Origin of the sequence: Natrialba hulunbeirensis JCM 10989, from assembly GCF_000337575.1 — an archaeon.
GTDB classification, from domain to species: Archaea; Halobacteriota; Halobacteria; order Halobacteriales; family Natrialbaceae; genus Natrialba; species Natrialba hulunbeirensis.
In genome coordinates, this window is the sequence record NZ_AOIM01000009.1 from 228256 (window position 1) to 271360 (window position 43105).

47 protein-coding genes, 1 tRNA gene and 1 pseudogene (1 of these 49 cut by a window edge) are annotated in these 43105 nt (G+C 63.1%); 23 read left to right on the forward strand and 26 right to left on the reverse strand.

All coding sequences use genetic code 11. The features are described from left to right. Positions 1–325: the 3' portion of a DUF7097 family protein gene (locus C483_RS02300; protein ID WP_006651728.1), read on the forward strand. The gene continues 239 nt to the left of window position 1, outside the view; only the last 325 of its 564 coding nucleotides appear in the window; its start codon lies beyond the left edge, outside the window; the stop codon is at positions 323–325. A 29-nt stretch (positions 326–354) separates the two neighbouring features. Here C483_RS02300 and C483_RS02305 read toward each other — a convergent pair whose 3' ends face one another. Continuing rightward, a complete protein-coding gene (locus tag C483_RS02305) occupies positions 355–552 on the reverse strand; it encodes a DUF5800 family protein (RefSeq protein WP_006651729.1) in 198 nt (65 codons plus the stop codon). Between the two features lie 157 nt (positions 553–709). Here C483_RS02305 and C483_RS02310 point away from each other — a divergent pair, with 157 nt between their 5' ends. From C483_RS02310 to C483_RS02340, 7 genes are all read left to right on the forward strand, one after another. Further along, positions 710–1573, forward strand: a complete 864-nt coding sequence (locus C483_RS02310; RefSeq protein ID WP_006651730.1) for a polymer-forming cytoskeletal protein — start codon at positions 710–712, stop codon at positions 1571–1573. Positions 1574–1720: 147 nt separating this feature from the next. Further along, the gene (locus C483_RS02315; protein WP_006651731.1) at positions 1721–2623 is read left to right on the forward strand and encodes an electron transfer flavoprotein subunit beta/FixA family protein; all 903 of its coding nucleotides are present in this window, start codon (positions 1721–1723) and stop codon (positions 2621–2623) included. 2 nt (positions 2624–2625) lie between these two features. Beyond that, positions 2626–4308: an electron transfer flavoprotein subunit alpha/FixB family protein gene (locus C483_RS02320; protein WP_006651732.1), complete on the forward strand. Its 1683-nt coding sequence runs from the start codon at positions 2626–2628 to the stop codon at positions 4306–4308. Beyond that, complete coding sequence (locus C483_RS02325) at positions 4301–5986, forward strand: FAD-dependent monooxygenase (protein ID WP_006651733.1); 1686 nt, start codon at positions 4301–4303, stop codon at positions 5984–5986. Before C483_RS02320 ends, C483_RS02325 begins: the two co-directional genes overlap by 8 nt. Before the next feature lie 54 nt (positions 5987–6040). Further along, positions 6041–6469: a hypothetical protein gene (locus tag C483_RS02330; RefSeq protein WP_006651734.1), complete on the forward strand. Its 429-nt coding sequence runs from the start codon at positions 6041–6043 to the stop codon at positions 6467–6469. A 132-nt stretch (positions 6470–6601) separates the two neighbouring features. Further along, positions 6602–7243 carry a helix-turn-helix domain-containing protein gene (locus C483_RS02335; protein ID WP_006651735.1) on the forward strand — a complete coding sequence of 214 codons (642 nt, stop codon included), beginning with the start codon at positions 6602–6604 and terminating at the stop codon, positions 7241–7243. A 53-nt stretch (positions 7244–7296) separates the two neighbouring features. Then, the gene (locus C483_RS02340) at positions 7297–7671 is read left to right on the forward strand and encodes a HalOD1 output domain-containing protein (RefSeq protein ID WP_006651736.1); all 375 of its coding nucleotides are present in this window, start codon (positions 7297–7299) and stop codon (positions 7669–7671) included. A 60-nt stretch (positions 7672–7731) separates the two neighbouring features. On the opposite strand, the gene phoU is transcribed toward C483_RS02340, so the two are convergent. Both phoU and C483_RS02350 read right to left on the reverse strand, forming a co-directional pair. Continuing rightward, positions 7732–8403: a phosphate signaling complex protein PhoU gene (gene phoU, locus C483_RS02345; RefSeq protein ID WP_006651737.1), complete on the reverse strand. Its 672-nt coding sequence runs from the start codon at positions 8401–8403 to the stop codon at positions 7732–7734. A gap of 123 nt (positions 8404–8526) precedes the next feature. Next, positions 8527–9684 carry a glutathione-independent formaldehyde dehydrogenase gene (locus C483_RS02350; RefSeq protein ID WP_006651738.1) on the reverse strand — a complete coding sequence of 386 codons (1158 nt, stop codon included), beginning with the start codon at positions 9682–9684 and terminating at the stop codon, positions 8527–8529. A gap of 153 nt (positions 9685–9837) precedes the next feature. On the opposite strand from C483_RS02350, the gene C483_RS02355 reads away from it, so the two are divergent. Further along, positions 9838–10746 carry an HNH endonuclease gene (locus tag C483_RS02355; protein ID WP_006651739.1) on the forward strand — a complete coding sequence of 303 codons (909 nt, stop codon included), beginning with the start codon at positions 9838–9840 and terminating at the stop codon, positions 10744–10746. Positions 10747–10861: 115 nt separating this feature from the next. On the opposite strand, the gene pstB is transcribed toward C483_RS02355, so the two are convergent. The 4 genes from pstB to C483_RS02375 all read right to left on the reverse strand — a co-directional run bounded on the left by pstB (position 10862) and on the right by C483_RS02375 (position 15037). Continuing rightward, a complete protein-coding gene (gene pstB / locus C483_RS02360; protein ID WP_006651740.1) occupies positions 10862–11923 on the reverse strand; it encodes a phosphate ABC transporter ATP-binding protein PstB in 1062 nt (353 codons plus the stop codon). Positions 11924–12066: 143 nt separating this feature from the next. Further along, a complete protein-coding gene (gene pstA / locus C483_RS02365) occupies positions 12067–13071 on the reverse strand; it encodes a phosphate ABC transporter permease PstA (protein WP_006651741.1) in 1005 nt (334 codons plus the stop codon). Further along, a complete protein-coding gene (gene pstC / locus C483_RS02370; RefSeq protein ID WP_006651742.1) occupies positions 13068–13991 on the reverse strand; it encodes a phosphate ABC transporter permease subunit PstC in 924 nt (307 codons plus the stop codon). Before pstC ends, pstA begins: the two co-directional genes overlap by 4 nt. Next, entirely contained in the window at positions 13988–15037 is a 1050-nt protein-coding gene (locus C483_RS02375; RefSeq protein ID WP_006651743.1) for a PstS family phosphate ABC transporter substrate-binding protein, read from the reverse strand. Before C483_RS02375 ends, pstC begins: the two co-directional genes overlap by 4 nt. A 201-nt stretch (positions 15038–15238) precedes the next feature. Between C483_RS02375 and C483_RS02380 the strand changes: the two genes are divergently transcribed. Further along, entirely contained in the window at positions 15239–16234 is a 996-nt protein-coding gene (locus C483_RS02380; RefSeq protein WP_006651744.1) for a phosphate uptake regulator PhoU, read from the forward strand. A 43-nt stretch (positions 16235–16277) separates the two neighbouring features. Here the strand turns inward: C483_RS02380 and C483_RS02385 are convergent, their stop codons facing one another. The 5 genes from C483_RS02385 to C483_RS02405 form a co-directional block, all read right to left on the reverse strand. After that, positions 16278–17195 (reverse strand): YncE family protein, encoded by a 918-nt coding sequence (locus tag C483_RS02385; protein ID WP_006651745.1) that lies wholly within the window; start codon positions 17193–17195, stop codon positions 16278–16280. Between the two features lie 156 nt (positions 17196–17351). Further along, complete coding sequence (locus tag C483_RS02390; RefSeq protein ID WP_006651746.1) at positions 17352–17678, reverse strand: hypothetical protein; 327 nt, start codon at positions 17676–17678, stop codon at positions 17352–17354. Positions 17679–17870: 192 nt separating this feature from the next. After that, on the reverse strand, positions 17871–18245 hold the full coding sequence (locus tag C483_RS02395) for a 30S ribosomal protein S8e (protein WP_006651747.1): 375 nt from the start codon (positions 18243–18245) through the stop codon (positions 17871–17873). A 94-nt stretch (positions 18246–18339) separates the two neighbouring features. Continuing rightward, positions 18340–19698, reverse strand: a complete 1359-nt coding sequence (locus C483_RS02400) for an outer membrane protein assembly factor BamB family protein (RefSeq protein ID WP_006651748.1) — start codon at positions 19696–19698, stop codon at positions 18340–18342. 89 nt (positions 19699–19787) lie between these two features. Beyond that, complete coding sequence (locus C483_RS02405; protein ID WP_006651749.1) at positions 19788–22043, reverse strand: NADP-dependent malic enzyme; 2256 nt, start codon at positions 22041–22043, stop codon at positions 19788–19790. A 141-nt stretch (positions 22044–22184) separates the two neighbouring features. Here C483_RS02405 and C483_RS02410 point away from each other — a divergent pair, with 141 nt between their 5' ends. Next, positions 22185–22685 (forward strand): phosphopantetheine adenylyltransferase, encoded by a 501-nt coding sequence (locus tag C483_RS02410; protein WP_006651750.1) that lies wholly within the window; start codon positions 22185–22187, stop codon positions 22683–22685. Positions 22686–22869: 184 nt separating this feature from the next. On the opposite strand, the gene C483_RS02415 is transcribed toward C483_RS02410, so the two are convergent. Next, positions 22870–23178 (reverse strand): hypothetical protein, encoded by a 309-nt coding sequence (locus tag C483_RS02415; RefSeq protein ID WP_006651751.1) that lies wholly within the window; start codon positions 23176–23178, stop codon positions 22870–22872. Between the two features lie 371 nt (positions 23179–23549). On the opposite strand from C483_RS02415, the gene C483_RS20335 reads away from it, so the two are divergent. The 5 genes from C483_RS20335 to C483_RS02435 all read left to right on the forward strand — a co-directional run bounded on the left by C483_RS20335 (position 23550) and on the right by C483_RS02435 (position 27685). Then, complete coding sequence (locus tag C483_RS20335; protein WP_006651752.1) at positions 23550–23723, forward strand: hypothetical protein; 174 nt, start codon at positions 23550–23552, stop codon at positions 23721–23723. A gap of 65 nt (positions 23724–23788) precedes the next feature. Next, positions 23789–23873 (forward strand) — tRNA-Leu (locus C483_RS02420). Between the two features lie 647 nt (positions 23874–24520). Next, positions 24521–25333 (forward strand): diadenylate cyclase DacZ, encoded by an 813-nt coding sequence (gene dacZ / locus C483_RS02425; protein WP_006651753.1) that lies wholly within the window; start codon positions 24521–24523, stop codon positions 25331–25333. Position 25334: 1 nt separating this feature from the next. After that, positions 25335–26099 (forward strand): mechanosensitive ion channel domain-containing protein, encoded by a 765-nt coding sequence (locus tag C483_RS02430; RefSeq protein WP_006651754.1) that lies wholly within the window; start codon positions 25335–25337, stop codon positions 26097–26099. Between the two features lie 203 nt (positions 26100–26302). Further along, on the forward strand, positions 26303–27685 hold the full coding sequence (locus C483_RS02435; protein ID WP_006651755.1) for an APC family permease: 1383 nt from the start codon (positions 26303–26305) through the stop codon (positions 27683–27685). A 53-nt stretch (positions 27686–27738) separates the two neighbouring features. Here C483_RS02435 and C483_RS02440 read toward each other — a convergent pair whose 3' ends face one another. Next, positions 27739–28563 (reverse strand): nucleoside phosphorylase, encoded by an 825-nt coding sequence (locus C483_RS02440; protein ID WP_006651756.1) that lies wholly within the window; start codon positions 28561–28563, stop codon positions 27739–27741. A gap of 60 nt (positions 28564–28623) precedes the next feature. On the opposite strand from C483_RS02440, the gene C483_RS02445 reads away from it, so the two are divergent. Together C483_RS02445 and C483_RS02450 are read left to right on the forward strand one after the other, a co-directional pair. After that, complete coding sequence (locus tag C483_RS02445; protein ID WP_006651757.1) at positions 28624–29103, forward strand: DUF488 domain-containing protein; 480 nt, start codon at positions 28624–28626, stop codon at positions 29101–29103. A 76-nt stretch (positions 29104–29179) separates the two neighbouring features. Then, positions 29180–29959, forward strand: a complete 780-nt coding sequence (locus tag C483_RS02450; protein WP_006651758.1) for a glucose 1-dehydrogenase — start codon at positions 29180–29182, stop codon at positions 29957–29959. Positions 29960–30084: 125 nt separating this feature from the next. On the opposite strand, the gene C483_RS02455 is transcribed toward C483_RS02450, so the two are convergent. Together C483_RS02455 and cdd are read right to left on the reverse strand one after the other, a co-directional pair. After that, the gene (locus C483_RS02455; RefSeq protein ID WP_049912380.1) at positions 30085–31053 is read right to left on the reverse strand and encodes a phosphotransferase family protein; all 969 of its coding nucleotides are present in this window, start codon (positions 31051–31053) and stop codon (positions 30085–30087) included. 132 nt (positions 31054–31185) lie between these two features. Then, complete coding sequence (cdd, locus tag C483_RS02460; protein ID WP_006651760.1) at positions 31186–31602, reverse strand: cytidine deaminase; 417 nt, start codon at positions 31600–31602, stop codon at positions 31186–31188. 267 nt (positions 31603–31869) lie between these two features. On the opposite strand from cdd, the gene C483_RS02465 reads away from it, so the two are divergent. Then, positions 31870–32307: a cupin domain-containing protein gene (locus C483_RS02465; RefSeq protein ID WP_006651761.1), complete on the forward strand. Its 438-nt coding sequence runs from the start codon at positions 31870–31872 to the stop codon at positions 32305–32307. Between the two features lie 179 nt (positions 32308–32486). Here the strand turns inward: C483_RS02465 and C483_RS02470 are convergent, their stop codons facing one another. Beyond that, positions 32487–33863 carry a hypothetical protein gene (locus C483_RS02470; protein WP_006651762.1) on the reverse strand — a complete coding sequence of 459 codons (1377 nt, stop codon included), beginning with the start codon at positions 33861–33863 and terminating at the stop codon, positions 32487–32489. 130 nt (positions 33864–33993) lie between these two features. Then, positions 33994–34392, reverse strand: coding sequence for a hypothetical protein (locus C483_RS02475; protein WP_006651763.1), 399 nt, complete (start codon positions 34390–34392; stop codon positions 33994–33996). 212 nt (positions 34393–34604) lie between these two features. Between C483_RS02475 and C483_RS02480 the strand changes: the two genes are divergently transcribed. Together C483_RS02480 and C483_RS02485 are read left to right on the forward strand one after the other, a co-directional pair. After that, entirely contained in the window at positions 34605–35330 is a 726-nt protein-coding gene (locus C483_RS02480) for a proteasome subunit alpha (RefSeq protein WP_049912382.1), read from the forward strand. Between the two features lie 2 nt (positions 35331–35332). Further along, positions 35333–36154: an archaeal proteasome endopeptidase complex subunit alpha gene (locus tag C483_RS02485; RefSeq protein ID WP_006651765.1), complete on the forward strand. Its 822-nt coding sequence runs from the start codon at positions 35333–35335 to the stop codon at positions 36152–36154. Between the two features lie 11 nt (positions 36155–36165). On the opposite strand, the gene C483_RS02490 is transcribed toward C483_RS02485, so the two are convergent. From C483_RS02490 to C483_RS21030, 4 genes are all read right to left on the reverse strand, one after another. Continuing rightward, complete coding sequence (locus tag C483_RS02490) at positions 36166–37299, reverse strand: DUF7351 domain-containing protein (RefSeq protein ID WP_006651766.1); 1134 nt, start codon at positions 37297–37299, stop codon at positions 36166–36168. 48 nt (positions 37300–37347) lie between these two features. Continuing rightward, on the reverse strand, positions 37348–37896 hold the full coding sequence (moaC, locus tag C483_RS02495; protein ID WP_006651767.1) for a cyclic pyranopterin monophosphate synthase MoaC: 549 nt from the start codon (positions 37894–37896) through the stop codon (positions 37348–37350). Next, complete coding sequence (locus tag C483_RS02500; protein ID WP_006651768.1) at positions 37896–39344, reverse strand: bifunctional ADP-dependent NAD(P)H-hydrate dehydratase/NAD(P)H-hydrate epimerase; 1449 nt, start codon at positions 39342–39344, stop codon at positions 37896–37898. Before C483_RS02500 ends, moaC begins: the two co-directional genes overlap by 1 nt. A 73-nt stretch (positions 39345–39417) precedes the next feature. Then, entirely contained in the window at positions 39418–39552 is a 135-nt protein-coding gene (locus tag C483_RS21030; protein ID WP_006651769.1) for a hypothetical protein, read from the reverse strand. A gap of 57 nt (positions 39553–39609) precedes the next feature. Here C483_RS21030 and C483_RS02505 point away from each other — a divergent pair, with 57 nt between their 5' ends. Further along, entirely contained in the window at positions 39610–40851 is a 1242-nt protein-coding gene (locus C483_RS02505) for an RNA-guided endonuclease TnpB family protein (RefSeq protein ID WP_006651770.1), read from the forward strand. Between the two features lie 141 nt (positions 40852–40992). Beyond that, complete coding sequence (locus C483_RS02510; protein WP_006651771.1) at positions 40993–41496, forward strand: hypothetical protein; 504 nt, start codon at positions 40993–40995, stop codon at positions 41494–41496. A 26-nt stretch (positions 41497–41522) separates the two neighbouring features. Here the strand turns inward: C483_RS02510 and C483_RS02515 are convergent, their stop codons facing one another. The 4 genes and pseudogenes from C483_RS02515 to C483_RS02530 form a co-directional block, all read right to left on the reverse strand. Then, positions 41523–41810 carry an acylphosphatase gene (locus C483_RS02515; protein ID WP_006651772.1) on the reverse strand — a complete coding sequence of 96 codons (288 nt, stop codon included), beginning with the start codon at positions 41808–41810 and terminating at the stop codon, positions 41523–41525. Between the two features lie 68 nt (positions 41811–41878). Then, positions 41879–42202: a DUF3784 domain-containing protein gene (locus tag C483_RS02520; RefSeq protein WP_006651773.1), complete on the reverse strand. Its 324-nt coding sequence runs from the start codon at positions 42200–42202 to the stop codon at positions 41879–41881. 97 nt (positions 42203–42299) lie between these two features. After that, positions 42300–42671 (reverse strand): hypothetical protein, encoded by a 372-nt coding sequence (locus tag C483_RS02525; protein ID WP_006651774.1) that lies wholly within the window; start codon positions 42669–42671, stop codon positions 42300–42302. A gap of 146 nt (positions 42672–42817) precedes the next feature. Then, positions 42818–43105, reverse strand: a pseudogene (locus C483_RS02530) (8-oxoguanine DNA glycosylase); the annotation flags it as partial.

The window sequence follows — 43105 nt, forward strand, 5'->3', positions numbered from 1 at the left end:
GTGCGTCCGCTGTGGCCTCGGCGAAAAGCGACTCGCCCACGACGATGAGCGACCACTACTCGAGGAACACCACCTGTCCTATGCCCGCGACGGCGAGACGCTCTCCCACGAGATTACGATCTACCTCTGTCGGTGGTGTCACGCCAAGGTCCACAACTCCTGGGCGCGGATCACGGACGACGCCGCGCCGGACCCCGAGGCGCTGGCCGAACTCGAAGGTCGACGCAGTCGGGAACTCGAGGAGTTGGGTTTCGAGTCGGCAGCGGAGCGGTACGGGCGAGACGACCGAGACGAACGAAACGAACGAAACGAACGAAACGACTGAAACTAACGAAACCAGCGAGGCGAGGACGGTTAGTCGAGAATATCGCCGACGCGTCGTGGTTCGCCCTGCAGGTTCGGCTGGTCGGCGACGATTTTGAGGACCTCGTGGTCCGTTACGTCGTAGTAGGATTTCTCCGTCGCTTCCTCGATGAGTTCTCGTTCGAGGCGAAATTCGGTGCCTTCGTAGACGACATCGACGCCGTCGTCGTCGAACGCGAGTGTTGTCATGATCTGCCCTATGCCGTGGGGGGTGTAAAAGGAACCGGACCGACGGTCTCCGGTTCGTATTGCCGGCCGCCTCGGAGTGATGGCACACAAACAGGAGTCAGACGGACGGCAGACGACGCGCGAGGTTTATTACCGGCCACCCATATTGGATGTGAGTGTGGCCGGACATAGGGATCCGCTCGACGAACTCGTCGTCCCTGACGGGACCGAAGCCAAGGAAGTCGCCCTCGAGACCGACGGAGACGTGCTTATCGGGAGTCGCTCGACGATCGAGTTCGGCGTGCGCGGACGCAACGTGCTCGCCGGCGAAAACGTCACCGTCGACGGCGAGATCGAAGCCGAGGGCGACTGCCGACTCGACATGTGGTGTGACGTCGCGGAGAACGTCCTCGTCGGTCAAGACGCCTACATCGGCGAACGGGTCCACATCGCCGGCGAACTGAAGGTTGCAGGCGACCTCGACATCGGTGACGACGTCGACATCGAGGAAGGATTCGAGGCCAACGGCTGGATCGTCATCCGGAACCCGATGCCGACGATCGTCCTCATGTTCGTCTACCTCAAACACCTGCTTTTGATCGGCGAAGAGGATACCGCCCAGCGACTCATCTCCGAACTCGTCGACGAAGACGACGACGAGGACGACCCCGAGACCGACCCGCTCGTCATCCCGCGCAACGCGACCGTCGGCGACGACGCCTGGCGCGTCTCGACGCCCGCAACGCTTGGCGACGACTGTCGACTCCACGGCAACGTCCGCGCCGAAACGATCGATGTCGGCAGCGAGTGCAACGTGTTCGGTAGCCTCCGCGCCCGCGGCGACGTCACCGTCGGCGAGGAAACACGCATCCACGGCGACCTGACCACCCGCGAGGGCGACGTCGTGCTCACCGACGACGCACGCGTGCTCGGCGACGTCTCCTGTGCCAACCTCGAACTCGGCCCCGGTGCCGAAATCGACGGCACGATTCGCGCCGACGGCGAGATCACGATGGACACTGGCGAACGCGAACTCGAGTAAGGCCCGACCGACTGGGTCCAGATTTTCCTGCCCGCGGTCGGCGTACTGTCTCGCAGACGGATTCTCACCCCCAGTCTTAATAGCAGCACTGTGGATACGCGAGATGAGCATGCGAATGACAATCATACAACAGAGACGGAGGCGCGTATGCGGTCCGTCGTCCTGACCAAGGGCGTCCCGGACTTCTCGGACGGTGCCGTCTCGTTCGACGAGGACGGCCACCTGGAGCGCGGGAAGACACCGACGGTGATGAACCCGAACGACGCGTTCGCACTCGAGGCGGCCCTGCAGACGCGGGTCCGCCACGGCGGCCACGTCTCGGGGATGAGTATGGGGCCGCCGGGCTATGCGCAGGTACTCGAGGAGGCGATGGAAGCGGTGTACACCGACGACAGCTACCTCCTTTCGGACCGGGAGCTCGCCGCCTCGGACACGTGGGCGACGGCGATCACGCTCAGTGCGGGCATCGAGACCTATCAGGAGGAGATCGGCGACGTCGACCTGCTCTTTGCGGGGTTCAAGACGGCGGACGGCGAGACGGGCCAGACCGGGCCGCAGACGGCGTGGGCGCTCGACTGGCCGATCGTTACGCACGTCATCGCGCTCGATATCGACCCGGACGAGCGTCTGCTCCGCGCGAAGCGACTGGTCGAGGGCGACGTCGACGAGATTGAGACGGTCGAAGCACCGCTGCCGTGTATGGTCGTTACGGACCCCGAGTTCGAGCCGACCTACCGGAAGGCCTCGCACCGACTCACTCACAAGCGACTCCGCGAGGAGACCCAGAACCGTGCGGCCGCCCACGATCGGCACCTGACCACGTGGGATCACGAGGATCTGAATCTGGATCCGGACTACATCGGCCTCGACGGCTCGCCGACGATCGTCTCCTCGGTCGACCCGATCCCAAAGGCACCCTCTGAGCGGGAGGCGACGATGGTCGATCCCGGCGATTCGGAGGGGATGAACGAACTCCTTGGGGAGTTCCAGCCCTACGCGGCGGCGACGAACGGTGCAGACGGACCGAACGCAGCGGAGGGAGGTGACTAATCGTGGCACTCGATCCGGACGACTACTCGGTCGACGAACTGCGCGAGGAACTGGATACAATCGACGAGACCGACGAACTACAGGCGGTTCTCGAGGCCGAACAGGCGGGACGAGACCGGAAGACGGCTCGGGAAGCGGTCCACCGGCGACTCGAAGCTGTCGGTGCGGACGTCGCTGGCAGTGATGAAAGCAGCGACGGCGTCGAGGAGGGGACGGAAACCGAAGGCGAGTACGAGGAGACGAAAGAGACGGTCGGCGACGAGGCGGAAGGTGAGCCGGTCGACGAGGTCGATGACGAGGACGAACCGGCCGCTGACGACGAGGACGCCGCGGGAGAAGCCGACGGACCCCAGACCCGCGACAAGAAACACGTCCGCGCGCTCGCCGATGGCCACTACGAGGACATGTGGGTCTTCTGTGAGACCCAGCAGGGCGAACTACTCGAGGTCTCTCGAGAAATGCTCGGCAAGGCGCGCGAACTGATGGACCAGTTCGCCGAGGACTACGGGGTCTCCGCGAGCGAAGCGAGCGTAGGCTCGGAAGACGGAACGTCTTCCGGTGACGAGGAGCGCGTCGTCGCCTTCCTCATGGGCGACGACTGCGAAGGACTCGCCGAGGAGTGTATCGCTTACGGCGCTGACGTTGCGGTCTACCACGATGACCATAGGTTGGAACGGTTCCTGCACAAACCCTACACCGAAATTTCAGCGCACATGGCCCGCGGCGAGGGCACCGTCGAGAGCACCAACTGGCGCGAGTACGACAAGCCGCGCTACATCCTGTTCCCGGCGACGAACAACGGACGGGACCTCTCGGCGAAGGTGCAGGCCGAACTCGACTCCGGTCTCGCCTCGGACTGTTCTGACCTCTTCATCGAGGAGAACGAGGTCTCAAATCCCGTCAAGACTGGCGAGCCTGGCGTCAAGAAGACCTTTGAGAAGGTCCTGCACATGAAGCGACCCGATTTCTCGGGCTTCGAGTACTCGACGATCCTCTGTCTGGACAACCCCGGTCGGGAGTTCCACCCGCAGGGCGCATCGATCATCCCCGGCAGTTTCGACCCAATCGAACCCGACCACGACCGTGACGGACTCGTGATCGAACACGACATGGAACTGGACGAGGACTGGTTCCGCGTCGAGATCACGGAGTACGACCAACTCGAGGCCGGCGTCGATCTGACGGGCCACGACGTGGTCGTCTGTCTCGGTCGCGGCATTGCGGACGACCCCACTGAGGGGATAGAACTCAGCCTCGATCTGGTTGACGCCTTCGAGGACGCCGAACTCGGCATTACGCGGGGGATCGTCACCTCCTCCTACCAGTTCGACGGTCACGTCGAGCAGTACGCGAAGGAGGAGCGCCAGATCGGCGAGACGGGACAGGTCGTCGCGCCCGACCTCTACGTCGCAGCCGGCGTGTCGGGTGCCGTCCAGCACAAGGTCGGGATGGACGAATCGGATACCATCGTCTCGATCAATACTGACCCCGACGCGCGCATTCGGGACTTTAGCGACTACTTCGTTGAGGGCGACCTCTTCGAGGTTCTCCCCGAACTTACCGACGCAGTCGAGTCGGGTGAGCTGGCACCCGAAGCGGTCGCGGACGGGAGCGGCGACGGGTCGGAGGACAGCGAGCCAGATGCCGGTGCTGACACTACAACTGGAGGTGAGACCGATGACTGATTCGAACGAGACAGACCGTGAGCACTACGAGGCCGTCGTCGTCGGCTGCGGTCCCGGCGGCGCTGCGGCAGCCGTACGACTCGCAGACCACGGTATCGAAACGCTCGTCCTCGAACGAGGAACGGATGCGGGCTCGAAGAACGTCTCCGGCGGCCTGATCTACGCCGAGGACTCTGCTCCCTACACGATCGACGACCTGTTCGACGGCTTCCGTGAGGAGGCCTCCGAACGGCCCGTCACCGACTACTACATCCACAACATGGCCGGGAACAAGGTCAAGAGCTACGATCTGACCGACCTCCACGAGGACGACACCGACTGGTGTGACGCCGTCCTCCGTCGGCCGATGGACTCCTGGCTCGCAGAGCGAGTTCACGAGAAGACCAGCGAGACCGGCGGCGGCGTCCTGACGAACGTACGGGTGAACGGCCTCCTGCGTGAACGCGGTCGTATCGTCGGCGTCACCTGCGACGAACTCGATCCGATCGAGGCCGACATCGTCGTCGCCGCCGACGGTGTCAACTCCGAACTCGCCCGCGAGGCAGGTCTGATGGACTGGGAGGACCCGAACGAGTGGTTCCAGGGCGTCAAAGCCGTCGTCGAGATGGAGCCCGACGTGATCGACGACCGGTTCGATATCGACGAGGACGAAGGCGTCGCGCACCTGTTCTCGGGCGACCTCTTCGAGGACGTCCGTGGCGGTGGCTTCCTCTATACGAACGAGGACTCGCTCTCGATCGGGACCGTCTTCCACCTCGACAGCCTCGTCGAGGAGCAGGCCGAACCGCACGAACTGCTCGACGCCTTGCTCACCCATCCGCTGCTCGCGCGGTGGCTCGGCGACGAGTACGACGAGCGCGAGTATTCGGCGAAGCTCGTCCCGGACTCGAAAAAGGTCGCCCACCGCGAGCCGTACCGGGACCGACTCGTCCTGGTCGGCGACGCCGCGGGCCAGATGCAGGCCCAGGGACCGATCATCAAGGGAATGAACCACGCCGTCACGGCGGGCGCGCTCGCAGCCGACGCCTTCGCGGTCACGCGCGGGAACGCCGACCCGGCCGCTGCGGGTCGTCGGTACACCCAGATGCTCGAGGACTCGGGCACGATGGACAAGCTTCGGCCACGGCGATACGATCTCGCCCGAACCGTCGGTGAGCGCGACCGGGTGACAGACGCCGTCGAACGAGTGCTCGACTCGCGGGTCGGCTCGCTCGCGATCGGCAACCCGATCGCAGATCGACTGCTTCAACGGGCGTACAACTCGCCGTTCCTCGTCTCGATGCTGCCCGACACGCGAACGGGCTACGTCACTCTGCCGTCGATCATCGGGGAAGAGCACGGGCGAACGCTGCACTGGGAGAGTTCGGTCGAGCCGCCGTCGCTCGACGAACGAATCGGCGATCTCACCTACAACACGGATATCGGTAACCCACACATCGAAGTGCGAGACACGTCCTTCGAAGCCAGCGGCGCGGCAGTGTACGCCTGTCCGGTCAGCGCCGAAGACTTCGGCGGCGGCTGCTATCGCTCCGAGGAGGTCAAACGCAACGGCACCGCAGCAACCGTCGTCAGCCTCGACACTCAGCCCTGCGTCGAGTGTGGCACCTGCGCCGTCGTCGCCGATACCGAGTGGGAACACCCCCGCGGCGGCAAGGGCGTCGAGTTCCGTGAGGGGTGAGCGCAAGCATGCGGCAACTCCGGTGTCGTTCGCGGCCAGGCGGAGGCTCGCGCCATGAGTGAGTACGGCCCCCAAATCGCCGCACTCGCCCGCCGCGCCGAGCGCGAGTACGACGCCCTCTCCCGTGGCGATGACCCATCGGAACCGGCGTTCGCCTCCCAGTACCTCCGCGACGGCGTCGGCCAGGCCATCGCGGTCTACATCGACGCCCGCACCGGCGGTCAACCCGCTCCGCTCTCGCCAGCCGAACTCGACGCGCTCGAGTACGCGATGCATCGCTGGCTCGAGTGCTACGCTCGCTGCCACGGCGTAGTACTCGAGTCGGATGTCAGTATCCGGACGGCCGCGGAGGTGGTACTCGAGACGCGGACCATCGACGATGTTGGGCAGTTGGTGACGGGTGTGCCGTCGCGGTGTGGGGGTGAGCGTGAGCGTGAGCGTGAGCGTGAGCAAGAACGCGAGCGAGAACGTAAGTGTGAGTAGGGAGTGCAGCGCCACCAGCAGTGACCCGTGAGCGCTCGAACACCGGCCGGCACAGTGACGGAACCACGACAGTCACCACAACCGACCCGTCCGAACAATCATCGCCTTCGCGCACGGAGACGTACCGTACCCGTGTCCCTTATCGTCGAGTACGAACTGCGAACGCCTATCCTCGAATCGACGGCCCAAGTCGTCCGAAAGCTCGAGTTAGAGGAACTCTACGGCACACAGGACGGAACGTCGAAATTGCTTTTCTGGGCGTTCGCCGATGATTTCGACGCGTTCGAGGATGCGCTCACATCCGACGAGACGATCGAGAGCTACACGAGGCTCGAATCCTTCGGCGATCGCAGCCTGTACGGCGTCACACTCACCGATGAGGCCGCAGCAAAGCTGACCTACCCCCTAGCCGCCGAGTACAACGTGGCGATCACCGACATTACGGTCTCCGACAAGACGATCGTGAGCGCTCGTGTTCCATCCCGAGAGACCTTACTCGAGTACCGAAAGCGCTGCCTCGAGAAGGGAGTTGGATTCCAGGTACGCCGAATTTATCACGAACACGAGTCCGAGGCGAAGCAGTACGGACTCAGCGAGCACCAGCGCGAGGCGTTGCTGACGGCGCTCGAACGGGGATACTTCGACGTACCGCGGGCGGCGACGTTGTCGGAGGTTGCGGACGAACTCGGTATTTCGGATCAGGCGCTCTCTGCCCGGCTCCGGCGCGGACAGGCGAACCTGCTCTGGCACACGATCGCAGACGACCCTACTTAAAGGGTTGGCCACCCAATGAACGGGCTTTCCCCGCTCCCAGCCGTTCTTCAACTATGAAACAGCGAGCCCACTCGTCTACGTCAACGTCACCAGAAACGACCGAATCACCCTCCGAGACAGCTGACACGGCTGATCGGCCGACCGCTGACGACAACCAGTTCACCTTCCAGGCCGACACCGAACAGCCACCGAGCGTCGCGGTCATCTCTGCTATCGCCGCACAGGACGACCTCGACGTACTCGCCGTCGCAGACGAACTCGAGCCACTCTACAACGCCGTCGACCCGGCGGCACTGGATGCACTCTTTGCGGACTCGAGTGATGCGTCCGAACTCGACCGAGCTGGCGGCAGTGTGACGTTCGCCTACGCTGGCCGAACGGTGACTGTCGATACGACTGGTCGGGTTGTGCTCGAAGAGATGGAGTGACGGTGAGCGGTGCCCGGAGCACCCTCAAAATCGCTCAAACCGCCCAAATCGCTCAAACCGTCAGTAAATCAGTTCGTCGTCGTTTTCGACCATATACAGCGTCCGCGCGGCGATATTGACCGCGTGGTCACCCACTCGTTCCAGGTCACGAATCGTGAGCAACAGCCGCGAGACATCCTGGAGCAACTGCTCGACTTCGTCGGGGGACTCGAGTTCACGTTCGATGAGGTCGCGGACGACGATCTCGCTCGCCCGTTCGGCGAAATGGTCGAGGTCGTCGTCGTGCTCGGCGAGCTGTCGGCAGCCGTCGGTGTCTTCGGTGTCGTAGGCGACCATGGCGTCTTCGATCATCTCGAGCGTCATTTCGCCCATTTCCTGGACGTCGACATCCGGGAAGAGGTCGTGTTTGGCGTCGAGGGTGTACTCGCCGAGGTTGACCGCGAGGTCGCCGATTCGCTCCAGGTCAGTGATGATCTTGAACGAGGCGGCGATAAATCGGAGGTCGCTCGCGACGGGTTGCTGGAGCGCGAGCAGTTCGATACACTGCTGTTCGAGGTCGAGGTACATCTCGTTGACCTCGTTGTCGCCGGTGATCACTTCGTTGGCAAGGTCCTCGTCTTTTTGTTCTAAGGCGTCGAGTCCCATGCGAAGGCGTTCCATCACAACCTCGCTCATGTAGAGGATGTCCTCGCGGAGTTCCGCGAGCTTCTCCTGGTACGATTGTCTGGCCATACTGCAGACAGCACGCCGGTCACTGATAAATATTGGTAGCGGTCTGCACGTCGTGCACCGACTTCGATCGGCTGCAGGGATCGACGGCCGTCCCCGTAGCGGACCAGCCAGGAGTGGACGACCTCAGGGGGTGAGCAAAACCTTCGTCACGCCCTCCTCGCGCTCGTCGAACCGCTCGTACATCTCGGGCGCGTCGTCGAGCGAAACCGTATGCGAGACGAGGAAGCCCGGCTCTGCCCGCCCCGAGGTAATCATGTCTCGGAGCTTCCGATTGTAGCGCTTGACCGGACACTGGCCCGTTCCAAAGCGCAGTCCCTTCTCGAACGCCAGCCCCAGATTGATGTCGAGCGTTCCCTGCTCGTCGATCTGTTCCGGTGGGTCCGGCTCCTCCGAGATGTAGAGGCCGACGATACCGATCTTCCCGCTCGCCTCGACGGCCTGAATCAACTGGTTGACAACCAGTGACGGGTTCTCCCGCTCGTGATCGTAGGGGTGATCGCCGTCTCGCGCCCCGTCGATCGCCTGATATCCCACCGCGTCGACGCCCTTGTCGACCGGGTTGCCGTGGGCGTCGACGATCGCCTCGGCTGCGTTTTCCTCCTCGAAATTGATCGTCGTCGCGTCGCAGTACTCTTCGGCCAACTCGAGTCGACTCTCTACGCGGTCGACGACGTAGATCTCCGAGGCACCCTTGAGTTTCGCGCTGTAGGCGGCCATGAGGCCGACCGGTCCCGCGCCGTAGATGGCGACGGACTCGCCGGACTGCAGGTCGGCGAGTTCGGTGCCGTGCCAGCCCGTCGGGAACACGTCCGCGAGCATGATGAAGTCTTCCTCGTTACCCTCGTCGGGCAGCGTGAGCGCGTTGAAGTCGGCGTAGGGAACACGGACCTTCTCGGCCTGGCCGCCCTGATACGGCCCCATCTTGACGTAGCCGTAGGCACCGCCCGGCGTTTCCGCGACGGTTTCGCAGTAGCCGTAGTGGCCCTCCTCGCAGTTTTCACAGAAGCCACAGGCGACGTTGAACGGGAGGACGACGCGGTCGCCCTTCTCGAGCGTGTCGACGCCCTCGCCGGTCTCGGCGATTCGGCCCATAATCTCGTGACCGAAGACCATGCCCTGGTCTGCCCCCGCGCGACCTTCGTACATGTGGAGATCCGACCCGCAGATCGCCGTCGTCGTCACGTCGAGGATTGCGTCGTTCGGGTGCTCGATTTCGGGTTCGTCGATTTCTTCGATCGATACGTCGTGGGAATCGCGATAGACAACGCCTTTGATGGACATCTGTGACACCTGCAGGTGGCGACGCCAACCCTGTCCCTAAAGATTCGCGGTGCAGGTGCAACGGGTGTCGTGGGTCGGGACGGAGGGTGTACTAGCGAGGGCGATCACTGCCGATGCGTCTTTGCAACTCCGCCACGTAGGCGTTCGAAAGCGATGGCTGATGGGACCGTGTCCGGCGCGGATCGAGACGAGTCCGGTCGCAGGGGTGCCAGTGACCACAGCGACGGCGGCCATGGCGACGATGTCCGTAGCGGTGACAACCGCAGCGACGACAGCGATACCGATAACGGCTACAGCGACAACAGCAACAGCGACAACGGCGACAACAACGACAGCAGCGGCGGCGACGACAGGCAAGACTACCACGACCGCGGCTACGGCGACGGCTGGGAGGAACTCCGCCAGCAAACGCTTCGCCGAGACAACTACGCCTGCACCCGCTGCGGCGCAGACGACCGCACACTTCAGGCCCACCACATCGTACCACGCTCCGCCGGCGGCCCCGACGAACTCGAGAACCTCCTCACACTCTGTCGGCCCTGCCACGGTGTCATCCACCAGCACAACAACGCCTTCGACGACGTTCGCGACGACGCGCCGCTCTTTCCCGAGCGGACTGCACCCGATCCAGTCGCCCGGTTACGGACGCCAGCGGACCAGTGCTGTACACGCTGTGGGGCCGAACGCAGTGATCCGACCGAACTCGTCGCCTGGACGGACGTACCAGCCAGCGACGATGGTCGTCCGGCTCCGTCGCACGTCACCCTCTGTAAACCCTGTGCGGGGCTGCTGATCGAGCGCGATTCAGCGGTCGAAAAAGAGGTCCTCACCGCAAACCACACCATTTCGGTGCACGAACTCGCGGCCCGCCGAACCGACGCGCCCGTCCGACCCAGCGCCTTCGCGCTCTCACAGGTTGGGATTCGACGCGAGCCACGCACGCTCCGCGAACGCGTCGTGGACGATACACCACTCCGATTTCTGCTGAACCACCGTGGGATCCGTCTGGCGCTGCTCGTCGCCGTCGGCTACGTCGCACTCTTCGTGGTGCTGGCGCTGTAGCCAACCTGTGAGCGCGTGCGATCAGCCGTCGTGTGCTGTAAAAACGAGATGGAGAGGGACGGAACGACAAAACAGATCGCAGACCGCACTGCAACGCCAGAGAACCGCCTACCGCCTACCCGAACTTGCCCGTAATGTAATCCTCGACCCGGTCGCTCTCGGGATTCTCGAAGATCTTGTTCGTGTTGTCGAACTCGACGAGGTGGCCACCCGTGAGGAAGACCGCCGTCTTATCCGAGATGCGGGCCGCCTGCTGCATGTTGTGCGTGACGATCGCGACCGTGTACTCCTGGGCTAACTCCTCGACCAGATCCTCGATCTTCGAGGTCGCAACCGGGTCGAGCGCAGAGGCCGGCTCGTCCATCAGGATGACTTCCGGATCCGTCGCGATTGCACGGGCGATACAGAGACGCTGTTGTTGCCCACCGGAGAGATCCAGTCCGCTCTCGTCGAGCTGGTCTTCGACCTCGTCCAGCAACGCCGCGCGCTCGAGTGCGGTCAGTACTTTCTCCTCGATGTTGTCGTCCTTGCCCTGCACGCGGAGGCCGTAGGCGACGTTGTCGAAGATGCTCTTCGGGAACGGATTCGGCTTCTGGAAGACCATGCCGATCTTGCGCCGAAGGGCGACGGGGTCGACATCGTCTTCGTAGACGTTCTTCCCGTGGAAGTGGAGATCACCCTCGACGCGAGCCACGTCGATGAGGTCGTTCATCCGGTTGATCGAGCGCAGGAACGTCGACTTCCCACAGCCGGAGGGGCCGATGAGGGCCGTGACCTCCTTTTCGGGAATGTCCATGTTGATCCCGTGGAGAGCCTGCGTATCGCCGTAGAAGACGTCCAGATCGCGGGCTTCGATGACGGCGTTGTCGACCCGGGGAGAACCAAGCGGCTTGTCGCTAGCCGGCATTGCGAGACCGGCTCCTGACTCTCCGGCTGGCGTCGTCTCCGCATCAGTCTGCGTCGACGCGGCCGCACTGGCACTGGCACCGGCACCGGAATCGGCTCCCGACCTCTGTCGGCCCACCGATTCTGATTCGCTACTGGCCGCTGTGATTTCGGGCGATTTCGTGTTCGCACTCCCACGCGTGCCTGTGAGAGAGCCATCGTTCGCGTTCGGGCGGATCGACGACAGCGCCGATCGAAGTCCAGCTAGTCGACCGTCCGTCTGGTCGCTCATTACACCATTCCAGCGGGCGAATCCCTAAATACCATACTATGTCATCTATATAGTGCTATAGTCGGACACAGTGGCCGCGACAGCGGGAACTGGGCGAGTGGGGTACTCGAGTAAAAACTACTGACGGCGGTTGGCCAGCGTAACTACGATCGTTTGTCGTACTTGTTCCGGATGAGGATCGCAATCGCGTTCATGAGCAGGAGGATCGTCAGTAGGACGACGATCCCGGCTGCGGCGACGTGCTGGAACTCGGCTTCGGGCATCTTCGCCCACTCGTAGATCTGCATCGGCATCGCGCCGAACGAGCCAGTGGGGTCCGTCAGGTCCGGCGGGGTGAACATCGTCGTCGCAGCACCGACCATCAGGATCGGTGCGGTTTCGCCGATTGCACGGGAGAGCGAGAGGATGATCCCGGTCATGATTCCCGGCACGGCTTCCGGAAGCACGACGTTGCGGATGGTCTGCCACTTCGTGGCACCGGTACCGTAGGAGGCCTGTCGCATCGAGTCCGGGACCGCCCGCAGAGATTCCTGCGACTGGACGATGACGATCGGCAAGATGAGCAGCGTCAGCGTCAGGGCACCGGCGATGAGGCTCGCGCCGGTCTGCATGGCGCGGACGAACACGGCGAGCCCGAGTAGTCCGTAGACGATCGATGGAACGCCGGCGAGGTTCGAGATGTTTGCCTCGATGAACCGCGTCAGGCCCGAGTCAGGCGCGTACTCCTCGAGATAGATCGCCGCACCGACACCCAGGAAGAGGGTGAAGATCGCCGTCAGGATGATCAGGTAGATCGAACCGATGATCATCGGGTACATGCCGCCGGGTCCGGTCGACAGTTCGCCGTAGTTGCTCGGGACGTAATTCTCTGCGATCTGGGACGGCGGATACGTCAGGAACTCCAAGGTGAGCCAGCCACGGGCCTCGAGAAGGACGTCCGCGAGGAGGGCGACCAGCGCGACGATGCCGACCATCGTCGCGGCAAAACACAGCCCGAGGAAGATTGTTCCAAGCTGGTGTTTGCGTTTGATCGAGGAGCCGTCGAAGTCGAAGTCATCGCCGTCGGGGTCGAAGCCGTCGGGATCCCCGCCCGTACTTGTGGTCGAGGTCGTGGTCGTCGTGGTACTCGTATCCGTATTGGTACTCATTGGTACTCCTCCCGGTAGCGCGAGCGAATCCACATGCTGAGCACGTTCATCAGGAACGTCATCACGAACAGCGTCAGGCCGATCGCGAACAGGCTCTGGTAGCCGATCGAGCCGACCGAGGCGTCACCAGTCCCAATTTCGACCATGTACGCCGTCATCGTCTGAATCTCTGCGAACGGGTTCATCGTCACCTGTGCGAGTGCGCCCGCTGCGAGCGTGACGGCCATCGTCTCGCCGATGGCCCGTGAAATAGCGAGCACGTACGCGGCGAGAATGCCCGATAGCGACGCCGGCAACACGACCTGCGTCGAGACTTCGAGCTTCGTCGCGCCCAGTCCGTAGGCGGCGTTACGAAGCGAGTCGGGAACGGACGACATCGCGTCCTCCGAAATCGAGGAGACCATCGGGATGATCATGACGCCGACGACGATCGCCCCCGCAGCAGCGTTGAACGTTCCCGTGCCGGGGTAAATCTGCTGGAGAATCGGGGTGATAAACGAGAGCGCGAAGAAGCCGTAGACGATGGTCGGAATCCCCGCGAGGATCTCGAGTGTCGGTTTCACGACGCGGCGAACACGTGAACTCGCGTACTCGGAGAGGTAGATCGCGGTCAGCGTGCCGATCGGAATCGCGATCAGTGCCGAGCCGACCGTGATCATCAGCGTCCCCCAGACGAGCGGGAGCACGCCGAAACTCGGATTGTCGGCCGCTCGTGGCGACCAGTCGGTGCCTGTGAAGAACTCGGTGAGCGAGACGGTCGAGAAGAAGTCCGTCGCGCCGTTGACCAGGACGAGCACGATTGCAAGCGTCGTCGCGATGGTGACGGCGGCACATCCGAAGAAGATGTAGCGAGCGAGCCGATCCCCGATCGTCCCCACGTCGTTTCCGTTTCGGCTGAGATCTATGGGTTCCGTACTCATGTGTAGTCCTCGATTGCGCCTTCTAGCTTCTCGCGTTGCTCCGCGATGGTCTCGTCGGGAATCGCGTAGAATTTGACCTCGCGTGCAGTCTCCTGTGTGTTCTCGAGATAGAACCGAACGAACTCGCGGTACTCCGGTCGAGCGAGTTCGTCCCGCCGAACGTAGATGTACATCGGCCGAGAGAGTGGCTGGTACGCCTCGGCTTCGATCGATTCCTGAGTCGGAACGATACAATCGTCCCACTCATCGCCGAGGTCCTCACCGTCCTCGTTGTTGACACCGATGAGGTCGGCATCCTCTTCGTTCTCGTAGTAGTATCCAACCCCACCGAATCCGATCGTGTTCTGGTTGCCCCTGACGCCGCGAATAATGTTGTTGGTGTCTGGGGTTCCGCTGTAGTCGTTGCGGATGTTTCCGACAGCGCCAGTGATGTGTTCGGTAAAGTAGTCGAACGTCCCCGACGCGGAGTCACGACCGTAGAACGAAATGTCCTCGTCGGGCCAGTCATCATCGAGATCGGACCAGGTGTCGATCTCGGAGCCACGTTCCCAGAGATCGCCGAGTTCCTCGACGGTGAGACACTCACACCAGGTGTTGTCGGGATGTTTCAGGAGGGCGATGCCGTCGAGAACGACCTCGAGTTCGAGCCACTCGACGCCGTTCTCGCGGCAGTGTTCGGCCTCCTCGTCCGTGATCGGTCGACTCGCGTTCTGGAGCGAGATTTCGCGTCGGGCAAACTGCTGGAAGCCGGCACCAGTTCCCGAGGCGCTGACCGACGCCTGCACCTGATTGTTCTCCCACATGAACTTCTCGGCGACGAGGGCACTGTTCGGTCTGAGTGTATTCGAGCCGTCGATTCGAATCTCCCCCTCGAGCCCGCTGTCTTCCCCACGGGTGAGACAGCCTGCAAGGCCAGCGAGCGTCGAGCCGGAAACGCCGAGTAAAACGCGCCGACGGGTTGTCGACAGGGACTCGGACCGAGTCTGGGACCGAGACTGAGACCGCGACCCCCCGTCGGAGTTGCCAGTTATCGGCTCATTTCCCATCAGTTGACTAGTGTGGAGATAGCATCTAAATACCCTACTATGTTATCTATATATCCCTATATGGGCCAATCGATACCAGTGTGGGACAGTTCGCCACAATATCCTTACCCTCCTTAGAACCACCTCTCTGTGGGATAATTGCGTAATCTGGCTTCCTATAGATCCACGTGGATTTATGCATAGGCACACGAAATTGTGCCTATGGAGACGCGCAAGGTCCAGGTAACCGGCGGGTCAACGTATACGGTTTCGTTGCCCAAAACGTGGGCGACCGACAACGATGTGAGCGCCGGGACGACCGTCGAGTTCTACCCAGAGGACGATGCACTGTTGCTCACCCCCCAGAGCGAAACGGATCGCCAGGAAGGGACACTCGACGTCTCGGATCTCGAAGGCGAACGCCTGACTCGGGCCGTCATGACGATGTACGTCAGCGGCTTTGACATCATCCGCCTCGAGGCCAACCGAATCACGACCCATCAACGTCGCGCGATTCGCAACGCCACCCAAAGCCTCGTCGGCGTCGAAGTGCTGGAAGAAACCACCGACAGCGTCGTTATCCAGGACTTACTCGACTCCTCCGAACTCTCGATCGTCAACGCCGTCTCGCGCATGCGACTCATCGCGAGTTCGATGCTTTCGGACGCCGTCACCGCCCTCATCGAAAACGACGACGACATCGCCCACGACGTCATCCAGCGCGACGACGACGTCGACCGCCTCTGGCTCGTCGTCTCGCGCATCTTCCGCGCCACGCTTCGCTCCCCCCGCGCCGCCGAAGAACTCGGCGTCCCCCGCGAGGACTGCTTCGATTATCACTCGAGTGCACGCCAGCTCGAGCGGGTTGCCGATCACGCGGCGAAGATCAGCAATCTTGCGCTTAAACTCGACGAGATTCCGGAGCCGGTCGCGGAGGGGTTGGTTGCGCTGCAGGAGGACGCCTCGGACGTCCTCGAGAAGTCGATGGATGCGCTGGTTGCGGAGGAGTCGGCGGAGGCGAACGAGTTGGGCCATGCGGCTCGCGAGGCGGTGCTCGATATCGACGAGCATACGCGGACGATCGACGATATGTTGCGGGATCTCGAACCAGTGCAAGCGCAGTCGCTTGGGTTGATCGTGGACTCGTTATCGCGGAGTGCGGACTACGGTGGGAATATTGCGGAGACGGCGTTGCAGAAGGCAGCACCGCGGCCGTAGTAGGTTGTAGTCGTGGCGATAGCGTTCGAACTCCACGAAAGCCTTACCGGCTGAGGTAGGCGATCCCGTCCGGATGGAGACCGGTTTCGTACCGATCGATTTCTTCGAAGGCATCGACGTCGATGACGGAGACATCGTTCGTCTTGTTGTTGGCAACGAACGCCCGGTCGCCGTCGGGTGCGAAGGTAGTGCCGCCGGGCCAGATTCCAACGGGGATCCGCGCAATCTCCCACGGGCGGCGCTCGCCATCACGGACGTGCTCTGTGTCGATCACGGAGACGTCGTTGGATTCTCGATTCGGGACGAACCCGTAGCGTCCGTCCGGCGAGAGAACGACCCGGATCGGTGTCTCACTCAACAGCGCGACGTTCTCTTCTTCCAGGCTATCGGGATTCAGTACGGTAAGGCGACCGTCGTCCTGATTGGCGACGAGCACCTGCCCCGTCTCGGGGTCGACACCGATCCCTTCCGGACTCTCGCCGACTGGTGGATCACCGACGATTCGCCGCTCGTCGGCATCGATTACGGTGACGTTGTCGCTGCCGATGTTCGCAACGTAGGCTCGCTCCGCATCCGGCGAGAAGGTGACCATGTGGGACTTGTCCTGATACGTCGGAAAATCAGCTAGCAGGTCCATCGTTTCGACGTCGAAGACGAACATGTGGCTGCTGTAGGTCGATGCCAGCCAGAGTTCTCCTGCTGACTCACGGACTGCAAGCCCGTGTGGAAAGTCGAAGTGGTCGTGCTCAAAGCGATCAACGACCTCGTGGGTGTCGTTGTCGAGTGCAAGCAGCGATCCGCCGAGTGAACAGGTAACATACGAGCGCGCCCCGTCCGGCGAGACTGCCACTTCGTGGGGATTGAAATCCGTCTCGACGGTCGCGGTCGTTTCACCCGTTTCCGGGTCGATGTACGAGACTGTGTCAGCGTCCTTGTTGAGAACGATCAGGCGGTCGTCCATGAGTGAGTCTTTCACACAGATCCGATAAACGTTGGTGTGCCGGAACCGACCGCGACGCTATCGGTGGCCACCGAAACTGACCGACGGCCGTCGGCGCAGAAATCAATTGAAAAACGGTGTGGAACTCGCTCGCACTTGCCGGGGACGGCGTTCAGTTTACAGCCACCGATCAGCAACGCGACCGGCCAGTGGGCCGGTGTCCAACTCGAGTTCCTGATGGAACAGGTACTGTGCAAACGCCGGCAACGCGGCGGTGATGCCGATAACGCCGACGACAGTCATCGGGGGGACAGTCGCGGTAGCGAGTGCGATCAGTCCGCCGAGACCGAGCAGCGTGATCAGCAGGACGCTGGCTAAATACAAACGCGACCGTACCGGGGCGGCAGCCGTCTCGGCGGCATCGTAGAGCGTGTACTCGTACAGACAGAGCACGCCCGCGAGCACGAGGAAGGCCGAGAGGACACCGGCAAACAGGGCGATCATTGTGTACGCCGATGTTCGTTCTCGCCCGATATAAAAGTGGGCTGTCACGCCGTGAGCGGCTTCGTTCTCACGTGTTGGCGTACGCAGGCCCGGCGAGCACAGTCGCTCACAGGTGTGCAGTCTGAGGGAGGATAAGCTGTGAGAACCCGGACACCGGAAATTTGGATCCGGACTCGAGCAGCAACGGTAGTGTTAGTTGTCGAGCAGAACGGCGTTGACCTGTCCGGTCTGGCCGGGACGGGACGTGACGCGGGCCTCACCTTCGGAGGTCGCGATGACGGCGCCCTTCGTGATGATGTTTCGGCGGACGTAGTTCGGGTTGGCGTCGTTCTCGACGACGTCTTCGATATCGGCCGAGAGCGTCTCGTCGCCGGCGTTGACGCTTGCCACGTTCGTCGCGAGTGCGCGCGTCTTCGTGTCGTTCCCGCGAACGTCGACGGTGCGGAAGCGTGGTTCGCCGACCTGCGTTTCGGTAGGCTGTCGACCGAGTTCGTCCTTTCGGCGATTGCGAACGTTCTTCAGTCGACCGCCGGTGCGCTTTCGCGTAGAGCGTCCCTGATCTTGCATACGCGAGGACAGTCCCGGCAAATACTTGAATGCACGCTTTCGCATCGGCTGGGACCGGCTGCTCCCCGTCGGGTCATATCGGCCCGAACGGCGCTTACTCGTCCGAAACGAGACAGTACGCGTGCCCTGGTTCCTCCATCACCGTCTCGGCATCGTCGTAATAGTTCGAAAACGCAGCGCGCTCCGCATAGTAGATCCGTCCGTCGACCGGAACCGGCGCGCTGGTGACGCGACCCCGATTTTCGACGCGCCAGCGTCGGTCACCCGTTTCCTTGTCCAACGCGTACAGATACGAGTCGTACGAGCCGGCGAGCACCGTCTCTGCCGTGACCGTCAGCGCCCCGATCACGCGACCGTTGACATCTGCCGACCAGATTTCCTCGCCCGACTCGGCGTCGAGCGCGTAGACGTAGTTGTCATCGCTCCCCATGTAGACGATTCCCTCCGCCACGTCGACCGCCGGATTCGACATGATCGAAGCTCCCGTCTCGAACGACCACACCTCTGCGCCATCCTCGAGATCCAGGCAGTAGAAGTGGTTGTCCCAGCTCCCGACGTATCCGTAGCCGTCGTAGGCTGCAACTGTCCCTTTGATCTGTGCGCCCTCGCGGAACGCCCCGTCCGCCCGCTCCCGGCCGTCGGCGTCGGCCTGGTATTCCCAGGTGTACACGAGTGCCGGGAACTCCCAGCCGTAGACGACGCCGTCGTTCGAGCCGCCGACCATCCGGCCGGTTTCGAGGTCGATCGTCGGCGAGGGGTGGGGTTGGCCCCACATCCGGTCGTCGTACCAGAGCGGGTCGCCGGTGTCGGGGTCGATAGCCCAGATGGTACCGGTGGAGGGCGAGCCGTACTCGGAGACGACGTAGAGGGTGCCGTCGTGGAAGGCGGGACTCGAGCCGATGGCGAGCGCGCCGTGCAAGTCGTCGGCGCGGGTACGCCAGACGATATCGCCGCTGTCGGTGTCGAAGGCGTAGAGGTCGCCGTCGTAGCCGCCTATGTAGGCGGTGTCGCCGACGATGGCCGGCGAGCCGTGAAAGCCGAGGTCCGTCGCGCCGGTGAGCGTGGACCACTGCAGTTCGCCCTCGGGCGTATAGGCGTGAACCCAGCCGCTGTCGCCGGCGATGATGATCGTCTCGCCGTCGGGCGTCGGCACGGGGCTCGATTTGGCGGCGGTGTGGGTGACGTAGTTGACCGGGAACGACCAGTTGACGCTGACCGAGTCGGGGACGGTTTCCTCGGGATAGTACCCGAGCCGACGGAGCCCGTTCTGGAAGTGTGAGACGTCTTCGGTGCCGTCGAGTCGGTCGCCAAGCGCGGTCGGCAGGCTTACACAGCCCGCGAGTCCGCCGAGGGCTGCTGCACCGACTGCGCCGAGAAGTTGCCGTCGCCCAAAATCAGCGGAATCAGGGCTTCGGTCGGCAGCTGCTGTCGGCGATCGGTTCGTGGGTCCCATGTGGTACTCGTCTGAGAGCACGACGGATGGACGCTAAAGACCGACGATTCGCTGCACTCGGCGAACGATACGCAAAAAGAAGTCCGTTGCTACTCCTCCTGGGCGTCCACGACTGCGACGCTCGCGAGATTCACGATGTCCTTGACCTCGTCGCCCCGCTGGAGGACGTGGACCGGGCGGTCCATTCCGACGAGCATCGGGCCGATGGCGTCCGCGCCGCCGAGGCGCTGGAGCAGCTTGTAGCCGATGTTGCCCGACTCGAGGTTCGGGAAGACGAGCACGTTCGCGGGTTGGTCGAGCTCCGAGAAGCCGTAGGTTCCCTCCAGAATGTCGTCGACGACGGCGGTATCGGCCTGCATCTCGCCGTCGACGGGGAAATCGACCTCGGGGTCGTCTTGCAGCATCCGCGCCGCGTTTCGCGGTTTGCGAGTGCCCTCGTTGTCGACGCTGCCGAAGTTCGAGTACGAGAGCAGGGCGGCGCGGGGCTCGACGTTGAACCGTCGGGCGAGCATGCCGGTCTGTTTCGTCACCTCGGCCAGCACCTCCTCGTCGGGGGCCTGATTCACCGTCGCGTCGGCGACGAAGACGACGCGGTTCTTGAACGTGAGCATGTAGACGCCGGCGGCGTAGTCGACATCGTCCGCGGTGCCGATCACCTGCAGCGGTGGCCGGAGTGCGGACGGGTAGTGGTGGGAGAGCCCGGTCAAGAGCGCGTCGGCGTCGCCCTGTTCGACCATGACGCTCCCGAAGTAGTTCGAATCACCCTCGATGAGTTCGCCGGCCTCGGTTCGCGTAATACCCTTCCGGGAACGCAGTTCGTGCAGCCGGTCGGCGTAGTCCTCGTAGTCGCCGACGGTGGGGTCTGCGACCTGTGGTGTGAAATCGAGGCCGAGGCTCGAGGCCGTCTGGCGAATCTTGGACTCGTCGCCGATGAGGATCGGAACGGCGATTCCCTGCTCCTGAATCTGGTAGGCCGCTCGAATCATCTTCTCGTTCTCGCCCTCTGCGAGCGCAACGGTCTTCGGGTCGCTCTTTGCCTTGTTGAGGACGACGCGCATCATCTCGCGGGATTTGCCGAGGCGGGCCTCGAGTTCCTCCTCGTACTCGTCGAGGTCGAGGTCCGTACGGGCTGCGTCGGATTCGATGGCGGCCCGAGCGACTGCGGGCGCGACCTGAAAGAGGACGCGCGGGTCGACCGGCTTCGGAATAATGTAATCCGGTCCGTACTGGATCGGGTCGTCACCGTAGGCCTTGACGACTGCGTCAGGGACGTCCTGACGTGCGAGGTCTGCGAGCGCTTCGGCGCAGGCCACTTTCATCTCCTCGTTGATCTCCGTCGCACGCACGTCGAGTGCGCCGCGGAAGATGAACGGGAACCCGAGGACGTTGTTGACCTGATTTGGGTAATCAGAGCGCCCGGTCGCCATGATCACGTCGTCGTCTCGGGCCGCCTTCGCCTCCTCGTAGCCGATCTCCGGATCGGGGTTGGCCATCGCGAAGATGATCGGATCGCTGGCCATCGACTGGACCATCTCCTGGGAGACGAGGCCGCCGATCGAGAGGCCGACGAAGACGTCTGCATCTTCCATCGCGTCCGCGAGATCGCCTTCGGGTACGTCGCGGGCGAACTGCTGTTTGTACTCGTTGACGCCGTCGTCTTCGGCGCGGGCTTCGGTGATGATGCCCGAGGAGTCACACATCGTGATGTTCTCGGCTCGGCAGCCAAGCGAGACGTAGAAACGCGCCGTCGCGATCGCGCTCGCACCCGCCCCCGAGAAGACGATCTCGAGGTCTTCGAGGTCCTTGTCCGCGATGTCAGCCGCGTTGAGCAGCGCCGCACCGGAGATGATCGCGGTCCCGTGCTGGTCGTCGTGGAACACCGGAATGTCGATCTCCTCGCGCAGACGCTCTTCGATCGTGAAACAGGCCGGTGCCGTGATATCCTCGAGATTGATGCCACCGAAGGTCGGCTCCATCATTTTGACTGCCTCGACGAACTTGTGGGGGTCTTCCTCGTCGAGTTCGATGTCGAAAACGTCGATGTCGGCAAAGCGCTTGAACAGCACGCCCTTGCCCTCCATGACCGGCTTCGATGCCTGTGCACCGATATCACCGAGTCCGAGGACGGCAGACCCATTCGACACGACGCCGACGAGGTTCCCCTTCGCGGTATACGTGTAGGCGTCGGTTTCGTCCTCCGCAATCTCCATACAGGGGGCAGCCACGCCGGGCGAGTACGCAAGCGAGAGATCCCGCTGCGTGTTCGTCGGTTTCGTCGTCGAAATTTCGATTTTACCCGGCGGATCTGTCAAGTGATAGTCTAAGGCATCCTCGTCGAGTCCCATATCAGCCACAGTGCGGGCGACCACTAAAAACAATGCGAAGGCGGATATCGACAAGTGTCGAATATTGCCGTCGTGGATTGGCCCCACTTCCGTGTCCCCTGTTTCGACCGTTTTATACGGACCGCGCCAGTCAGGTGGGGTATGGACGTCGCGCTTGGTGGGACGTTCGACCCCGTTCACGACGGCCACCGTCGGCTGTTCGAACGGGCGTTCGAACTCGGAGACGTCACGGTCGGCTTGACCAGCGACGAACTCGCCCCGCAAACACGACACGTAGAACGACGGGTCCGCCCGTTCAACGAGCGACGGGACGACCTCGCGGCCGAACTCGAGTCCATTGCTGCCGAGTACGACCGCAGTTTCGAGATCCGAACGCTCGAGGAACCAACCGGAATCGCGACCGAAGAGCCATTTGACTATCTGGTCGTCTCCCCCGAAACCAAAGCCGGCGGCGAGCGAATCAACGACATTCGTCGCGAACGTGGCTACGACCCACTCGAGGTCGTCGTCGTCCCACACCTGCGCGCCGACGACGGTGACATCATCTCGAGTACCCGTATCGTTCGCGGTGAGATCGACGAGCACGGGACCGTACTCGAGGACGACGACGGGAGAACTGACACCACCGACGGCGCATCGTAACGCCACTGTCGCTTACTGCTCGTTCGTGACTCCGTCTTCTGCTCCAACCTGAGTGTGATCGCTGTTCCAAGGTCACCCAACCCGTTTCCAATGGCAACTACAGTCGGCTACTAATACGGTCTTTCCTCCGCGTATCATACACTTACGACGCACAACAGTCGCTGGATCCGAGATACTGCGCTCCCTACCAGCGTGGCGGCTCGAGTCCGGCCTCCTCGAGTCGGTCCTTCCAGCGCGTTTGAATCGAGAGTCTGGAGACGTCCGCGGCGTCGGCAACGGTCCCCTGGGTACACCCCTCGCCAGCGACGAGCGCACCGGCGTAGATACTGGCGGCGAGGACCGCTCGTTTCGATCGATCCGCGTCCGGCACGTCCATGAGAAAGAGCTCTGCAGCACAGGAACGGGCCTCCTGTGTCAGTTCGAGCCGATCTGCGACCTGTTCGAGTTCGGCCAGCCACGGTTCGTACTCGAGTCGGTCGCGGGCGCTGTGCATACACCGGTGTATCGCGTGATCAGGGATAAACCTGCGGACGAGCTGTGTGGATGAGCGGGCCTGCTGTCGATAGCTGATTCTGCTGTGTATTGACGAGTGATTCGACCGACTGACTGTCGTGTGTGAGTGACCAGTAGCTGGCGTCTGGACGCTGTGTAAGCGGTACCAGTTGGTGATGGATGTGATCCGTTTCATATCGTTGCCGGTCCCAATAGTGCGCTACTTGGGCCAACGTTCAGCTACGAATATCTCGGCGAATCAGCCGTTCTCCTTGGATTTCACTAGGAGACAACTACTAAAGCCCGGGAATCGCCAAGCACTGAGCAGCGTCGGGTTCCGGTCTCGGCACGGCTGGAGACCTGCGTCACGCCATGAAGGAACCAACCTGCAAGCTCGTCTGCACTGGCTGCGGTCTCGAGATGCCGTACCGAGACCGGGCGCTGGCCGAGCAGGCGGCAGAGCTACACCAACTTCGCGATTCGGAGCACGTGACCTTTATCGTCCCTCCGGACTGGTCGCCCGAGGAGCCGGTCAAACATCAGTGACCGAACCCGGGAGCCGTACTGCGGACCGACAACTACTTACTGGACTCGTGAAAAGCGATGGGTGCGCGCGGGTAGCCAAGCTAGGCCAACGGCGCAGCGCTTAGGACGCTGTCTCGTAGGAGTCCGCCGGTTCGAATCCGGTCCCGCGCATGGTTCTGCGTCGAGTAAATTCGCGAGCCGCAGGTTCTGCATCGGGCCGGATTTGTGGCCCAGAGGGCGAGCGAAGTGGTGTCCTCGCGGTTCGAATCCGGTCCCGCGCATTCTCAGCGAACAATACCGTGAGCGGAGACTGCGGTCGGCGGATTCGAACGAGAGAAGACGCGCGCAGCACCGCGAGCACGTCTTCGCGTTGTTCGAATCCGGTCCCGGTATTCCTGTCGCGAGCAACTCGGCGAGCGACAGGAATCGGATGGCCGGTTCGAATCCTGCAAGTCGCAGCGCTCGAGCTGCGCGAGGGCGACCGTCTTGCTTGGGTTCGAATCCGGTCCCGCGTTCGCACTCTGGTCATCCTACTCGAGTGCCCCTCGCTCGCCGGTCGATACTCGAGTGCACCCTCCATTTTCTTCCCACCTTCCCACTTCGCTCTCACCTCGCTACTCGAGTACTACACACTCCGCTGCTCGAGTTCCCCACAACTGCGTCCCACCGAAGCGTACTGGTGTCGCTCTCCACCAGTTCCCAACCCACAGACCGCTACCTACTCAGCACCCGCACCCTTTTAACCCACAGCATGTCGTGGCAGACACACGTCTGACGCTCCATAACGCTTATTCGCGCGCAAACGGCTTGTATGAGCAATGGCCGGGTTAGACGATGTGTTCGGGCAACTCTTCTCGAACGCCGATGCAGTCGTTCTCTTTTCACCGAGTAGCTCCGTCTACGAGCGCTGTCGAGAGCTTGAGGATCTCGACACAGTCGTCGTCGGAACGGACAACGACATCGGCGCCGACACCTTTGTCGAGCTCCCACTCGAGTTCGAGGACGTCTCGGAGCGGATCGACTTTGGTCTCGAGGGGGCGCTCGAACAGGGTGTACTCGAGGACGGTGACGAACTCGTCTGTGCGACGAGCGTGTTCAGTGACGAGATGGACACGGTGTCGCGCGTGCGAGCGATCGCGGACGAACGGACGGGAATTTACGATCTCTTCACGAAATCGCGCGCGGAGCCGGCGGTGATCAAGTCGGTTCTCGAACTGGCGATCGAACTCGGAAAGAAAGGGCAGAAGGGCAAGCCAGTGGGCGCGCTGTTCGTCGTCGGCGATGCAGGCAAGGTGATGAACAAGTCCCGTCCGCTGTCGTACAACCCGTTCGAGAAGTCCCACGTTCACGTCGGTGACCCGATCGTAAATGTGATGCTGAAGGAGTTCTCGCGGCTCGACGGCGCGTTCGTCATCTCGGATGCGGGGAAGATCGTTTCGGCCTACCGGTACCTCGAGCCGTCCGCAGAGGGGGTGGACATTCCGAAGGGGCTCGGCGCACGCCACATGGCCGGCGGTGCGATCACGCGCGATACGAACGCGATCACGATCGTGTTGTCGGAGAGTGATGGGCTCGTGCGGGCTTTCAAGGGTGGCGAGCTCATCATGGAGGTTGATCCGGAGGCGTACTGACATGAACTGGCAGACCCTCATCGACGAGCCGGCCGTTATAGCCGCGGCAGTGCTCGCGCTTGGGATCGTGGTCGGCTATCTGGTCGGCCGTCTCAACAAAGAGTTGCTCTCGGCGTCGGGCGTGCCGGACGCCGTCGAGGGGACGCCGTTCGAGCGGACCGCCCAGTCAATCGGCACCTCGTCCGTCGAAATCGTCGCCCGGCTGAGTTCGTGGTTCATCTACGGCATCGCCGTCCTGACGGCGATTCACATCGCCCAGTTGCTCGACACGGAGGCGTTCTGGATCCGTGTCGTCGAGTTCATCCCGCAGGTGTTCATCGCGGTTCTCGTGCTCATCTTCGGCTTTATCGTGGCCGACAAGGCCGAACTGGCCGTCAGCGAGTACCTCCGCGGCGTCAAACTGCCAGAGGTTTCGATCATCCCGAAGGTCGTCAAGTACTCCGTCCTCTACGTGGCCTTCCTCATCGCACTGGGACAGATCGGCGTCTACGTCGCTCCACTGTTGATCCTGCTCGCAGTCTATGCCGTCGGCATCGTCATCGTCGGTGCAGTCGTCTTCAAAGACTTCCTCATCTCGAGTGCGGCGGGGATTTACCTGCTGCTCAACCAGCCCTACGGGATCGGCGATCAGATTCGAATCGGTGAGCAGTCTGGCATCGTTCAGGAGGTTGACCTCTTCGTGACGAAGATCGAGAGCGACTCCGAGGAGTACATCATCCCGAATCGGAAGGTCTTCGAAGACGAACTGGTTCGCCTTCGCGACTAGGGCGACACACCGCCATTCGTCGGCGGATACCGCAACTCCGATCGACGGACTGTTCTTGACTGTTGTAACTGGTCTGCTCCAGGAAACCTCTATCGTTAACCAAAAATCCTTCATAGACAACGTTGTAAACCGACCCAAACAACTCCGAAACATTGTTATCAAACACCGCGCATGGTCCGAACACCCATTGTGGTTGTGAACTAATGACAGAACATCGTCTTATCAACACCGAGGTCGGCGTTCTCGGTGCAACGGTCCTCATCATCGGCAACGTAATCGGTGTGAGTGCGTTCGTCCTCCCGGGTCCGCTGGCGGGTGATGTCGGACCTGGCGTCATCTTCGCGCTCTTGCTCGCACTGATCCCGCTCCTGTTCGGGATACTCATGTCACTTCAGTTGGGGAGTGCTATCCCTGCTGCCGGCGGCAGCTACGTCTACGCGTCGCGGCTCGTCGGCCCCTTCTGGGGCTTTTTACTTCCCTGGATCACGATTCCCGGCGTCTGGGCGGGTATGTTGTTCATCGGCTTCGGATTCGCCGAGTACGCCGAGTTCGTCTCCGGGACGGTCGGTGCCGTCCCCGAGGTGCCCGAACTCGCGCTCGTCTACGGCCTGCTCATTCCCTTCATTGTTCTCAACGTTCTCGGGATCAAGATGGTCGCGATCATCCAGTTCACGATGGTCTCGCTCATTGTCGTCGGCATGCTCGCGTTCATCATCCCCGGCGCGTTCGTCGTCGACACGGCCAACTACACGCCCGCTTTCCCCGAAGGCGCAGGCGCAGTCATAGTCGCCATCGTCTCGCTGTACTTCCCACTTCGTGGCTTCCGACTGGTACTCGAGTTGGGCGAGGAGATGAAAGATCCCGCCAAGAACATTCCACGGGTGCTCGGGCTCTCGGCTGCGATTTCGCTCACGTTGCTGGTTGGGCTCGTGGTCGTCCTCGTCGGGACGACGAACTGGCAGGCGCTCGGCGAGATGGACGCTGCCGTCGCGCAGGTCTCGCTCGACAACTTCCCGGCGCCGCTGACGGGATTGGTCTTCGTCGCGGCGGCGATGGGTGCGCTCACGTCGATCAACATGACGTATACGGCGTACTCGCGGCTGCTGATGCGCGCCGGTCGTGACAACATCATCCCCGGCGCGCTCGCGCGGATTCACGATCGGTTCGAGTCGCCCCACGTGGCCGTGCTCGTCCTCGGGATTCCGCCCCTGCTCATCGCCCCGGTTTCGCCCGGGACGGTCACGCTCTCGGTCGCGCTCTCGCTGACGATTCTGTTCGGCCTCGCCGTTGCGGGCGTCGCGCTCTGGAATCTGCCGGCGGCGTTCCCGCAGCGCTACGAGTACTCGCTGTACAAGCTACCGCTGTGGGTACTCCGATTCGTCGCCGCGGGCGCAGTCATCTCCGCCGGCTTCCTCTGGATTCTGGTTTCGACCCAGCTTCCGGTAATGGTCGCCGTGCTCGCCGGTTGGATGGTGCTCGGCTACGGCTTCTACCGGACGCGCCTCTGGTGGTTCAGCAAGCGCGGTGTGGATCTCAAAGCACGAATGCGACGTCTACACGAGAACGAACAGCGGACGGCAGACTGAGTTGGTAGCTCCAATCAGCAGTTGGTAGTTATTTTCGCTCCTTCAATTCGCGTCTACTCCGCGAGCGACAGTCCCGGATGCCACCGCTCAGCACCCGCCTCGCGCTTTTTCTCGTCCATCTTCGCGAGCAAGTGCGTCGCGAGCGTCGCCGTCTCGGCCGCTCGGGACTCGCCTTCCGTTCTGAACTCGCCGGTCTGGCGGTTCGCGTACACCGAACAGATTGCGCCGGCGCGTAGCCCGTAGATATTCGCGAGCGTGAAGATTGCGCTCGCCTCCATTTCGATGTTCTTCACGTTGGCCTCGACGAGCTGATCGACCAACTCGTCCGCGCCGGCGGCCTCGAACTCGTCGTAGCCGGGCCGGCCCTGGCCCGCGTAGAACGAGTCCGCACTCATCGAGATCCCGGTGTGGTAGTCATAGCCCAGTCGCTCTGCGGCGGCGACGAGCGCAGCGACGACCTCATAATCCGCCGTCGCGGGGTAGTCCTCCCGCACGTACTCGTCGCTCGTCCCCTCCTGGCGGACCGCGCCGGTACTGATCACGAGGTCGCCGACGGCCATGTCCTCCTGCAGCGCACCACAGGAGCCGACCCGAATGAACGTCTCGGAGCCGACGCGAGCGAGTTCTTCGACGGCGATCGCGGCCGACGGGCTGCCGATTCCCGTCGAGGTAACCGAAATCGGCGTCCCCTCGTAGCTCCCCGTCGCAGTCCGGTATTCGCGGTGGTGGGCGCGAATCTCGTGGTCGTCCCAGTGGTCGACGATCTTCTCGAGTCGCTCCGGATTGCCGGGCAGGAGGACGGTGTCTGCCACGTCGTCGGCGCTCACTTCGAGGTGGTACTGTACGTCCGCGTTCGGGTCTTCACTATCGCCGGTCATCGAGTAGCGGCGCTTCGCACCGACACCGTATATAAATGCAGGACGGCCGTACCGGCAGGTATGGCTCGTGATCGGCGCGACGGCCGCGATAGTGCCACCGAGGTCAACCAGCGCGAGGGCACCCTCACCGACACCTACGTCGCCGCGCTCCAGCACGACCTCGCCGACGTTTCGCCCGAGACGACTCTCGTCGGCGTTGTCCGTTCTCCCACCTCGTGGTTCCACGCTGCAGTCGACGAGAACATTCCCGAACTCGCGCCGCCTGCTGATCTGCTCGACGCCGTTCGGACCGCTGAGGACGACCTGAAGATGCGCGGCATCTGCGACGAGGAAGCCCACAACGCCGCCTGGGAGCAAGTTGGCTTTGGCGACGCCTACCGGGAGCACCTCCAGACAGCCGACGACGCAGAGCGTGCACTCGAGTCCCTCGCGGATCGACTCGCTTCCGGTGAGAGTCTGGCGCTCGTCTGCTACGAGAATACAGAGAAGAAACGGTGCCACCGAACGATTCTGCGCGACGTACTCGAGAGTCGCCGCTGACGGTGGGGTGCACTCCGGCGAGTGAGAAGCGTCCTGACACTTACGTCGACTCGAGTTGAGTCGCCACCACGAACACATGACGTACAATCTGGACGGAAAGACGGCTATCGTCACCGGCGGCGCGTCGGGAATCGGGAGGAAAACAGCGGAGCGGTTCGCAGCCGAGGGTGCGAATGTCGTCGTCGCCGACGTGGTCACGGACGGCGGCGAGGAGACGGTCGAGTCGATCGAGTCGGCGGGCGGATCTGCGACGTTCGTCGAAACCGACGTCACGGACCCGGACGCCGTCGAGGCGATGGTCCAGACGGCAGTCGACACCTATGGCGGACTCGATATCGCGCACAACAACGCGGGGATCGAAGGCGAGAACGACCCGCTCGCCGAGCAGACCGAAGCCAACTGGAAGCAGGTCATGGACATCAACCTGACCGGCGTCTGGCTCTGTCTGAAGTACGAACTGCAGGAGATGACGGCAAACGGTGACGGTGACGGCGACAGCGACAGCGGCGCAATCGTCAACACGTCCTCGATCGCCGGCCTCTCTGCGGCCGGGTCGTCCGCCTACGCCGCGAGCAAACACGGCGTTATCGGCCTTACTCGAGTAGCCACCACGGAGTACGCGGATGCCGACGTTCGTGTCAACGCGGTCTGTCCCGGCGTGATCGAGACGCCGATGGTCGAACAGTCTGCCGCGGAGAATCCCGAGGAGATCGAGCAGTTCGTCGGGATGCAACCGCTCAACCGGATGGGGAGTCCCGAGGAGATCGCCAACGCCGTCGTCTGGCTCTGCTCGGACGAGGCCTCGTTCGTTACCGGGAACGCGTATCCCGTCGACGGCGGCTTCACGGCGCTGTAACCGGCCGGTGGTGCTCACGCGAGGGACTTCTTGCAATGGACTTCGCCAGACTGGCGTACGGGAAGCCGACTACCGGTTACCGGCTGCTGGCTACAAACTACCCACTAGTCACTGCCCACTACCCACTACCGAATCTCGTCGAGCTTCCGGTCCAGTTTCGCTTCGAGCCGCGTTTCGGCGTCCGGCAGGGAGACATCGGCGAATTCGACCCACTTATCGAAGAATCCTGACGTGCCGAGAAGCCGGACCGCGTCGTATATCGGCGTTCGTTCGTCCAACCCTGACGGAAGCGAGCCGGCGCGCCGTTCGTACCCGTCCTCGAGTACGGCGGCCAATCGCTGTGTGTCCTCGCCGTTGTCCGGCAGCAGTTGGTCTCGCGCTCGGTGGAGTTCACGGGCCGGGTCGCCAACATGAGAGAGTTCCCAGTCGACGAAGCCGGCCGAGGACCCGCTCTGGAAGCAGTTCGGCCGTGCTGGATCACCGTGCACCAGGGTTGCCGGCGCGTCGTTCAACCGGTCCCGATTCGCTTCGACGGCGGCGATGACGTCGTCGAAGTGGTGCTCGAAGCGGTCGGTCGACGCCAGTTCTCGCATCAGTTCGATTCTATCGACGAGGATCTCCGTCCAGGGATCTGTCTCGAGGTCGAGTTCGGCTCCGTCACCGCCCACGACGTGTCCGTGCTGCCAGAACGAGCGGGAGTGGATTGCCGCCAGTGCGCTTCCGACTCGCCGGACTGCACTCGTGCGCTCCGTACTGCTCCAGTCCGGCCACCGGGACGCGAGGTTCTGGCCCCGAATTGGGGCGGTGATTAGGTAGGGAACCGCTCCTTGGGTCTCGCTCGCAACCACCTGTGGGACGGGTACATCGCAGTGTGTGGCCACGTAGTCGATGACAGCACACTCCCGGGTGATCCGCGAGCCGTCACCGTCGGTCGCCACCTTCAGAAAGACGGGTTCGCTGTCGGCAAAATCGACGCGAACCGTTCGGTTTTGGTCGTTCCAGGAGGGGCCAGCAGACCGTATGTCATCGATGGTCCGCTCGGGAACGGCATCGTCGAGCGCCAATCTGACCGACTCGTCTCCAGGGTGCTCCACACGCTGTCAGATATGTGACGATCGACATATACGTTCGGATGATGTGATACTCATTCACAAGAGAGGCGCCTCCTGGCACACACCACCGATCGGTTTTGGGAAACAGCAGTGAGAAACGACCAGTACAGTGTGCTACTCGAGTGTCTCCTCAGAAATCGTGTTGGGGAGGAGTTCGCCGAGGGTGTAGACGGTCGTGCCGTCGTCCGCGTCCTGGTCTTCTCCCTCGTCACAGAACACCACGAGGTCGTCGTCACAAAACTCCGCCAGCGTCTGCCGGCACATTCCACAGGGGGTGACGCCGTCGCGGCGGTCCGAACTCACGGCGAGCCGTGTAAACTCGCGGTGGCCGTTCTTGACCGCTTCGGCGATGGCGACCTCCTCGGCGTGGAGACTGTTGCTGAAGTTCGCGTTCTCCAGGTTGCAGCCGACGAAGACCTCGCCGTCGGCCGTCTCGAGTGCGGCCCCGACGCGGTACTCGGAGTAGGGGACGTGGGCCTGCGATTGGATCTTCCGTGCGGCGTCGATCAGGTCGGCAGCGTCGTCGTTCATAGATGACTCTACTCGGGTGCGCGCAAGAAAGCACCGACCAGCGACAACTCCCGTTTACGCACGTTCCTCTCAGCACAGGAGAACGACGTGGTCCCAGAAGTGGTATACTTCCAGATCTGACTCGTGGTACGAATGTATCACAAATAACGTATCGACAACGTAAACGGTCCTGAGGCAGCCTTAAGACGGCCTGTGGCGTACCGTTCTCTGGCGGTTGAAATGTCAAGTGAAGTAATTAAAACGGCAGCCACCAGGGAGCACGTACACGTGCTCGGCGCGACAATTACCATTACGGCCGACAGCGACGACACGGACGGGGAGTTTTCTGTCAAGGATATGCTCGCACCGCCGGGCTTCGAGAACGGGTTACACACCCACGAACCGTCCGAAATCTTCCACGTCCTCGACGGTGAAATGATGCTCTACGTCGATGGCGAGACGGAGTACCTCAAACCGGGAATGACCGGGTACGTTCCCGCGAGTGAACCGCACGGTATGCGTGTCGAAGGAGACGAAGTACTGCGCGTGCTCATCGTCATGTCACCTGCGGGAGCCGAGGACTTTTTCCGCGCCGTCGGGGACCCAGCCACCAGTCGTGACCTGCCCGAACCCCGCGAAGTAACCGACGCTGATCTCGAAGGTATCTTCGCGACCGGTGCGGAACACGGCTTTGCATTCCTCGGCCCGCTCCCGACCGACGAGTAAGTCGGTCGGCTACGGACCCAGTGTTTGGATTGGGCATACCTGAGCAGCATAGTGGCCCAACTCGTCGATGTGAGTTGTGAACACAGATCCCATCCGCCTTTATCGGTTTTACAGGCTCTCCAGGCGAATTCCCCGGGCTTGACCCTGGGGGTGGAGTCGACACTCCGTGAAACAAACTATTACTCCACGTCCGCAACCGCCGACTCGACGACATCGCGAGCGCTCGCGATCAACTCGTCGACCTCGTCGCTCTCCGCGTAGATTCGAACGTAGGGTTCCGTCCCACTCGGCCGGACCAGCGTCCACGAGGCGTCCTCGAACTCGAGTCGCACGCCGTAATCCGTGTCGACCGTCGTATCGGGAAAGGCCGCCGGCAGATCGGACTCGAGTGCCCCCATCACGGCCGTCTTGTGCTGGTCCGGGCAGTCGACGCTGACCTTCCGGTAGGGACGTTCGGTGACCGGCTCGCGGAGCGCGTCCGTATCGCCGGCGTCGGCGACGAGCGCGCTGACGACGGCGGCGCTCGCGACGCCGTCGATCCAGCCGCCGAAGGCGGTGTGAATGTGCTTCCAGGGCTCTGCGGCGAAGACGACCGCGGTGTCCTCGTCGCCAGCGGCGCGTTCGCGGGCGATTCCCTCGTGGAGTGCACCGAGGCGGACGCGTTCGACCCGGCCGCCGGCGTCGCGGACCTGCTCGTCGATGCGCGCCGAGGCGTTCGGCGTCGTGACGACCACGGGGTCCGCCGCGTCGCTCGCAGCCGTATAGTGGGCCGCGACGAGCGCGAGCACCGTATCCTCGTGGATTACCTCGCCGTCGGGTTCGAGGGCGACCAGCCGGTCCGCGTCGCCGTCGTGGGCCAGTCCGAGGTCGAACTCGCCGGCCGCGAGGAACTGGGTGAAGGCCGACAGCGTCTCCGGGGTCGGCTTGCTCTCTCGTGCCGAGAAGTGGCCGTCGACGTTCGCGTTCACCGCGACCACGTCAGCGCCGAGGGACTCGAGTACCTGCGGGGTCGCGACCGCGCCGACGCCGTTGCCGCAGTCGACGGCGACGGAGAGGCCGGCAAGCGGCGTCTGTCCTGCGCCGAGGTCGGGGAACTGCGTGCGGACGTAGTCCGCGACGGCGTCGCGGTAGGGGTCAAGTACGTCGAGGTTAGTGGCGCTGCCCCACTGGTCCCATGCGGGGAGCGACGACCCGCTGCTTACGTAGTCCTCGACGGCCTCCTCGGCCTCGCGGTCGAACTCGACGCCGTCGACGAAGAGCTTGATGCCGTTGTCCGTCGGCGGGTTGTGGCTCGCGGTGAGCATGACGCCCTTGCGGCCCTGCGAGGCGAACGCGAGCGCCGGCGTCGGTACCTGTCCGATGCGGGCAACGTCCGCGCCGGCGCTCTCGAGGCCGGCCTCCATCGCGGCAGCCAGCGCCGGTCCGGTTTCGCGGCCGTCGCGGCCGACGACGAACGTCTCGCCGGGTTCGCCGGCGGCCTGGCCCACCGAGAGCGCGAGCGCGGGCGTGATCTCCTCGACCGGCCCGCGGATTCCTGCGGTCCCGAACAGAGTCATGTGGGGTCGTTCCGCGAGCAACTACTTATATGACGTGACATACGGTCTCTGCTGGCGGTCGCGCTGGTCAGGGTCGAACTCACGATCGAATCCGAATGTCGATGACGCTGACCAGCGACGATGCCCGCGCTCAGGACGTGATCGCACGCCGATCTGGCTGGTAACAAAGAACGTACGCTGCGGGGAGAGTGATGACTGCCAGCGCCCCGCCGAAGACGAGGTGGGTGGAGGGGTCCGGTGGCACGAGGACCGCAGTCGAGGCATATGCAGCGGTGAAACCGATGCCTATCGTTCCAGCCCAGCGTTCCAGTTGACTCGCCGGTTCGTCTCGATCGGGAAGTCGCGTTCGGTAGCCGAGATACACGATCGGTGTCACGGGCGGTAATACGAGGGTGAACAATCCCCAGATGAGCCCGTTCGATCCGCGAGCATCGGCATCGAGACCGACTGCGTAGGCGAGACAGAATCCAGACAGCACGATTGTGGCGAGTGCAAGGAGGGCAGCGAACGCAAAGGGAGCAGGGGCCATTGGAGCTCTCCTTTTCACATATCTTCTGACGGAACAAAACTACACTGGTCCTTCCTGAATGCGTATCGCTTCGCGTTCCATCTGGCCCACAATATCACAGCAGCTTTCCTCAGTAGGACGACGGCGCGAAACGAGTTCGTACGCCCACTCCGCTAAAATATATTTTAGCTAACATACAACCCGCCGTGGCCCGTCGATTCGAACGAACACCAATGCATCAGATGGACTCCAGCGAATACATCGAAACCGGCACGACGACGGTCGGGCTCGCCGGCGCGGACGGCGTCGTCCTCGCCGCCGACAGGCGCGCCAGCCTGGGCGGCCGCTTCGTCACGAATCGCACGGCACGGAAGGTCGTCCCGGTCGACGACCACACCGCACTCACCTTCGCCGGAAGCGTCGGCGAGGCCCAGTCGTTCGTCCGCCAGTTACGCGCCGAACGCTCGCGCTACGAGCACGCGACCGACCGCTCGCCGTCCGTCGAGACGACGGCCACGGTCGCTGGCGACCTCCTGCGCAGCGGGCCGTACCAGCACCTCGAACTCGTCCTCGGCGGCACGTTCCCCGAGCCGGCGGTCTATCAGGTCGGTCCCGGCGGCGGCGTGATGGACACGCCCTACGCCGCGAGCGGAAGCGGGATGCAACTCGCCTACGGTCGACTCGAGGACGCCTACGAACCGGACCACTCCGTAGATACGCTTCGAGCTCTCGCGACGACGGCCATCCGCAATGCAACCGAACGTGACACCGCCAGTGGCGACGGGATGACGATTGCGACGCTCACTCTCGACGGAGACGAACACGAGCATAAATACGAATACGAACGCGAGTTCGAGCAGTTCGAGCAGTTCGAGAGCATCGACGCCGCCGTCACTGCAACCGCAAACGGGACCGGCGATGAATCCGGCACCGACGCAGAACCGGGGGTGGCATCGTAACCATGGACTCGAGTACCACTCGCCAGCAGGCCTACGACCGCGGGCACACGATCTTCTCGCCGGACGGGCGACTCTACCAGGTCGAGTACGCCCGCGAGGCGGTCGAACGCGGCTCACCAAGTGTTGGCGTCGTCACCGACAACGGCATCGTCCTCGCCGCGCGAAAGCGCCTCCGATCGCCGCTACTCGAGTCCGAGTCGATCGCAAAGATCCACCGGGTCGACGACCACGTCGCGGTCGCCACTGCGGGGCACGCTGCTGATGCGCGGCAGTTGGTCGAGACGGCTCGGAAGCGCTGTCAGCACCATCGGCTCCGCTATGCTGAGCCGATACCCACAGAGACGCTCGCGGAGGCGATTGCGGACCACATCCAGGAACAGACGCAGGCTGGTGGAACGCGGCCGTACGGTGCTGCGTTGCTCGTTGCGGGTGTCGACCCTGGAAGCGGAGGTTGCAGTGATGGCGGTAGCGGTAGTGGAAACGGTAGTAACGCCGCAGGACAACACCCCCAGCCAGCGCTCTACGAGGTCGACCCCGGCGGCACACACTACGGCTGGCGTGCGACCGCGATCGGTAACGGTACAGCCGACATTAGATCGTTCCTGGAGGGGGAGCTGGCTGACAGCGGTACCAAGGCGGGGATGGGGGAAGACGGCCTCTCGCTCGCACTCGAGTCCCTCGCCGCTGGAACCGACTCCGAGACCGACACCGAACTCTCAGCCGAGACAGTCGATGCACTCGTGCTCACCCCCGATACCGTAGCTGATCGGGCAGGCACTGTCGGCGAAAAGCAGCTTGCAGCAGAACTCGGGGGACTCGAGTAGCGCCGGGTTCGCTACTGGGCAGCCGTCTCGGCTGCATCGTCCGTCTCGTGTGTCCCGACTGTTTCGTCTGCCTCGGTAGTCTCCGTGGTCTCGACGGCCTCGTCACCCTCGTCTGCGGCGTCGGCCTCGGTGGTCTCAGACACCGACGCTCGCTGCGTCTCGACCACGTTCAATCGCTCGTCGACGTACAGCGCGAGCACGTCGTCCTCGAGTTCGACGACGACGCGGACGGCGAGCGGGTCCTCGGAGAGCACCGTCTCGGCCCACTCGTGGCCGACGTTCCAGAGCGGGCGCTCGCTGACAGCCTGCCCGTGTTCGTAGTAGAACGAGACGACGGCCGGATGGGAAAGCAGCGAGAGCGCGACGGGCGACCGGAGCGTCGTACCACAACATGAGCAGGTAAACTCGGCCTGAAGGTGTATGGCGTGTTCTGCGGGGAGCAGGTCGTCTGTCGCCGGCGACGGCCGCACGAGTCTGGCGTCGACCTCGCCGCTGCAGGCCGGACAGACCCCGTCGCGCACGAGCGACAGCCGGTGTCTGTGGTAGCGGTCGAAGGCCGCGGGGAACGATTCGCCGTGGGACTCGAGTCCGGCCGGCGGGAGGTCGAGTCGGAGCAGACGGCGTTCGCAGTGCCCGCAGGCGACGGTAACCCGGTTGTCGCTGGCCCGGGCGGTGAGCGCGTCGTGCTCGCAGAACGGGCAGTCGTCCTCGAGCGGGACCGGCGGGTGATCGACGCGCTGGGTGTACGTGCCGGTCGCGATGGCGCGTGCGATCTGCTCGCCGGCGTAGGTGAGTTCGTAGCCCTCGTTGGTACCATCGGTATCGGCGTCAGCGTCGGCCGACGACTCGGCGCTCACCTTCCGGAGATACGGCCCCACGAGTTCGTCCAGATGATAGGCAAACCCCGCGGAGGTCTCGACATCCGAGGCCTCGAACAGCATCGAAAAGGACGGGTGCGCCCGATCTGACTCGCTGTCGCGCTCACCTGCGTCCGCGCCGACACCGTCCGTCCACTCGAGCATCGTCTCGAGTATCCCCATCCTGACCTCGTTGCCGAGCGCCTGGAAGGCGTCGCTTGGATCGGAGACGCGGTCGCTCGGCTCGGGCGCGGCGACGGGCGGGTCCTCGCCGTCCTCCGTGGACATGGCCGCCAATTCGTGGCGGACGAAAAAGTACGTTTGGCTAGACTGGCGCTATACCTGCCGCTTCTCCTTCTGCACCACGCGCACGTTTTCGATTCCCGTCTCGGGGTACTGGCCGTCGGCGTCCTTCTCGACGGCCTTCACCATATCCCAGACGACGTTGAGTCCGGTCGTGACGCCCTCGAGTGCCTCCATCTCACAGCCGGTCTTGCCCGTCGTCTCGACCGCGACCTTGCACTCGACGCGGTCCTCGGTCAGCGAGAAGTCGGTGTCGACGTTCGTGATCGGAATCTGGTGGCACATCGGGATCGTCTCCCAGGTGTGTTTGACGGCCTGCACCGCGCCGATTCGGGCCGTCGCGAGCACGTCGCCTTTGCCAATCTCGTCCGAACGAATGGCCTCGACTGTCGATTCCTGCAGGCGGATCTCGCCCGCCGCGACGGCCCGGCGTTTGCTGTCTGGCTTGTCGCCGACGTCGACCATCTGTACGTCGCCGTCGTCTGTGGTGTGGGTGAGGTCCTCGGCGGTGGCGTCGGCGTCCATCTCCGCTCCACTGTTGTCCCCGTTCCCCCCGTCCGTCGAAATCGGCTTGTCGCTCATCAGTTCTCACTCCCCTCACTCTCACACAGCACCTTGGAGATTTCCTCGAGTACCTCCGAGGCGAGATAGCCGAATCCGTCGGCCGCCGCGAGTCGTTCGCCGGCGAGTCCGTTGACCTGCGCGGCCGCGGCGGCCGCGTCCAGTGGCTCGGCGTGCTCCAGTAACGCGGCGACGATGCCGGTGAGCACGTCGCCCGTCCCGCCGACTTTCATGCCCGCCGTCCCCGAGCGACTGAGCCGCGTTCGCTCGCCGTCGGTGATTACGTCCGTCGCCCCCTTCGCGAGGAGGACGTCAACGTGGTCCAGCTCCGCTGTGAACGCCTCGATCTCGTCTGCAGCCTCCTGCAGGTCGTCCACGTCGGGGCCACCCATCCCTGCGAGTTCGCGCCGGTTTGGCGTACAGACCAGGGTCGCCTCAGTGTCGAGGTCCGGCACCGTCTCGAGTGCGTCCGCGTCGACGACCGCGGGGCCGGTGTAGGAGGTGAGAAACTGGCGGGCGGCCTCGAGCGTCTCATCTGCGGTGCCGAGTCCGGGACCGAGGATCACCACGTCGTCGTACCGTTCGGCGGTGTCGACGAGGTCGCTGACCTGATCGGGTGTGAGGATTTCGCTCTCGTAGGGCTGGACGATCAGGTCCTCCGCGTAGCTCTGGATCTCGCCGGAAACAGTGTCGGGTGCCGCGACGAACGAGAGTTCCATGCTGGCTCGGAGGGCGGACTGGGCGGCGAGCGCCGGCGCGCCGGTGTAGGGGCCGCCGCCGATGACGAACGCCCGGCCGGTCCGGTCGTCGGGGCGCGCGAGGTGTACGTCGCCGGGGCCGACGAACTGCTCGGCGGCCGTCGGAATCCCGATGTCCGCGACGGTCACGTCGGCGTCGAGGTCGTCCAGACCGGGTTTGGTGTCGTGGAAGGTGACGATGTGGTCGGCTTCGACGGCGTTGGAGGCGAGCGGGCTGTCTCCTCTAGCGTTGGCGTCGAAACCGGACGGGACGTCCACCGAGACAACGGTCGCGTCGGTGTCGTTGATCGCCCGCGCCGCGGTGGCTGCAGGCTCGCGGAGGTCGCCGCTGATCCCCGTGCCGAGCATCGCGTCGACGATTACGTCGCAGTCGGGGAGGGCGAAACTCCGGGAGTCGGTCACCTCGCGCGTGTCGTAGCCTGCCTGCTGGAGTGCGTCCCAGTTCTCGCGAGCGATTTCGGTGCCGATGGTCTCCGCGCGACCGAGCAGGAACGTTCGTACGTCATAGTCGTCCAGAAAGCGCGCAGCGACGAACGCATCCCCGCCGTTGTTTCCGCGGCCGGCGGCGATTGCGATGGTCGCGTCCGGCTCCGTGACTTCCTGGACCGTGCGGGCGATGGCGTTCCCACTCGACTCCATGAGCTGCTTTTGCGGGACGCCGAGCGCCGCGGCGTTCGCGTCGACGGCGGCCATCCGTTCGCCTGTAATCATCTTGCGGTAGCGAGGAAACCCCGTCCCTTGGGGCGGGGAGAAATCGCGTTCGTTCGTGTCTCAACTCGCCCTGTTACGACTCCCCGGTGTCCAACGCTTCCGCGCCTTCGAGCATCAGCCCCTTCCAAGTGTAGCCGCGCTTGTCTTTGATTTCTTTCAACCGCTCGTACTGTTCGTCGTCTACTTCGAATCGGATTGATTTGCTCACACATGTTTATCGTATACGTGCAATTTATGTGCATCGGTTGTGTAGACTGTACTGCGAATGGCTGCTGAAACGACCGCCACAAAAACGCTCGAAGCCACGCTCGCTCCGCCCACTACGGGCAAAGAGCAACGGCTCGAACGTACCGTGGCGACCTACCGCCGTGCTCTCGAGAACGCCTTCGAGAGTGGCGCGGATACACAGTCGGCGGTCAACGATGTCGTCACGTCGTACACGCTCACCTCCTACGCCAAGGACGCGCTCAAGAGCTACGTCCCGCAACTCCGTCGGACGTACAACGCGTCGGAAATCGAGGACGACCACCCGGTTCGATTCACGAACCGTGGTTTTCGTCTCGACCACTCCAATGAACGCGAACACGAGTTCTGCTGGCGCGTTCCGCAGGCCGGACGTGGCAACGCCTTCTGGATTCCACTTCGGATCAATCCCGAGCAGGAATCGCTCTGGTTCGACTTGTTCGACGAGGACACAACGGTCGGCGAGTTCCGACTGCAACAGCACCGAACGAACTGGGTGCTGCACGTCACTGTCGAGTACGAGATTGACGAACCAGAGACGCCGGACGACCCGACTCTGATTGGCTACGATATCGGCGAGTCCAAGCTTCTGACGGGCTGTGCCTGTCAGAACGACACTCCGACCCAACCGTACATCTACGACGGCGGGCGTGCGAGAGCACTCCGCAAGGAGATGTACACGACCCTGAAACGCCTTCAGGAACGTGACGCCGCCGACTGGCGCGTGGACGAACGCTTCGACCACTACCAGAACGCCTTGACGGACATCGTCGAGAAGGCGTCTCGAGAAGCCGTCGAGTACGCCACACAGTTCGAGAATCCGGTGTTGGTGATGGAGGACTTGACGTACATCCGCGAGAACTTGGACTACGGCAAGTACATGAACCGGCGGTTGCACTCGTGGGCGTTCGCCCGCCTCACCGACCGCATCGAGGACAAGGCCCTCGAAGCCGGTATCCCGGTCGAGTTCGTGAATCCGCGCTACACGTCCCAGACGTGCCACGCGTGCGGACACATCGGCCGTCGTGGGTCGCAAGCCGAGTTCAAGTGTACGAACGCGGAGTGTTGGGTGACAGAGTATCAAGCGGACATCAACGCGGCTGCGAATATCGCTGGTCGCTTTAATCCGTGGGGAGAGAGTGTTCCCTGGAAACCGGAACGCGATGACTCGCCACGGAATGGGAGCCGTTGTGACACGGCCACAGGACACCGCACGCCGAGTCGGCAATCCCGACAGACGACGCTTGCGGCCTTCGAGTCCTGAAACCTCCCTCGACGCGAGGCTTCCCTTGTAGGAAGCCCCGCCGTTTACGGCGGGCGAGGATGTCACACGCGAGCGTTCGACGGGCCAGCCGTTGAAGATTGCGGACGATAGCCTCAACACCCTCGAACACCTACGCCCGTCGTGAACGTCTTCTGGCTCGACGAGGACCCGCGGCTCGCAGCGCGCTATCACTGCGACCAGCACGTCAACAAGCTGCTATTAGAGGCCGCACAGGTTCTCTGCACGGCGGCCCGGGAGAACGGCTACGAGGCCGAGTTCCTCTACCAGCCGACGCACGTCAGCCACCCCGTCACCGAGTGGGCGACCGAATCGCGGGCGAACTGGCTCCGCCTGCGCGAGCACGCTGAAGCGCTCAACGCCGAGTTCACCGAGCGCTACGAGAAAGACGAGGGCGAGAACCACGCAAGCTGGGAGGTCATCGACCAGATCGACCCCGACCTGATCGACTTCCCATCCACGGAGCCGACGCCGCGACCCCAGACCATGCCCGACAAGTACAAGCGGCCGGGTGACCCCGTCGCGGCCTACCGCGCCTACTACGCCGGCGAGAAGGCCGAGTTCGCAAACTGGGAGTACACCGAGGAGCCGCCGTGGCTCGCGGAGTATCTGGTCGAAACGGTCTGAGAACACACAAAGCGGCCGGCCAACCGTCAGTATCGAATCTCGAACCCACTCTCGCCCTCGGGGTCCTCGAACTCGGCCTCGACAGCCTCGACTTCCGCCGCCGGACTTCCCGTGTGACACCACTCGATCATCGACTCGACGGCCTCGTCGGGGCCCTCGAAGATCGCTTCGACACGACCGTCGTCGAGATTCCGCACCCAGCCGTCGACGCCCTTTTCCTGGGCCGTATCGCGGGTATTCGCCCGGTAGTAGACGCCCTGCACGGTTCCCGAAACGAACACGTGTGCACGCGTTCGGTCTGACTCGTCTGCCATACCCGATCACTCGAGTGCGACCGGCAAAAATCCCGGCCTCGGCGCGCCAGCGTCCGTCACACTCTGGGTTACTCCCCACGCTCGAATCGTCGCGACCCGACGATCAGCCAGCCGGTGAGTGCGAATACCACAACCAGAAACCCGATCCAGGCAGCGTCGGTTACCGCGCTGTCAGCCGGCTGGGTGTACTCGAGTACCGCGAGCACGACCAGTAGCCCGGCGACGACGAGGGCGTTCGTGCCGACGAACGAGGCGAGTCCTTCTTCGTCAGTGACGGTATCGGGGTCGTAGCCGGCGATGAGTTCGACGTGGCCGAAGTATTTGATCGCGATACCGAGTCCGCCGACGAAGATGGCGCTGGAGAGCAGGATGGCGGCTGCGGGGCCGTTCATACGTACATAGTGGCAGTGTGTCTACAAATAAGTGCCCGACGAGTTCCGTTGGTTCGATCGATCATCGCGAGCGGAGGAGTCTGGATCGGACTCGAGTTCAGGCAGTCAGACGGCGACGGGTCCATAGCTCGATCCAGGCGCTTACCAGCATCAGTGCGAGTCCGGTCGGTGCCGTCACAAAGACCAGTCCGATGAGTGGATCACCAGGCCCTGGATCCGCCTCTGACCAGATCCAGACGCCGATAGTCAACACAGCAACGACTGCTGGCGTGAGCACCCGGTTCCGGACGAGAAGAAACGCCGGAAGTCCACCAAGAACGAAGAAGACCACACTCGGCAGCAACTGGACTGGGTGCTCGAACGCGATCAGCGGGTAGTCCAACCCGGCGGCGTACCACGAGAGAACCACTGCGCTCACAGCACCGCCGAGGACGAACGCGCCGACGGCGGACCGACGGACGGTTTCCATGACGTGATAGTTGCATGTACAAAACTTCACTCTTTTGAACTGTAAGCACGTCCGATATAGGGGCCAGTACAGGAGCGTCTCTGCTGTCGCCGGGACCGTGGGAGACAGTGCTGCGACTGTGCGGCAACTCGTTTCGACCGACCGTCTCAGTCGCCAGTCCGCAGGTGATGAAAGACGTACGTCTGTGCATAACCCGCGTACTCGCCGCCGAACTCCTCGCGCAGCGCTCGCGACGTTTCGGCGTAGGACCCACAGTCACAGTGGGGATAGTGCTCCTCGATCGCCGTCTTGAGCCACGTATCGAGTGGCACTGCCTCGTCGAACTCGAGTGCAAAGAGCAACACGCAGTCGGCCACCTTGTCGCCGACGCCGACGAACTGACAGAGGTTCTCGCGAGCGGCTTCGTACTCGAGTGCCCGCGCGTCGTCGGGGTG

Bases quoted from the DNA above. Each gene is read 5' to 3' on its own strand.
- C483_RS02325 (WP_006651733.1), top strand. From the start codon at position 4,301: ATGACTGATTCGAACGAGACAGACCGTGAGCACTACGAGGCCGTCGTC.
- C483_RS02505 (WP_006651770.1), top strand. From the start codon at position 39,610: ATGGCTGCTGAAACGACCGCCACAAAAACGCTCGAAGCCACGCTCGCT.
- C483_RS20335 (WP_006651752.1), top strand. From the start codon at position 23,550: ATGAAGGAACCAACCTGCAAGCTCGTCTGCACTGGCTGCGGTCTCGAG.
- C483_RS02390 (WP_006651746.1), bottom strand. From the start codon at position 17,678: ATGATCGCCCTGTTTGCCGGTGTCCTCTCGGCCTTCCTCGTGCTCGCG.
- C483_RS02480 (WP_049912382.1), top strand. From the start codon at position 34,605: ATGCATCAGATGGACTCCAGCGAATACATCGAAACCGGCACGACGACG.
- C483_RS02410 (WP_006651750.1), top strand. From the start codon at position 22,185: ATGGACGTCGCGCTTGGTGGGACGTTCGACCCCGTTCACGACGGCCAC.
- C483_RS02380 (WP_006651744.1), top strand. From the start codon at position 15,239: ATGGAGACGCGCAAGGTCCAGGTAACCGGCGGGTCAACGTATACGGTT.
- C483_RS02400 (WP_006651748.1), bottom strand. From the start codon at position 19,698: ATGGGACCCACGAACCGATCGCCGACAGCAGCTGCCGACCGAAGCCCT.
- pstB (WP_006651740.1), bottom strand. From the start codon at position 11,923: ATGAGCGACCAGACGGACGGTCGACTAGCTGGACTTCGATCGGCGCTG.
- C483_RS02435 (WP_006651755.1), top strand. From the start codon at position 26,303: ATGACAGAACATCGTCTTATCAACACCGAGGTCGGCGTTCTCGGTGCA.
- C483_RS02350 (WP_006651738.1), bottom strand. From the start codon at position 9,684: ATGTCCATCAAAGGCGTTGTCTATCGCGATTCCCACGACGTATCGATC.
- C483_RS02500 (WP_006651768.1), bottom strand. From the start codon at position 39,344: ATGATTACAGGCGAACGGATGGCCGCCGTCGACGCGAACGCCGCGGCG.
- moaC (WP_006651767.1), bottom strand. From the start codon at position 37,896: ATGAGCGACAAGCCGATTTCGACGGACGGGGGGAACGGGGACAACAGT.
- C483_RS02340 (WP_006651736.1), top strand. From the start codon at position 7,297: ATGAAACAGCGAGCCCACTCGTCTACGTCAACGTCACCAGAAACGACC.
- C483_RS02450 (WP_006651758.1), top strand. From the start codon at position 29,180: ATGACGTACAATCTGGACGGAAAGACGGCTATCGTCACCGGCGGCGCG.
- C483_RS02520 (WP_006651773.1), bottom strand. From the start codon at position 42,202: ATGAACGGCCCCGCAGCCGCCATCCTGCTCTCCAGCGCCATCTTCGTC.
- C483_RS02440 (WP_006651756.1), bottom strand. From the start codon at position 28,563: ATGACCGGCGATAGTGAAGACCCGAACGCGGACGTACAGTACCACCTC.
- C483_RS02330 (WP_006651734.1), top strand. From the start codon at position 6,041: ATGAGTGAGTACGGCCCCCAAATCGCCGCACTCGCCCGCCGCGCCGAG.
- C483_RS02385 (WP_006651745.1), bottom strand. From the start codon at position 17,195: ATGGACGACCGCCTGATCGTTCTCAACAAGGACGCTGACACAGTCTCG.
- phoU (WP_006651737.1), bottom strand. From the start codon at position 8,403: ATGGCCAGACAATCGTACCAGGAGAAGCTCGCGGAACTCCGCGAGGAC.
- C483_RS02415 (WP_006651751.1), bottom strand. From the start codon at position 23,178: ATGCACAGCGCCCGCGACCGACTCGAGTACGAACCGTGGCTGGCCGAA.
- C483_RS02485 (WP_006651765.1), top strand. From the start codon at position 35,333: ATGGACTCGAGTACCACTCGCCAGCAGGCCTACGACCGCGGGCACACG.
- C483_RS02445 (WP_006651757.1), top strand. From the start codon at position 28,624: ATGGCTCGTGATCGGCGCGACGGCCGCGATAGTGCCACCGAGGTCAAC.
- C483_RS02470 (WP_006651762.1), bottom strand. From the start codon at position 33,863: ATGACTCTGTTCGGGACCGCAGGAATCCGCGGGCCGGTCGAGGAGATC.
- C483_RS02525 (WP_006651774.1), bottom strand. From the start codon at position 42,671: ATGGAAACCGTCCGTCGGTCCGCCGTCGGCGCGTTCGTCCTCGGCGGT.
- pstA (WP_006651741.1), bottom strand. From the start codon at position 13,071: ATGAGTACCAATACGGATACGAGTACCACGACGACCACGACCTCGACC.
- C483_RS02515 (WP_006651772.1), bottom strand. From the start codon at position 41,810: ATGGCAGACGAGTCAGACCGAACGCGTGCACACGTGTTCGTTTCGGGA.
- C483_RS02490 (WP_006651766.1), bottom strand. From the start codon at position 37,299: ATGTCCACGGAGGACGGCGAGGACCCGCCCGTCGCCGCGCCCGAGCCG.
- C483_RS02475 (WP_006651763.1), bottom strand. From the start codon at position 34,392: ATGGCCCCTGCTCCCTTTGCGTTCGCTGCCCTCCTTGCACTCGCCACA.
- dacZ (WP_006651753.1), top strand. From the start codon at position 24,521: ATGGCCGGGTTAGACGATGTGTTCGGGCAACTCTTCTCGAACGCCGAT.
- C483_RS02315 (WP_006651731.1), top strand. From the start codon at position 1,721: ATGCGGTCCGTCGTCCTGACCAAGGGCGTCCCGGACTTCTCGGACGGT.
- C483_RS02405 (WP_006651749.1), bottom strand. From the start codon at position 22,043: ATGGGACTCGACGAGGATGCCTTAGACTATCACTTGACAGATCCGCCG.
- pstC (WP_006651742.1), bottom strand. From the start codon at position 13,991: ATGAGTACGGAACCCATAGATCTCAGCCGAAACGGAAACGACGTGGGG.
- C483_RS02355 (WP_006651739.1), top strand. From the start codon at position 9,838: ATGGCTGATGGGACCGTGTCCGGCGCGGATCGAGACGAGTCCGGTCGC.
- C483_RS02375 (WP_006651743.1), bottom strand. From the start codon at position 15,037: ATGGGAAATGAGCCGATAACTGGCAACTCCGACGGGGGGTCGCGGTCT.
- C483_RS02430 (WP_006651754.1), top strand. From the start codon at position 25,335: ATGAACTGGCAGACCCTCATCGACGAGCCGGCCGTTATAGCCGCGGCA.
- cdd (WP_006651760.1), bottom strand. From the start codon at position 31,602: ATGAACGACGACGCTGCCGACCTGATCGACGCCGCACGGAAGATCCAA.
- C483_RS02395 (WP_006651747.1), bottom strand. From the start codon at position 18,245: ATGCAAGATCAGGGACGCTCTACGCGAAAGCGCACCGGCGGTCGACTG.
- C483_RS02305 (WP_006651729.1), bottom strand. From the start codon at position 552: ATGACAACACTCGCGTTCGACGACGACGGCGTCGATGTCGTCTACGAA.